49 protein-coding genes (1 of these 49 only partly in view) are annotated in these 57,438 nt (G+C 70.8%); 12 read left to right on the top strand and 37 right to left on the bottom strand.

The window, feature by feature from the left end; all coding sequences use genetic code 11:
* Positions 1-1,077, top strand: the 3' portion of a protein-coding gene (locus VGC13_RS14540; protein ID WP_331125986.1) for a hypothetical protein. Its footprint begins 132 nt before the window's first position; only the last 1,077 of its 1,209 coding nucleotides appear in the window; its start codon lies beyond the left edge, outside the window; the stop codon is at positions 1,075-1,077.
* A 298-nt stretch (positions 1,078-1,375) separates the two neighbouring features.
* Here VGC13_RS14540 and VGC13_RS14535 read toward each other — a convergent pair whose 3' ends face one another.
* Positions 1,376-2,188 (bottom strand): hypothetical protein, encoded by an 813-nt coding sequence (locus VGC13_RS14535; RefSeq protein WP_331125985.1) that lies wholly within the window; start codon positions 2,186-2,188, stop codon positions 1,376-1,378.
* Positions 2,189-2,264: 76 nt separating this feature from the next.
* Here VGC13_RS14535 and VGC13_RS14530 point away from each other — a divergent pair, with 76 nt between their 5' ends.
* Both VGC13_RS14530 and VGC13_RS14525 read left to right on the top strand, forming a co-directional pair.
* The gene (locus VGC13_RS14530) at positions 2,265-2,576 is read left to right on the top strand and encodes a hypothetical protein (protein ID WP_331125984.1); all 312 of its coding nucleotides are present in this window, start codon (positions 2,265-2,267) and stop codon (positions 2,574-2,576) included.
* The gene (locus tag VGC13_RS14525) at positions 2,573-3,715 is read left to right on the top strand and encodes a hypothetical protein (RefSeq protein WP_331125983.1); all 1,143 of its coding nucleotides are present in this window, start codon (positions 2,573-2,575) and stop codon (positions 3,713-3,715) included. Before VGC13_RS14530 ends, VGC13_RS14525 begins: the two co-directional genes overlap by 4 nt.
* Before the next feature lie 134 nt (positions 3,716-3,849).
* Here VGC13_RS14525 and VGC13_RS14520 read toward each other — a convergent pair whose 3' ends face one another.
* The 4 genes from VGC13_RS14520 to VGC13_RS14505 form a co-directional block, all read right to left on the bottom strand.
* Positions 3,850-5,517, bottom strand: coding sequence for a hypothetical protein (locus tag VGC13_RS14520; protein ID WP_331125982.1), 1,668 nt, complete (start codon positions 5,515-5,517; stop codon positions 3,850-3,852).
* 632 nt (positions 5,518-6,149) lie between these two features.
* Positions 6,150-6,377, bottom strand: a complete 228-nt coding sequence (locus VGC13_RS14515) for a FitA-like ribbon-helix-helix domain-containing protein (protein WP_331125981.1) — start codon at positions 6,375-6,377, stop codon at positions 6,150-6,152.
* Between the two features lie 110 nt (positions 6,378-6,487).
* Positions 6,488-8,908: a carbohydrate binding family 9 domain-containing protein gene (locus tag VGC13_RS14510; protein WP_331125980.1), complete on the bottom strand. Its 2,421-nt coding sequence runs from the start codon at positions 8,906-8,908 to the stop codon at positions 6,488-6,490.
* Between the two features lie 645 nt (positions 8,909-9,553).
* Positions 9,554-10,720, bottom strand: coding sequence for an RNA-binding domain-containing protein (locus VGC13_RS14505; protein ID WP_331125979.1), 1,167 nt, complete (start codon positions 10,718-10,720; stop codon positions 9,554-9,556).
* Between the two features lie 290 nt (positions 10,721-11,010).
* Between VGC13_RS14505 and VGC13_RS14500 the strand changes: the two genes are divergently transcribed.
* From VGC13_RS14500 to VGC13_RS14490, 3 genes are all read left to right on the top strand, one after another.
* Positions 11,011-12,672, top strand: a complete 1,662-nt coding sequence (locus VGC13_RS14500; RefSeq protein WP_331125978.1) for a M1 family metallopeptidase — start codon at positions 11,011-11,013, stop codon at positions 12,670-12,672.
* 194 nt (positions 12,673-12,866) lie between these two features.
* Complete coding sequence (locus VGC13_RS14495; RefSeq protein WP_331125977.1) at positions 12,867-14,324, top strand: hypothetical protein; 1,458 nt, start codon at positions 12,867-12,869, stop codon at positions 14,322-14,324.
* A gap of 722 nt (positions 14,325-15,046) precedes the next feature.
* Positions 15,047-17,140, top strand: a complete 2,094-nt coding sequence (locus tag VGC13_RS14490; protein WP_331125976.1) for an amidohydrolase family protein — start codon at positions 15,047-15,049, stop codon at positions 17,138-17,140.
* A 457-nt stretch (positions 17,141-17,597) separates the two neighbouring features.
* On the opposite strand, the gene VGC13_RS14485 is transcribed toward VGC13_RS14490, so the two are convergent.
* A complete protein-coding gene (locus VGC13_RS14485) occupies positions 17,598-17,909 on the bottom strand; it encodes a hypothetical protein (RefSeq protein WP_331125975.1) in 312 nt (103 codons plus the stop codon).
* Between the two features lie 502 nt (positions 17,910-18,411).
* On the opposite strand from VGC13_RS14485, the gene VGC13_RS14480 reads away from it, so the two are divergent.
* From VGC13_RS14480 to VGC13_RS14470, 3 genes are read left to right on the top strand one after another with little or no spacing between them, the layout of a single operon-like run.
* On the top strand, positions 18,412-19,425 hold the full coding sequence (locus tag VGC13_RS14480) for a hypothetical protein (protein WP_331125974.1): 1,014 nt from the start codon (positions 18,412-18,414) through the stop codon (positions 19,423-19,425).
* Positions 19,422-20,063, top strand: a complete 642-nt coding sequence (locus tag VGC13_RS14475; RefSeq protein ID WP_331125973.1) for a hypothetical protein — start codon at positions 19,422-19,424, stop codon at positions 20,061-20,063. The genes VGC13_RS14480 and VGC13_RS14475 overlap by 4 nt, the downstream gene beginning before the upstream one ends.
* A 24-nt stretch (positions 20,064-20,087) precedes the next feature.
* A complete protein-coding gene (locus tag VGC13_RS14470; RefSeq protein ID WP_331125972.1) occupies positions 20,088-20,315 on the top strand; it encodes a hypothetical protein in 228 nt (75 codons plus the stop codon).
* A 184-nt stretch (positions 20,316-20,499) separates the two neighbouring features.
* On the opposite strand, the gene fabF is transcribed toward VGC13_RS14470, so the two are convergent.
* From fabF to VGC13_RS14375, 19 genes are all read right to left on the bottom strand, one after another.
* Positions 20,500-21,747, bottom strand: a complete 1,248-nt coding sequence (fabF, locus tag VGC13_RS14465) for a beta-ketoacyl-ACP synthase II (protein ID WP_331125971.1) — start codon at positions 21,745-21,747, stop codon at positions 20,500-20,502.
* A gap of 88 nt (positions 21,748-21,835) precedes the next feature.
* Complete coding sequence (locus VGC13_RS14460; protein WP_331125970.1) at positions 21,836-22,075, bottom strand: acyl carrier protein; 240 nt, start codon at positions 22,073-22,075, stop codon at positions 21,836-21,838.
* Positions 22,076-22,152: 77 nt separating this feature from the next.
* Positions 22,153-22,890 (bottom strand): 3-oxoacyl-ACP reductase FabG, encoded by a 738-nt coding sequence (gene fabG / locus VGC13_RS14455; RefSeq protein ID WP_331125969.1) that lies wholly within the window; start codon positions 22,888-22,890, stop codon positions 22,153-22,155.
* A 97-nt stretch (positions 22,891-22,987) separates the two neighbouring features.
* Complete coding sequence (gene fabD, locus VGC13_RS14450) at positions 22,988-23,938, bottom strand: ACP S-malonyltransferase (protein ID WP_331125968.1); 951 nt, start codon at positions 23,936-23,938, stop codon at positions 22,988-22,990.
* A complete protein-coding gene (locus VGC13_RS14445; RefSeq protein WP_331125967.1) occupies positions 23,938-24,930 on the bottom strand; it encodes a beta-ketoacyl-ACP synthase III in 993 nt (330 codons plus the stop codon). The genes fabD and VGC13_RS14445 overlap by 1 nt, the downstream gene beginning before the upstream one ends.
* The gene (gene plsX, locus VGC13_RS14440; protein ID WP_331125966.1) at positions 24,927-25,925 is read right to left on the bottom strand and encodes a phosphate acyltransferase PlsX; all 999 of its coding nucleotides are present in this window, start codon (positions 25,923-25,925) and stop codon (positions 24,927-24,929) included. The genes VGC13_RS14445 and plsX overlap by 4 nt, the downstream gene beginning before the upstream one ends.
* A 26-nt stretch (positions 25,926-25,951) precedes the next feature.
* The gene (gene rpmF / locus VGC13_RS14435; protein WP_331125965.1) at positions 25,952-26,134 is read right to left on the bottom strand and encodes a 50S ribosomal protein L32; all 183 of its coding nucleotides are present in this window, start codon (positions 26,132-26,134) and stop codon (positions 25,952-25,954) included.
* 28 nt (positions 26,135-26,162) lie between these two features.
* A complete protein-coding gene (locus VGC13_RS14430; protein WP_331125964.1) occupies positions 26,163-26,606 on the bottom strand; it encodes a DUF177 domain-containing protein in 444 nt (147 codons plus the stop codon).
* 366 nt (positions 26,607-26,972) lie between these two features.
* Complete coding sequence (locus tag VGC13_RS14425) at positions 26,973-27,596, bottom strand: hypothetical protein (RefSeq protein WP_331125963.1); 624 nt, start codon at positions 27,594-27,596, stop codon at positions 26,973-26,975.
* Positions 27,593-28,048, bottom strand: a complete 456-nt coding sequence (locus VGC13_RS14420) for a hypothetical protein (protein WP_331125962.1) — start codon at positions 28,046-28,048, stop codon at positions 27,593-27,595. Before VGC13_RS14420 ends, VGC13_RS14425 begins: the two co-directional genes overlap by 4 nt.
* Positions 28,032-29,465 (bottom strand): MotA/TolQ/ExbB proton channel family protein, encoded by a 1,434-nt coding sequence (locus VGC13_RS14415; protein WP_331125961.1) that lies wholly within the window; start codon positions 29,463-29,465, stop codon positions 28,032-28,034. The genes VGC13_RS14420 and VGC13_RS14415 overlap by 17 nt, the downstream gene beginning before the upstream one ends.
* Positions 29,466-29,882: 417 nt before the next feature.
* Positions 29,883-30,344 carry a hypothetical protein gene (locus VGC13_RS14410; RefSeq protein WP_331125960.1) on the bottom strand — a complete coding sequence of 154 codons (462 nt, stop codon included), beginning with the start codon at positions 30,342-30,344 and terminating at the stop codon, positions 29,883-29,885.
* Positions 30,345-30,440: 96 nt separating this feature from the next.
* Positions 30,441-32,726 (bottom strand): TonB-dependent receptor, encoded by a 2,286-nt coding sequence (locus tag VGC13_RS14405; protein WP_331125959.1) that lies wholly within the window; start codon positions 32,724-32,726, stop codon positions 30,441-30,443.
* Positions 32,723-33,229, bottom strand: a complete 507-nt coding sequence (locus tag VGC13_RS14400; protein ID WP_331125958.1) for a MerC family mercury resistance protein — start codon at positions 33,227-33,229, stop codon at positions 32,723-32,725. The genes VGC13_RS14405 and VGC13_RS14400 overlap by 4 nt, the downstream gene beginning before the upstream one ends.
* Before the next feature lie 110 nt (positions 33,230-33,339).
* Positions 33,340-33,693 carry a hypothetical protein gene (locus VGC13_RS14395; RefSeq protein ID WP_331125957.1) on the bottom strand — a complete coding sequence of 118 codons (354 nt, stop codon included), beginning with the start codon at positions 33,691-33,693 and terminating at the stop codon, positions 33,340-33,342.
* Positions 33,694-34,038: 345 nt separating this feature from the next.
* On the bottom strand, positions 34,039-35,571 hold the full coding sequence (locus VGC13_RS14390) for a serine hydrolase (RefSeq protein WP_331125956.1): 1,533 nt from the start codon (positions 35,569-35,571) through the stop codon (positions 34,039-34,041).
* A gap of 150 nt (positions 35,572-35,721) precedes the next feature.
* Positions 35,722-37,908, bottom strand: a complete 2,187-nt coding sequence (locus tag VGC13_RS14385; protein ID WP_331125955.1) for a M56 family metallopeptidase — start codon at positions 37,906-37,908, stop codon at positions 35,722-35,724.
* A gap of 2 nt (positions 37,909-37,910) precedes the next feature.
* Positions 37,911-38,303: a BlaI/MecI/CopY family transcriptional regulator gene (locus VGC13_RS14380; RefSeq protein ID WP_331125954.1), complete on the bottom strand. Its 393-nt coding sequence runs from the start codon at positions 38,301-38,303 to the stop codon at positions 37,911-37,913.
* Between the two features lie 286 nt (positions 38,304-38,589).
* Complete coding sequence (locus tag VGC13_RS14375; protein ID WP_331125953.1) at positions 38,590-38,949, bottom strand: phage holin family protein; 360 nt, start codon at positions 38,947-38,949, stop codon at positions 38,590-38,592.
* Between the two features lie 803 nt (positions 38,950-39,752).
* On the opposite strand from VGC13_RS14375, the gene VGC13_RS14370 reads away from it, so the two are divergent.
* A complete protein-coding gene (locus tag VGC13_RS14370) occupies positions 39,753-40,457 on the top strand; it encodes a hypothetical protein (RefSeq protein ID WP_331125952.1) in 705 nt (234 codons plus the stop codon).
* Positions 40,458-40,488: 31 nt separating this feature from the next.
* The gene (locus tag VGC13_RS14365) at positions 40,489-40,944 is read left to right on the top strand and encodes a hypothetical protein (protein ID WP_331125951.1); all 456 of its coding nucleotides are present in this window, start codon (positions 40,489-40,491) and stop codon (positions 40,942-40,944) included.
* Between the two features lie 284 nt (positions 40,945-41,228).
* On the opposite strand, the gene ndk is transcribed toward VGC13_RS14365, so the two are convergent.
* From ndk to VGC13_RS14320, 9 genes are all read right to left on the bottom strand, one after another.
* Entirely contained in the window at positions 41,229-41,645 is a 417-nt protein-coding gene (ndk, locus tag VGC13_RS14360; RefSeq protein ID WP_331125950.1) for a nucleoside-diphosphate kinase, read from the bottom strand.
* Between the two features lie 6 nt (positions 41,646-41,651).
* Positions 41,652-42,590, bottom strand: a complete 939-nt coding sequence (locus tag VGC13_RS14355) for a CBS domain-containing protein (protein ID WP_331125949.1) — start codon at positions 42,588-42,590, stop codon at positions 41,652-41,654.
* Positions 42,587-43,456: a succinate--CoA ligase subunit alpha gene (gene sucD / locus VGC13_RS14350; RefSeq protein WP_331125948.1), complete on the bottom strand. Its 870-nt coding sequence runs from the start codon at positions 43,454-43,456 to the stop codon at positions 42,587-42,589. The genes VGC13_RS14355 and sucD overlap by 4 nt, the downstream gene beginning before the upstream one ends.
* Positions 43,453-44,595: an ADP-forming succinate--CoA ligase subunit beta gene (sucC, locus tag VGC13_RS14345; protein WP_331125947.1), complete on the bottom strand. Its 1,143-nt coding sequence runs from the start codon at positions 44,593-44,595 to the stop codon at positions 43,453-43,455. The genes sucD and sucC overlap by 4 nt, the downstream gene beginning before the upstream one ends.
* A gap of 144 nt (positions 44,596-44,739) precedes the next feature.
* Positions 44,740-45,684: a carbamate kinase gene (locus VGC13_RS14340; protein ID WP_331125946.1), complete on the bottom strand. Its 945-nt coding sequence runs from the start codon at positions 45,682-45,684 to the stop codon at positions 44,740-44,742.
* Positions 45,685-46,224: 540 nt separating this feature from the next.
* Positions 46,225-47,613, bottom strand: a complete 1,389-nt coding sequence (locus tag VGC13_RS14335) for a phosphomannomutase/phosphoglucomutase (protein ID WP_331125945.1) — start codon at positions 47,611-47,613, stop codon at positions 46,225-46,227.
* An 89-nt stretch (positions 47,614-47,702) separates the two neighbouring features.
* Positions 47,703-48,086, bottom strand: a complete 384-nt coding sequence (locus VGC13_RS14330) for a RidA family protein (RefSeq protein WP_349264214.1) — start codon at positions 48,084-48,086, stop codon at positions 47,703-47,705.
* Between the two features lie 609 nt (positions 48,087-48,695).
* Positions 48,696-49,688 carry a bifunctional heptose 7-phosphate kinase/heptose 1-phosphate adenyltransferase gene (locus VGC13_RS14325; RefSeq protein WP_331125943.1) on the bottom strand — a complete coding sequence of 331 codons (993 nt, stop codon included), beginning with the start codon at positions 49,686-49,688 and terminating at the stop codon, positions 48,696-48,698.
* A 163-nt stretch (positions 49,689-49,851) separates the two neighbouring features.
* A complete protein-coding gene (locus tag VGC13_RS14320; protein ID WP_331125942.1) occupies positions 49,852-50,289 on the bottom strand; it encodes a hypothetical protein in 438 nt (145 codons plus the stop codon).
* 246 nt (positions 50,290-50,535) lie between these two features.
* Here VGC13_RS14320 and VGC13_RS14315 point away from each other — a divergent pair, with 246 nt between their 5' ends.
* A complete protein-coding gene (locus VGC13_RS14315) occupies positions 50,536-51,240 on the top strand; it encodes a nitroreductase family protein (protein WP_331125941.1) in 705 nt (234 codons plus the stop codon).
* Between the two features lie 300 nt (positions 51,241-51,540).
* Here the strand turns inward: VGC13_RS14315 and VGC13_RS14310 are convergent, their stop codons facing one another.
* The 3 genes from VGC13_RS14310 to VGC13_RS14300 form a co-directional block, all read right to left on the bottom strand.
* Positions 51,541-51,819: a hypothetical protein gene (locus VGC13_RS14310; protein WP_331125940.1), complete on the bottom strand. Its 279-nt coding sequence runs from the start codon at positions 51,817-51,819 to the stop codon at positions 51,541-51,543.
* A 564-nt stretch (positions 51,820-52,383) separates the two neighbouring features.
* Positions 52,384-54,189, bottom strand: coding sequence for a tetratricopeptide repeat protein (locus VGC13_RS14305; protein ID WP_331125939.1), 1,806 nt, complete (start codon positions 54,187-54,189; stop codon positions 52,384-52,386).
* Complete coding sequence (locus tag VGC13_RS14300) at positions 54,186-56,873, bottom strand: tetratricopeptide repeat protein (RefSeq protein WP_331125938.1); 2,688 nt, start codon at positions 56,871-56,873, stop codon at positions 54,186-54,188. The genes VGC13_RS14305 and VGC13_RS14300 overlap by 4 nt, the downstream gene beginning before the upstream one ends.
* Between the last annotated feature and the right edge of the window lie 565 nt (positions 56,874-57,438).

Below are 57,438 nucleotides of genomic sequence, written 5' to 3'. Positions count from 1 at the left end.
CCGGCGCTGGGCGACAGCCTGACCGCGCTCTACACGCGGGCGCAGACGGCCGTCTTCCTGGCCGTGCTGCCGGACGATGCGGACCGCGGGGCGTTCATCGTGCGCGTGCGCGGGCTGCTCGCGCAGGCGGTCGCGCCGGGGGACGACGACAGCCTGCAGTGGCGGATGATCTCCAGCGCTCCGGCGTCCCCGTACGACGTCTATCACGAACGGTGGATCGGGTACGACGGGCGCGCGGCGGTGATCGCCGACTTTCATCACCTGCGCAAGGACGGGCGCGACCTGCTGACCGGGAGCGCGTTCCATACCCGCGAGGGGCAGCCCGCCCGGATGTTCCAAACCGGAATCGCGCCGACGACGCACGCGCTCTCCGCCCGCGCGTCCGCGCGCATGGTGGCGGAGCTGGTCGGCGACCCGCCCTACGACGAGGCGGAGCCCGACTTCAGCGGCATGGGCGGCACGGGCGGCACGCCGCGGGACGAGCCCGTAAACCCGGACGAGCCGGCCATCCGCGCCACGTTCGAAGCCTACCGCACTGCGCTGCTGGCGCGCGACGGCGAAGGGGCGCTGTCGCACGTGTCGCAGCCGGTGCTGGAGTATTATGGGTACGTGCGGGACCTGGCGCTGTATGCCAGCGCGGCGGAGGTGCGCGCCCGCCCGCTCTCCGACCAGCTTTTCGTGCTCCTGCTGCGGCACCGCATCCCCTCGGCGCGCCTGCGCGGCATGACGGCGCGCCAGGTGTTCACGCACGGGGTGGCGCAGGGGTGGATCAGCGACGGGCAGGCCCGCACCCAGCAGATCGGGCGGATCGGTGTAACCGGGAACATGGCGTTTGCGGAGATGCTCATCGGCGGCCGGCGGAGCCCCATCGGGTTGCACTTCGTCCGGCAGGAGGGCGCGTGGAAGTGGGACATGCTGGGCGTCATCCAGGGGATGGACACCGCCCTGCGCTCGGTCGCCGAGCGTGCGGGGATCACACCGGAGGCGTTGCTGCTGAGATCGGCGGAGCGGGTGGCGGGACGAAGGGTGCCGCCCACCATCTGGGACCCGCCCTTCCCCCGTCCGGACCGAAGCTGAGCCCATGCGCGCGGCCCGCGGCACGCCCCGCCGGCGCAGATGGACCGTGCCGCGCGCCGAGGTTCAAGCGCAATCGGAGGTGCGCCATGGCCCCCACGAAGACCGCCGCCGCGCCCGCCGCCGCCCGGCCACACCATCCGCAAGCACTCGCGCAGCTGGAAGCTGATCGATCCCCGAAGTCAGCTGGCGTGCATCACACTCTACGAGCAGGACGCGAAGGAAGTCATCCGCCGGCTGGAACTCGCCGCCTGAGATACGTACGGCCGCCGCGGGAGCACACGCCCGCGGCGGCCGTCGGTTACTTCTTCCGCTTGCGCTTGGCGGCCTGCTTCTGTGCCTTGCGCAGCTTTCTAGCTCGTTCGCCGGGGGAGATCTCCCGGGGCGGGGTGCGAGGCGGCTGCGGCCGGGCCATCCAGGGAGGCGGCGGATGCGGGGTCAGCCGCTCCTCCAGCAGCCCCAAGTCGATCTGGACGTCCTCCCAGTCCCCGCGGATGGACGGATCCGCCAGCCCCGCCTCGAAGGCCGCCTGCATCAGCGGCGCGGCTTCCACGGCACGCAATTCCACCAGATAGTCGACAAGAAAGCCGTTCAGGCCCTCCGGCTGCTCCGCCCAGCGTTCCAGCTGGCGCGTCAGCACCTCCACGCATCGGTCGCGCAGCTCCGGATGCCGCGTGGCGATCTCGTGCAGCGCTCTGGTGGCGCTGATGCGCGTCTCCTCCTCGAGGGCGGGATCAGCCAGGACCGCCGCCACGGGGTCGACCGACGCGGCGCCGATCATCCCCAGCACCTCCGGCAGCTCCTCGTCGGCGAAGTCGTCGTCCGGCAGCCGCACCAGAAGCTGGGCCAGCGGCGCGGCGGCCTCCGGCGCGGCCAGCTGGCCCAGCGCGCGCCACGCGTGCAGGGGGGCGTAGACCCGCGGGTCGTCCTCGTCCGCATGGTTCAGCTCCGGGTCACCGGCCATGCGGATGAGGTCCGGCACGTGCCCGGGCCCAATGCCCATCTGCCGGTAGTCGCGCCAGTCGTCGCCGCGGGTGAACAGGCCGCCCAGCCCCAGCAGGCGGTCCAGCGGCGGCGGATACGCGGCCGCGTCGGGTGTTGACTTTGTTTCCATGTGGCCTAATTTTGCCCGTCCCGCGCCGGTTTGCAAGCCCGGCGACGTTCCCGGTCCGCGTTCCGCATCCGTCACGATGGCATCGGCCCGTCTTCCGGCAGACCTCCAGGCGTGGGTCGACGCCCGCACGCGGCACCGCCTGACGCACGCGCAGGTGCAGATGGCCCGCGAGCTGGGGATGAATCCCAGGAAGCTGGGCAAGATCGACAATCACCGGCAGGAGCCGTGGAAGGCGCCACTTCCGGAATTCATCCAGCACCTGTACCGCAAGCGCTTCGGGCGCGAGGCGCCGCCCGACGCGCGGCCGCTTGAGGAGCGCGCCCGGGAGGCGGCGGCGAAGAAGGCCGCGCGAAAGGCGGAGAAGCGGGCGCGGCGGGAGGCGGAATGAGCGAGTACCAGTACTACGAGTTCCAGGCGGTCGACCGCCCGCTCACCGAGGCGGAGCTGCGTGAGGTGCGCGCGTATTCCACCCGCGCCCGCATTACGCCCACCAGCTTCGTCAACGAGTACAACTGGGGCGACTTCAAGGGCGATCCGTCCGAGTGGATGGAGGACTGGTACGACGCGTTCCTGTACCTGGCCAACTGGGGAACCCGCCAGCTGATGCTGCGCATTACGGCGGATTCGCTGGACCTCGGCACCGCCCAGAAGTACTGCCTGGGCCAGGATGCCATGGCGTGGGCGCACGACGGCTTCGTGATCCTGTCGTTCGTCTCGGACGAGGAAGGCGGCGACACGTGGGATGAGGAGGGCACCGGGCGCCTTTCTTCCATCCTCCCTCTGCGCGCGGAGATTGCCGCCGGGGACCATCGCGCCCTTTATCTTGGGTGGCTCCTGCTGGTGCAGGCGGAGCACACGGACGAGGATGAACCCGAGCCACCGGTCCCGCCCGGGCTCGCCACGCCGTCCGGCGCGCTCGGCGCCTTCATGGAGTTCCTGCGGATCGATCCCGACCTGGTGCAGGTGGCGGCGGAGCGAAGCGCGCCGCTTCCCGCCGCACCGGAGGCGGAGGAGGTCCGCGCCTGGATCGCCTCGCTGCCGGACGGAGAGCGCGTAGACCTGCTGGCGCGGGTCGCCGCGGGCCAGGAGCGGCAGGTGCGGACGGAGCTGCTGCGCCGCCTGCAGGCCAGCCGTGACGTGGGGGTGGCCGATGAGACCGCCGCGCCGCGTACGGCGGAAGCGCTGCTGGACGCGGCGGAGCGCATCGCGGAGGCACGGCAGCGTGCGCGGGCCGAGGCTGCCGCGCGCGAGCAGGAGCGTGCCGCGCGCAAGGTCGCGGAGGCGCGGGCGCTGCACCTGGACCGGCTGGCGCCGCGCGAGGAAGAGACGTGGGGACAGGTGGATGCGCTGATCGCCTCGAAGCAGCCGAAATCCTACGACCGGGCCGTGTCGCTGCTGAAGGACCTGCGCGACCTCGCCGCCCGCGACGGACGAGAGCCCGCTTTCGCCGCACGCCTGCAGGCCCTGCGAGAGGCGCACGCAAAGAAGCCGAGCTTCCTGGACCGGCTTCGAAAGGCCCTCCGGTAGCTCAGCCCTGATACCGGAATCGGGAAAACAACACCTTTATATGTACAGAGGAACAGAGGCAGACAGAGAAACCAGGATGATCGTTCAGCTCGCTTTCTCTGTCTGCCTCTGTTCCTCTGTACGATTATTCTTTTTCAGGATCTGGTATCATCATCATCCGGCAGCACGTCGAGCCCTGAGGTGCCGGCGCCTCGCGCAGGGCCGCGGTCGCGCGGGGTATGGCGCTCGCGACGGGGAGCAGGCGCCTCGCCGCGGCCGTCGCCTGCGTCCGCGCGCGGGGCGGTGTGTCCGGGAAGGGTGGCGGCGTAGCGCTCGATGTAGCCGTCCACGCGGATCTTCTTTGCCGTGGCCGCGCTGCTCATCGCCCGCACCTTGCCGATCACCGGGCGCTCCTGCCAGGCGTGGTCGTATCGCCCCATCACCCAGGTAATGCCGCCCGTGGAGTTGGGGTTGCGGCCGTCCAGCGCCCACCTGTTGTTCAGGTGCAGCATGTGGGCGAGCGCCTCTTCCGGCGTTTCCGTCCACTCCAGGAACTTCTTTCCCCACAGGATGCGCAGGTAGTTGTGGATGCGCCCGTCCGTGCGCAGCTGCCCCTGCGTGGCGTTCCACAGCGCGTCGTAGGTGGCGCCCGCCTCCAGCTGGTCGCGGGTGAACACCTCCGCGCGGCGGTCGCCGCGGTGCGCGTCCAGCGTCTGCCGGGCCCACGCCGGAAGCGAGGCGTAGGTGTCGTTCTCCGGCACCCAGTGCGCCGTGTTGTACGACACTTCGCGCCAGGTCACCAGCTCGTCCAGGAACGCCTCCGCATCCGGCGTCATCCCCCACCACCCCTCGCGCTTGCCGGTGGCGCGCGGCGCCAGGCGCAGGGGCGTCCACGCCTGGTGCCGGGCCACGGCGGCGAACACCTCGTGCACGCTCACGAATCCCCAGTGCAGGTACGGCGAAAGGCCGCTGTTGCTGGGGTCCTCCGCTTCGTTTCGCCGCGCGGAGTACGTGTCCAGCTTTCCATCGATGAACGCGCGCAGCACCCGCCGCGCCTTCTGCTCGCCGCCGCGAAAGTCCACCGGCGGCACGTCGTGGTCGATGGGAAGCGCCGCCAGCGCCCGCGCCGCGTCGCGTGCGTCCCCGCCGATCAGCACGTCCGCGGGCGACGGCCAGCGCGTGCGGATCCCCTCCAGCCAGCTCGCCGTCTCTCCCTCCACCGGCGGAAGCGAGCGCGCCCGCGGGAGGGGATTGGGGGCGGGCGCGTACGCCAGGGCATCGGGGAGCTCGCGCTGCAGCATCCGCCGAAAGTGCGCCGCGGTCACCCAGGCCTTTCCCGCCGCGCGCAGGGGAAGGAGCCCGTTTCCATCCACCGCCTCCAGCCGCACGCCCGCACGCGCCAGCTTGTGCCCGGCGGCATTCAGCATCCGGGGGATGAAGAACTCCGGGAACTCGTCCGTCACCACGGTGCAGGCGCGCTCCGCAAGGGCCAGCAGCAGCCCGCGTCCGTCGCCGGGGCGGGGCTCCACGTAGCGCACGTGCTGCACGCCGGCGGACGCGTACCCGCGGGCGTTGTCGCGCATGCCGTCCAGCGCAAAGCGGTGCAGCCGGTCGCTGGCCCAGGGATAGCCCGCGCGCAGGGCCTCCAGCACCACCAGCGGCCGCCGCCACTCGCGCGCGAGCTCGATGGCGTGCTCCAGCGCCCAGTTGTAGCGCGTGCGCCGCTGCATCACCTGCCAGTACAGCACGATGCCGCGCGTCGGGTCGGACGCCACGTCGTTCAGCGGGACCAGGCGATCGGGTGGGACGATGGATACGGGCATGCGGATGCGTCTTGGGCAGCGGAGCCGGCGAGCGGGACGCCAGCGGCACGGCACCCCGCGTGCCGCGCGGCCCTGGCAGCCCATGGTACGGCCGATGTCCGCGCTGCGGATGCACGGAAGTGTGCGGAGATCCACCGATCTTCATCCGCCCGCCACGTCGCGGCGACGTGAGGATCCGGCTGTTGGGTGGAAAAATGACGATCGGCCGCCGCGGGCACGCGCCCTCGTCGACCGATCGTCATCCATCTTCCGAAGCCCAGCTCCGAGAGGAAAACTGCCCCTCCCTCCTCAGACATGCCTGGGAGTGTGGTTAAGAATCCCTGCACTCGCGCCCCGTATGTCATTTCGAAGGAGGCGCCACACCGCACCATCGGCTCGCGCGAAATCCTGCGCGCCGACTGAGAAATCTACTGTCTGCTGCTGGTGTCCCGCTGCACCGCTCCGGCACTGGCCCTGTCCGCCCCTATCGTAGCCGCGAAGCAGGCACGGCTACCGCGTCGGCCCTCCAGCAATCCGACAGGGGATTCCTCGGCCCTGCAACCTCTGGTGTGAAAGCAGGCTGCGGCGTGGCCGGGCCTCGGAATGACAAGCGCTCGTAGATCTGCCTGGATGGCCCTGTCCTGCGTCGTCGATCAATCCCACGAAGCGCGCTCATCTTCCACGTGCCGATCGCCATCCACTCCGGACCAGAGCTCCGCGGCAAGTCCCTCAAGCTCGAGAATCGAGAGCCGCTCCGGGGCTAGCACCTCGGAAAGGATGTGCATCACCTCCTGCGCCACCGACCAGTGCCGGGATTCCGCCCGCGCCTTCAGTGCCTCGTACAGAGCATCGGGTACGTTCTCTACGTTCAGCGTCGCCATGCTTCCTCCTCTTTCCTCCAATGTGGAGGAACCCTGCGGAGCCGTTACGCCGGGAAGGCGGAGTCCACAAACGAAGCAGTCGACCTCGTAGCGGAATCGACCTGCGCTGGTCAGTTGCGGAACAGGTAGCTCAGCTTGAGGAACAGGCCGTCCGTGCGCGGGGCCAGGCCGTCGAAGCGGAACGCCTCGTCGTCCGTCACCTCGCGGCCGTAGCCCAGGAACGCCGCCGTGCCGGGCGTGGGACGCCAGCTCAGCAGCAGGTCCAGCCGCAGCGGGTTCAGCTGCGGCGCGTCCCACGACGGGCGGTTGCCGCGCCGTACGCGAAAGGGCTCGCCGTCGGCCAGGTACTCACGGCCGTCGGGGGTCCGCAGCACGTCCACCTCCTCCACGGCGTACTGGGCCAGGGCGCGGACCGCGATGGCGCGGGTGATCTGGTACTCGGCCCGCAGCCGCGGCACCAGCGCCCGCGAGTAGCGCGAGCCGTCGCGGTCGCGGAACAGCAGCACCCGGCGCAGGCTGGCGTCCACCCGCAGCGCCGCCGTGGGCCGCAGCGCCACCTCCGCCTCCAGCGACCATTCCCTGCCCCGCGTCCCCTCGGCAAAGATCGGAGTGGCGCCGTACGACGCCTCGAACCCCACGTCCATCCACTTGTAGTACGACGACTCCACGCCGATCGAAGCGCCGTTCAGCCCGCCCATCCGCGCGTCCGGCCCCACCAGCGCGTCGCCCGTGTGCACCCCGCCGTCCCCGTCCGGCAGCGAGTAGCCGGCGTAGTCCGCCGGGTCCAGCGTGTAGAAGCCGCGCCCCACGCCGATCTCGATCTCGTGGTTGCCGCGCAGCTCCGCCGACAGGTCGAGCCTCAGCTCACCCTCCTCGCCCCCGCCGCCCCGCCAGAAATCCCGCCCCGTGTAAAGGAGGTCCCAGCCCTGCACGAAGTCCAGCTCTTCGACCAGGGCACCCGGCGCGCCGTACCACGAGACGCGATTGCCGCCGGAGACGGAGGTGAACCCCGTCCGCCGCACGAACCCCGTCTCCGTCACGAAGTCCGCGGGAACGTCGCGCAGGGCGATGAGGTAGCCCCAGCGCCGCGCCGTGCGGTCGAGGTACACCTGGGCGATGTGGGCCGCGCGGTCGTGCAGGGCCACCGGCACGAAGCCGCCCGCCTCGCCCGACAGGTCAGTGCCGGCTCCGTCCGGCCGCCACGAGCGCGTCCAGCTGCCGCCCAGCTGCCCGCCCAGCATGTACGCCCGGCCAAAGCGGAACCGCGCATCCGCCGCCGCCACGTGGTTGAACGCGCCGCCCACCACGCGGCTGGTGGCCAGCAGCCCCACGGTAGACCCCGCACCCACGTCGCGCCGCAGCCGCCCGATCCCGAACCATGCGCGCTCCGCCTCCGGCGCGTAGCGGGCGGGGTTCTCGCGCGGCGCGTCGTCCACCGCGCCCAGCCAGGCCAGGTTCAGCGCGCCCACCTTGCCCGTGACGCGCGCGCCGGCGGCGGGCGCGACGATCGACCGCGTGTAGACCAGCGTCTCGGGCGTGGAGAACAGGTCCGCGCCTTCAAGGAAGAACGGCCGCTTCTCGCTCAGCGACAGGGCGAAGCGCTCGTTGACGGTGATCTGGTCGGCGTCCGCCTCTACCGTGCTGAAATCGGGGTTGATCGTGGCGTCCAGCGTGAGCTCGCTGGTGATGCCGTACTTGAGGTTCACGCCCACGTCCGGCTCGGCGGGCTCGCGGCGGAAGCCGTCCTCGTCCGTCAGCCCCTCGCGGCGCGCGGTAAAGGTGGGGTTCACCTCCACCAGCCGGCCCGGCCGCAGGTCCTGGATCCCGGACAGCACGCCGCTGGACGCCAGCTCCGCCGGCTGGTTGCGCGAGCGCGGGGCCCAGCTTTCCTCGGCACCGGCGGAGGGAATGACGCGGATGACGTTCATCCCCCACGTCTGGGCGCCGCCCGCGGGAAACTTCAACGAGCGCAGGGGGATGCGGATCTCCACCTCGTACCCCTCGCCCGTCAGCCGCCCGCGCGAGTCGAACACGAAGTCGGGGCTGTACGTAAAGCCGCGGCCATCGGCAAAGGTGCCGTCCTGCTGGATGCCCAGCGGGTTGACGAAGATGGCGAAGGCGCGGCGCCGGTCGTGAAAGGTGTCCAGGAGGATGCGGACGTGGTCGTCGGCCGTGATCTGGTCGCGCTCGGCCAGGGTGCTGCGCACGGACGATGGATCGGACGCATGCGCGCGAACGCCGATGAACAGCTCGCGCGGCGTGTAGAAGACCAGCACCTCCGTCCGCTCGCGGGCGGGCGTTCCCTCCGCCGGGGCGGACTGGGTAAAGCCGGTGAGCACGGCGGCCTGCCGCCACTGCGCCTCGTCCAGGCGGCCGTCCACGCGCACGGCGGCCTGGTCCACGCGGGGGATGCGGGCGTCCAGCTCGCCGCGCGCGCCGTCGAACACGGCGGCGGGCACGGGAACGGTGTCGGCGAAAACGGAGCAGGCCGGCGCGCAGGCAACGGCGCCGGCCATCAGCAGGCTGAGCATGATGGGCGGGGTTCAGGACGCCGCAAAGATATCCCTTCGCGCCCGCCCGGTCGACCCCGCCCCACCCGCCGGAATCTGCGCGCTACGCCGTTCGTGGACCCTGAGAGTGTGTTCAAGAATCTGACGCTGCGCATCCAGGCAGATCTACCAGCGCTGTCATTCCGAGGCCCGGCCACGCCGTAGCCTGCTCTCACACCAGAGATTGCAGGGCCGAGGAATCTACCCTCGGGTTGCTGGAGGGCAGACGCGGCAGCCCCCGCCGCAATCGAGGTCACGATGCAGCCTGACAGGGCCAGTGCCGGGGCGCGCGACGGACCACCAGCAGCAGACAGTAGATTTCTCAGTCGGCGCGCGGGATTTCGTCCGAGCCGATGGTGCGGTGTGGCGCCTCCTTCGAAATGACATACGGGCGCGAGCGCAGGGGATTCTTAAACACACCCGGAGTCTGAGAGCGGAGCGGGTGATGGAACCGATCGGACGAACGACATGGCACCGGGGCCAGTCCGCAGGATTGATCAGCACGGCGGCCGGCCCGCACAGGATGCAGGAGAGGGCAGACGCGTGGAGGGAATGCTTCAGCCCACACGCCCATTCGTGGCCTGCGGCGCCGCCGGACGACGGCGGCGACGTGCGAGGGTTGCACGCTCAGTTCCAGCGGCGGGTTCCCGTTACTCCGCGAGCGCACGGCGCGCGATGGCGAGCCCCACCCCGAAGCGCTGGACGAAGCCGAGCACCCGCATGGCCTCGGCCAGGTTGGGGTTTCGATAAGTCCGCCACGCCCGGCTGGCCGAAGTTCTCCACGCTCACGATGCCGAACGGCCCGCCCGGATTGCTGATCTCGATGCGGTCGTCGAACCAGTACACCCGCACGGGGGCGTGCGTCGCCTCGTACGTCCGGTGCATCACCGCGTTGCGAACCAGCTGCTGCAGCGCGGCCACCGGGTACAGCGACCGCCGCTCCTCGCGCGGCCCCGCGGTGATGTTGACGGCCGTGCGGTTGTGCGACTCCAGCTTGTCGTCCACGCGCCGCAGCAGCTCGGAGATCGGTCCGTCGACGGCCAGCTCGTCCACCACCGGATCCGCCAGGCCGGCGCCCGCGATCCGCAGGAACTGCACGTAGGCGCCGGGCAGAAAGTCGCGGGTGGACCTGCCCAGCACGAGCATCCCGAGCACCGTCGGCACCGCGGTGTCGGCGGCGTCGATCATCTTGGTGACGGCCAGCCGCTGCTCCACGCTGCGGTCGTTCGCCTGCAGCACGTCGGGCGCGAACGCGGCGGGCAGGTAGTCGTGCTCGAAGCGCACGCGGTCCAGGTCGGACAGGGTGGCGGAGGGGAGCGGATGCACGTCGAAGGGCCGGTCTCCGCCCCGGCGCTTTTCGGTGAGCATCCGCTCGTCCTGCGCGCTCGCGATCCCGCGCCGCGGCCCGATGCGGATGTGCACGCGCCCCCGGAACCGCACCGGCGGAGAATCGGACGGCGCCACGGTGATGACGGCCATCTCGCCCCCGCGCAGCCTGCGCTTGGCGACGGTCATGCTGGGCGGCGGGACGATGTTGCCGTCCGTCTTGATGTCGGCCAGCCGCAGCAGCAGGTCATCGGTAATCGCGAGGCCGCTGGGCTCGCCCGTCTGGTCGCGGGCTCCCACGAACACCACCCCGGCCCTGCGGTGGTTGGGAAGATCGTTCGCGAACGCGCATACGGCCTCACGCACCTCTGTAGTCTCGCCGCCGGAGAACGACTCCTTCCGCTCGGCGAGATCCGACTCCAGATCCGCCAGCATGGCCTCGAGTTCAATGTCCGTGTAGCTGGTCATTCGGAGGCAGGGTCACAGATTCCGCAGGCTCCAGCGCCTGCCGTGACACAGAGTAGCGGGTGCGCGGATACCTGTCACTGATCCGCCGTGATCGACGAGCTTACGTCCCTGCATCGAGCCGGCTGCATGCGACCGATCCCGGACTTCCCCCACGGCGGCCGGAGCCTTTCCGCCTCCCGAAGTGTATCCCCCGCCACTCGCCGCACTGGCGCACCGGGCCGCGCGCGCGAAAGATTCAGGAGGCGCGACACAGGCCGCCTTCCCCGAAGCCCATCCACCGTGTGACGTTCATGACGCGAACCCGAATCGTGCTGGCGGCGCTGGCCGCCGTGCTGACGGCCTCCACCGCCGCGCAGGCGCAGCGCTTTACCCGCGCGGATTCGCTGCGCGGCTCCATTGGCCCGGCGCGGGCGTGGTGGGACGTGGCCTACTACGACCTGAACCTGACGGTGAGCCCGGCCGACAGCAGCGTGCGCGGGTTCAACGGCATCACCTATCGCGTGCTGCAGCCCGCCCGCGAGATGCAGATCGACCTGCAGGGGCTGCAGGTGGACAGCATCGTCCAGGACGGGCGGCGGCTGCGGCACCGGCGCGACGGCGACGCCCTGTTCGTCACCCTGGCGGCGCCGCAGACCGCGGGGGCGCTCAAGACGGTGACGGTGCACTACCACGGCGAGCCGCGGGTGGCCCGCAACGCGCCCTGGGACGGCGGCTTCGTGTGGACCCGCGACCCCGGCGGCGACCCGTGGATCGCCACGGCCGTGCAGGGGCTGGGCGCCAGCGCGTGGTGGCCCAACAAGGACACGCAGGCCGACGAGCCCGACAGCATGCGCATCGCCGTCACGGTGCCGCGGGGAATGACCAACGTGAGCAACGGCCGCCTGCGCGACAGCGTGCGGAACGCCGACGGCAGCACCACGTACGCGTGGTTCGTCACCAGCCCCATCAACAACTACGGCGTGGCGGTGAACGCGGGGAGCTACGCGCACTTCCAGGACGTGTTCCAGGGCGAGAAGGGGCCGCTTACGCTGGACTACTGGCCGCTGGCCATGCACGAGCAGGCGGCCCGGCGGCAGTGGGGGCGCGACGTAAAGCCCATGCTGCAGTGCTTCGAAAGCTGGTTCGGGCCGTTTCCCTGGTACGAGGACGGCTTCAAGCTGGTCGAGACGCCGCACCTGGGGATGGAGCACCAGAGCGCGGTGGCGTACGGCAACGGCTACCGCAACGGCTACCGCGGGCAGGACCTGTCCGGCACGGGGCGCGGGCTGTCGTGGGACTACATCATCATCCACGAGGCGGGGCACGAGTGGTTCGGCAACCACATCACCACGAAGGACATCGCCGACATGTGGGTGCACGAGGGCTTCACCACCTACAGCGAGGGGCTGTTCGTGGAGTGCCAGCAGGGCAAGGCGGCGGGCGCGGAGTACGTGCTGGGCCAGCGCAAGCAGATCCGCAACGACGCGCCCATGGTGGGCCCCTACGGGGTGAACACCGAGGGATCGGGCGACATGTACTTCAAGGGCGCCAACCTGCTGCACACCGTTCGCCACGTGATCGGCGACGACGCAAAGTGGCGCGGCATCCTGCGCGGCCTGAACGCCACCTTCGGCCGGCAGACGGTGACGGGCGCGCAGGTGACGGAGTACATCTCGCGCGAGGCGGGGATGGACCTGAGCCGCGTGTTCCGGCAGTACCTTACCACCACGCGCATCCCCGAGCTGGAGTACCGCATCCAGGGGAACCGCCTTTCGTACCGCTGGACCAACGTGGCGCCCGACTTCGACATGCCGGTGCGGGTAACGCTGGCGCCCGGCGAGTACGGGCAGATTGCGCCCACCACGTCGTGGCAGACGGCGAACGTGCGCGGCGTGACCCCCGCGAACTTCCGCGTGGACGAGAACTTCTACGTCACCGCCCGCAACGCCGGCGCGCCAGGCAGGAACCGGTAGACAGACAGCTCTCTCGACGGGAAGCGGCCCCGGTGCACCTCGCGCCGGGGCCGCTTCGCATCACCCGGGTCGGTGTTCTCGTAGTGGATGCGCACCCCGCCAGCGGGAACAAGAGTGTGGTGCGCGCGTTCACCCGGGCCTATTTTGGCCTTCCCGGCACGCACGTGCCCCGCACGCGCCTATCCACGGTCGCAATGACGGAGCAGGATTCTCCCGAAATTCCGTTCCTCCATCAGGAGGACCAGGCGGATGACGCGCAACGGGCGCCGATCTACGCCGGTCTGTCGCGGCGTGCGGCCGCCGTCGCGCGTCGGGTAACGGACGACGCAGGCCGCGCCGCGACGTTCGGGCGCGATGCCGTGGCCGTGGTCGGCGCGCGGGCGCAGCGGGCGTGGGCGGCGGAGGATCCGGCCACGATCCTTGACTCGCCGGCGTTCGCCCCGTTTCCGGGCGGCGGCCCTCCCGCGGAGATGCTCAGCATCGCCTGGCAGGCGGACGCGCTGGTCGGGCTCTCCGCGATGGGCGTAACCGTATGGGAGCGGGAGATCGTGACGGTGACCCGGTCGGTGTTTCACGACGGGCTGCGCCACCAGGAGCTGAGCCGGCGGCTGTTCGGCAGCGACTACGACGCGATCCATCGCTGGATCGACACGGTGCCGGGAAGCGGCATCCGTGGCGGCGGCATCGTCCACCGGCTGCAGCACGGCCACGACCTTGCCGCCGCGCAGGCGCTGTATGACCAGCACGGCCTTCCGGGACTGCTGGTGTGGATGCAGCACGTAGGGCAGGACCTCGCCACGCCCACGGGAATCCCCATTCCCATCGGCGGACCGGACTTCGCGCAGTGGCTGGTGCAGGCGGGGCACGCGACGCCGGGCAAAGCGGCGCTGATGCTCTCGTTCAACGCCGCCGAACTGGCCGCGGCCGTGCTGGGCGGTGCATTCGCGCTCAGGCTGGCGGCGCTCGCCACCGAGCTTCGGCGGCAGCGGCAGGTCGCCAAGCGGTGTACCGCGGCTCGCGAGGCATGGGCGCGCGGGGATCTGGACGCGGTGATGGCGCACTACGGCGAGGCGCGCTCGCTCTCCGCGGACGAGCCCACCATCCTGATGGCGCTGGGCTGGGCCAGCGCGCAGATGGGCCAGCCCGCGGCGGAGTCGTTTCTCGCGTTCCGGGCGGCGGCCATGGGGCTGGCCAGGAAGGATCGCGCGGTCGAGGTGGACGGCGCCACCCTCAGCCTTCGGGGCCTGGCGTATCTGCTGGCGCTGTCGCACGCGGTGCAGGTGCTGGAACAGACGGATCTGCAGGGCGCCTGGCGGGCCGAGCTGGACCGGATGCTCCGGGGCGCGATCACCGCCTTCGAGCAGATGGCGATCGCCCAGGCGGAGGGCCCGTCGCTGAGCCTGGGAGCGCGCGAGGTGGCGCTCTTCCGGGCGCGCCCCTTCTCCGCCGCGGCCAACTACTACCTCGCCGCCCGGCTGGCGCGGTCCGCGCCCTTTTTGTCCACCTCGTCAGAGGCGCCGCGGCTCTCCAGCCGCGCACTCCAGATGCAGGACCGCGCTGCGGCCGTGTATCCGGACGCGGCGGAACAGGTCCAGCGCACCCGGCTGCGTTGGCAGATGGAACTGAGTGGCGACCGGATACTTCCCGCCTGAGACGTTTTGCCACGACCGACGGACAGAATCGGCCCCAGTGCATATCGCGCCGGGGCCGCTTCATGTTGAGAGCCTGGCAAGAATGGGCCTCATGCCAGATCCAACGAAACTGTCATTCTGAGGGAGGCGCCGCGCGGTGCTCTCCTCTTGTCCAGGAGTGTGGCGCCGATCAAAGAATCTTGTCGGGAACGGCAGGATCTTTCCGTCACGCAGGGTTCGCGGGCTCTGCCCGCAACAGGATTCCGCGCGAGGGGGGGGAGATTCTTCGGTCGCGCCAACAGGCCTCGCGGTTTTCCTGAAGTTCCGCGCGGGCGCTTCCTCAGAATGACAGGTGTTTTTCCGGATTCGGCACGTACCGTTTTCTCTGCTCTCCAACCGCGACATCGATCCGTGGTGAGCGGAGGCATGGCGCTCCAGTCGACCAAGCACGAGCCAGAGTGGGGCGTCGGGAACAGGAGGCAGGAGGAATGCGGCAGGAGGCCATCCGCGTTTTTGTAAGGAGAGATGCGGATCGCTCCACGGTCTCCGCAACGCGCGGAAGCAGGCTGTCCGCACCACCTGATGCGCGATCTGGAGAACCATGTTCCCCGCTCCACGTTCCGGGGTGAGCGGCACACCCTGGTTTCCGCTCCCGCAGATTGCGAAGCACCGCGGCCATGTGCTAGTTATTTACCATGCCCCCGTCCCATCGAGTTGATCCACGCCACGAAACGAGAGTCGAGATGATCCGCAGACCCGTCTTGCGTGCCTTTTCCGCGCTGGCGGCGGCGCTGCTCGCGGTGCCCGCGACCGCGCAGCAGAACGCGTTCGTCGCGGCGGCGGGTCCGGCGCGCACGGAAGTGCTGGAGCGCGGCGCGATGGACCCCGCGGTGTCGCCGGACGGGACGCAGGTGGCGGTGAGCATTCTGGGGACGATCTGGCTGGTGCCCGTCGCGGGCGGGGACGCGGTGCAGCTGACCACCGGCGGCGCCTGGGACGAGCACCCCGCGTGGTCGCCCGACGGCCAGTTCCTGGCCTATGCGCGCAATACGCGCAACGGCAGCGTGCTCATGGAGCACAACCTGGCCACGGGCGCCAGCCGGTCGGTGCTGGAGGTGGAGGGAGGGCTGGGGCAGATCGCGTATCACCCCCGCGGCGGGGAACTGTTCTACGTGCTGATGCGCGGCCAGTACGACGCGCACCTGTGGCGCGCCCCGCGCGGCGGCGGCGAGCCGCGGCAGATCACGCACGCGGAGAACTGGCACGAGTGGTCGTTCGCGCTGTCGCCGGCGGCGGACACGGTGTTCATGGAGAGCGGGCGCTACGGGGGCGCGGACCTGTACCTGATGGCGCTGGATTCCATGCGCCCCACGCGCCTGACGGAAACACCGGCGCGCGGCGAGTTCTCGGTGGCGTGGAGCCGGGACGGCCGCACGCGGATGTGGGTCGCGGGGCAGAACGGAACCGACACGGTGATGGCGCAGACGGACGGCGGTGCGCCGCGCGCCGTGTACGCCAGCCCGTACGGCCAGAAGCAGCTTTCCATCGACCCCGCCGGCCGCTTTGCCGTGGTGGCGGACGGGCGCCGGCTGCACCGCATCGACCTGGGCGCGGGGACGTCGGCGCCCATCCCCTTCCGCGCCGCGCTGCGGCTGCCGGCGCGGACGGAGGGCGACCTGGCCATCGTCCACGCGCGCGTGTGGACGGGCGTGGACGACCGCGTGATGGAGGACGCCACCGTGGAGGTGCGCGGCGGGCGCATCGTCCGCGTGCACCGCGGCGCGCCGGAGGCCGGGCTTCCCGTGCTGGACGCGGCCGGCAAGACGCTGATGCCGGGGCTGGTGGACAACCACGCGCACTACTGGTTCCCCTTCCAGGGCGAGCGGCTGCTGGAGCGCGGGATCATCAACGTGCGCGACCCGGGGGCGGCGATCAGCAGCAGCATGAGCTTCAAGGACGCCAACCGCCTGGGCGTGGTGCTGGGGCCCACCATCTACACGGCAGGCCCCCTGATCGACGCCAGCGGCGGCTACCACCCCATGGTGGACGTGGCCATCGACGACCCGGCGGCGGCGCCCGCGCTGGTGCAGGCCCTCAAGGAGCAGGGCGTAGACCTGCTGAAGCTGTACTTCCTTCTGGATCCCGACGTGGCGCGGGCGGTCCTGGCCGAGGCGGAGCGGCAGGGGCTGCCGGTGACGGGGCACATCGGCGTGCGCACCAGCCTGCGCGAGGCGGTGGAGGCGGGGATCGAGGGCTTCAGCCACGTCCGCGTGTGGCGCGACGTGCTGCCGCTGCACATGCAGCCGCAGGGCGAGAACGAGACGCTGGACCGCGAGCGGGCGCCCCTCGCGCGAATGCAGGCGGACTGGTCTGCCATCGACCCCGAAGGCCCGGAGCTGGGCGGGCTGCTGCGGCTGATGGCGGCGCGCGGCGTGGCGCTGGATCCCACGCTGGTGGTGCACCGCCTGGGCGAGCGCGACCGCTCGCGCTTCAGCCTGGAGGACTTCGCCACCGCCACGGAGGGCTACCGCCGGATGGCGCGCTTCGTCCGCCGGGCGCACGAGAGCGGGGTGATGCTGCTGGCCGGCACGGACGGCGCCAGCCTGAACGAGGAGATGGAGGCGTACGTGGAGGCCGGCGTGCCGGTCGTCGACGTGCTGCGCGCCGCCACGGTGAACGGCGCGCGCTGGCTGGGCCGCGAAGACGAGTTCGGCACCATTCAGCCCGGCCGCCGCGCGGACCTGCTGCTCGTCGACGGCGACCCGCTGAAGAACATCCGCGACGCACGCAACGTCAGCGCGGTGATCAAGGAAGGCCGGGTGGTGATCCGCAAGTAATTATAGTCCCATATCCTGAAAAAGAATAATCGTACAGAGGAACAGAGTCAGACAGAGAAAGCGAGCTGAAATCTCATCGTTATCCCTCTGTCTGACTCTGTTCCTCTGTACTCATAAAGGTGTTGTTTTCCCGGATTCGGTATCACACGGAATCAACGGAGACTCGCCCTCTGTGGCCTCTGCGGCCCCTGGGTGAGCCCATTCTTCGCAGGGGGAGCGGCAACGACAAAGCGGCCCCGGCGCAGATCACGCCGGGGCCGCTCTTTATCTTGGACCGTCTGCCGTATCAGCCGTCGAACCGTTTGAAGGTCAGGCACACGTTGTGCCCGCCGAAGCCGAAGGAGTTGCTGAGCGCCAGCCGCCGGGAGGCCGCACCTTGGTCGGCGGCGGATGGCGTTCACGCAACGTCCCTCCCAATCAGCAGCCGCCGAAAGACGGCGTACCGCAGTCGGTCACGTCAGCAGCAGTTGCAGGTGCAGGGGCAGTCGCAGGTGCCGCAATAGGTGGCGCCGCAGGTCGCGTCGTAACACGTGCCGCATCCCGTCGCGCAGGTGCCGCAGTTGGTGGCGCAGGTTCCGCACTCGCTCGCGGCGGTGCCGCACCCGCAGTCGGTTGCGCCGGTACCGCAGTAGTCGAAGCTTTCGCACTCCAGTGACTGCGTTGGAGTTGGTCTGTGCGCCTGCACGGTTCCCCGTTGCGCGGCATCGCCGTCCGTGGTGTTGAAGCTCTCCACAGTAAGCGCATCAAGGTTGAGTCGAAGCTTCTGCATGGGGCGTTCTCCTCAGATGTCGTGTGATGAAATGGGGTGCGGCCAACGGGCACGCCGCGTCAGAGCAATCCGGCTGCGCAGCTGGCGCCGGTCTGCAGGCGGCGAATCGGAATGAACGAACAGGACCCATACACGCGCGACCTGCCGCGCTCGCCAGACAATCCTATCGTCGCAATCGCACTGCGTATTTCATGCCTCCACATGCACAGCGAAGAATCATGGACGACGCAAGAGCCGATCCATGAAATATGTTTTACGACACTATTGCATAGTTTATACAAGGCTTGTATACTCCGTGAGTGCCCCGAGCAGAACTTCACCACCGCGCCCTGTTGCCACTCCGGCGGCTGCACCCCGCCCGACTTGCACCGACCCCAAAGAGCCATTGATTGCGAAAACGCGTTCTACCGTACCCGGCATTCCCAAGCTGGGCCTCGCGATCCTGCTCCCGCTCCTCGGCGCGTGCGCCTCGGACAGGACGAGTTCCGAGGTCCGGGCTCAGATGGCCGCCCGGCTCCTGATCGACTTGGTTGCGGAGCTGCGGATCGGGGATGGGCCGGTGCTCGCGTCGGCGAATAGCCTCACTGTTACCACCAACGGCCGCGTCATCGTGGGCGACCAGTCAGACCGTGCCCTGAAGGTCTTCGGCCCTGACGGGCTGCAGGTCGCGCCGATTGGCCGTGCGGGCGCGGCGCCGGGCGAGTTCACCCTGCTCAACTCCTCCGGCGTGCTCGGCGACTCGGTGTACGGGTGGGATTCGCGCGCGAACCGCGTCACGGTGTTCGACCCGGCCGGCCGCTATGCGCGCGCTTTTGCGATCGGGCAGCCGGGGAGTCCCCGCTTTGCCCGCTTGCGCGTGATGGACGACTCGCTGCTGGTGGCGAGCGGCTGGGTGCAAGGCGCGCACGACCAGCCCCTGGTCGAGGTGTTCGACCGCAGGGGCCGGCGTGTGGGCCGCATGGCGCAGATGAAGGAGGCCTTCTCCCCGCCGGACCCGCACCTGCTTCCCCACACCGCCGTATTCGCGGACGGCCGCGGCGGCGTGGTGTTCTCCACCGTTCACGGCATCGACACCATCTTCGCCCACACCGCGGACGGCCGAATGCTGGGCACGGGGCGGATCGGGCTCACGGGCCACGCGCCCGTGCTGGACCTCCGGCGCCTTCTGCGTCGCAACCGGGGCACGCTGCAGCGGCCCGACAGCAGTTGGGTGCAGGACGGCCACTACGCCGCGCTTGGTCTGGTGGCACTCTCGGATGACTTGGTAGCGGTGCAGTTCGCCCGGTTGAACTTCGCAGAGAACACGGACCTGCTCTCGGATGGTGGGCCGGTCGTGGTGCTGCGGCTGCTGTCGGACGGAACATTTCAGAACGTCGGACAGGTGCGGGGGCCCGGCGCGCTCTTGGGTCGCAGCCCGGAGGGAAATCCTCTGCTGCTGCGGTGGAGCGGGGCGGACCTGGAGTGGCTGGAGCTTTATCGTTTGATCGTTCAACCTGCGACGAAAGGTCCACCATGAAGGCTCTTCAGTTCGCAAAGCGGGGAGCGGCGACGGTGGCGGTGGTGGTGTGCGGCGTCATTGGCGGCGTGGTCGCGCAGGAAAAGCTCGCCGCGTTCAATGCGCCCACTCCCCGCGAAGAATGGGGTAAGCTGGCGCAGGAGCACAGTGATTCTTCCTACGACGCCGCGATGAAGCGTTTCGGCGGCCGTGTGACTTCGCGGCTGCAGACGGCGTTGCAGGCGCTGCCGCTGGATCACACCGTACTGGCGGTGGTCACCGCGGCCGACCTGAGGGGGTGTGAGGATCTGGGGCGGCAGCTTCGCGAGCTGAGCAAGGCGGTTCCCTCAGAACCGGGATGGGGGTTGGCCATTCTGGTAGACGCCGCGGGTAGTGAGGATCTGCGGCGGTTCCTGGAGCGCGAGCGCGTTCCCCCGGTCCCCATCCTCGTCGGCCACCCGACCGCCTTTCTGGAGGGTGGGGAGCATCCGGGGACCCCGGCCGCAGCCGTCGTCGTGCGGGATGGCCGCATTGCCGCCGGCATCTCGCATCCGCTCCGCGTGCGCAACACGCGCAGCCGCTCCTTTGCACAGGAACTCGGTCTGTCCGGCATCGCCGGAACGGACCTCATCATAGCCGGTGCCCGCGGTCCTCGCTGACCAATCACCACTTCCGGAGAACGCATGAACAAACTCATCAGCAGCCCGAGCCGTTTCTACATCATCATGTTCGTCGTCGCCGGCCTTACCGGCTTCGGCACCCGTCAAGCCACCGCCCTCGAAGCGGAGCCCGTCTACGACAAATCGTGCTGGTACGACGTCGGCACCACTCCCCGTTGCCAGGACTGCTACGGGTCATGCACACCGGGGTACGTCTGCTGCCGCATCGACGTGCAGCCCAGCCTCCAGTAACCAGACTCACCGCAGGCTCCTTTTCTCTTCCTGAGAGGCGCGGGCACCGGCTCTCATCGATCAAACGCCCGAGGCGCGCACGCTCCTGGTGATATGAGCGGGTGCGTTTCGGGCGCGGGTGAACGAAAACGGCCCCGGCGCAGATCACGCCGGGGCCGCTCTTCATCCTGGACCGTCTGCCGTATCAGCCCTCGAACCGCTTGAAGGCCAGGCACACGTTGTGGCCGCCGAAGCCGAAGGAGTTGCTGAGCGCCAGCCGCACCGGCCGCTCGATCATCCCCTCCGTCCCGTAGTTCAGGTCGCAGTCCGGGTCCGGCGTCTCGTAGTTGATGGTCGGCGGGATCCTGCCGTCGCGGCACACCAGCGCGCTGATCACCGCCTCGACCCCGCCCGCCGCGCCCAGCGTGTGGCCCGTCATGGACTTGGTGCTGCCTACGATGATCTCGTACGCCCGGTCCCCCAGCGCCGTCTTGACCGCCATCGACTCGTTCTTGTCGTTGGCGGGGGTGCTGGTGCCGTGCGCGTTCACGTAGTCCACGTCTGCCGGCCCGGCGCCGGCTTCCTTCATCGCGGCGCGCATGGCCCGCACCGCGCCTTCGCCGCCCTCGGCGGGCGAGGTGATGTGGTAGGCGTCGGCCGTCTGGCCGTACCCCACGACCTCGGCGATGATGGTGGCGCCGCGGGCGCGGGCGTGCTCCAGTTCCTCCAGCAGCACCATCCCCGCCCCCTCGCCCAGCACGAACCCGTCGCGCCCCGCGTCGAACGGGCGGCTGGCGCGCTCGGGGTCGTCGTTGCGGGTGCTGAGCGCCGTCATGTTGGCGAAGCCCGCCACGCAGGTGGGCGAGACCGACGCCTCGGTGCCGCCCGCCAGCATCACGTCGGCCTCGCCGTACTTGATGCTGCGGAACGCGTTGCCCACCGCGTGCGCGCCCGAGGCGCAGGCGCTGACGGTGCAGTAGTTGGGGCCCTGCGCCCGGTAGCGGATGGAGACCAGCCCCGCGGCGATGTCGCTGATGAACATCGGCACGAAGAAGGGCGACACGCGGCCCGCGCCCTTGTCCAGCAGCCGCGCGTGCTGCTCTTCGAAGGTGTGGATGCCGCCGATGCCGCTGCCCACGATCACGCCGAAGCGCTCGGGGTCCAGCGAATCGAACGTCTCGTCCAGCCCGCCCTCCTTCATGGCCTGCACGGCCGTGGCGATGGCGAACTGGCTGAAGCGGTCGGTGCGCTTGACCTCCTTGCGGTCGATGTACAGCAGGGGGTCGAACCCCTTCACCTCGGCCGCGAAGCGGACGCTGTGGCCGTCGGTGTCGAACTGGGTGATGGGTCCGGCACCGCTACGCCCGCCGAGCAGGGCAGTCCAGGATTCCTGGACGTCCAGCCCGACGGGCGTGAGCAGACCGGTCCCCGTGATCACGACTCGGCGATTCATCAGCCGCTCCGGGGTCTTCGGGAAGCTCGGGCCGGGCCGCCCGGGGGCGGCCCGTATGGAAACGTCTGAGGCGCGGACAGGCCGCGGCTCAGGCCTGGGCGTTGCTCTGGATGTAGCTGATGGCGTCGCCGACGGTGCGCAGCTTCTCGGCCTCTTCGTCCGGGATCTCCATCCCGAACTCTTCCTCGAAGGCCATCACCAGCTCCACGGTGTCCAGCGAGTCCGCGCCAAGGTCCTCCACGAACGAGGCCTCGGGCGTCACCTTCTCGGCGTCCACGCCCAGCTCGTTGATGATGATCTCCTTGACCTTCGCCTCGATGTCCGCCATTTCACGTGCTCCTGGTTGGGTTGAGCGTGTCGAGCCCCGACGCCCGTGGCCGGCGGGGCTCCTGTCAGATCGTCGTCCTACATCACCATCCCACCGTCCACCACCAGCACCTGCCCGGTGATGTACGACGCGCCCGGCCCGGCCAGGAAACGCACCGCCGGCGCAATGTCCTCGGGCCTGCCCAGCCGCTGCAGCGCAATGCCGCTCATCAGCGCCGCGCGGGCGGCTTCGGGCAGGTCCGCCGTCATGTCCGTCTCAATGTATCCGGGGGCGACGGCGTTGACCAGAACCCCCCGCCCCGCCAGCTCCTTGGCGACCGACTTGGTCATCCCGATGAGCCCCGCCTTGGAGGCGGCGTAGTTGGCCTGCCCCGCGTTTCCGGTGACGCCCACCACCGAGCTGATGTTGACGATGCGCCCCGCGCGCCGCTTCATCATCCCCCGGCTGGCGGCGCGCATCAGGTTGAAGGCGCCGCGCAGGTTGGTGTCGAGCACGGCGTCCCAGTCCTCGTCCTTGATGCGCATCAGCAGGTTGTCGCGCGTGACGCCGGCGTTGTTCACCAGCACGTCCAGCGCGCCGAAGTCGGCCTCGACCTGCTTGACCAGCGCGTTGCACGCCTCGGGGTTCGCCACGTCGCAGGCGTAGCCCCGGTGGCCCTCGCCCGGCAATTCCGCGGCCGCCGCCTGGGCCCGCGCCCCGTCGCGCGCCACCACCGCCACCCGCGCCCCCGCCGACGCCAGCTCCCGCGCGATGGCGAGCCCGATGCCGCGCGAGCCGCCGGTGACGAGGGCAACCTGGCCGTTCAGTTCCTCCACCGCACCGCCTCCGTCAGATAAGTACCAAGTGCCCAGTGCCCAGTGCCTAGTATATCGCCCCACTGGGCACTAGGCACTAGGTACTGGGCACTTTCTCCTAGGCACTTCCATTCCCCATCAGCTTCTCGATCGCGTCCGCCGTCCCCACCGCCACGCCGCGCCCCTCCGCCGCGCGGTCGATGCGCTTCAGCATGCTGGTGAGCACCTTGCCGGCGCCCACCTCCAGAAAGCGCTCCGCGCCCATCTGCAGCATGGTCTGCACCGACTGCGTCCAGCGCACGGGCGAGGTCAGCTGGTCCACCAGCAGCGTGCGCGCCTCGGCCGCCTCCGTCACGGCGTGCGCCGTCACATTCGACACGACGGCAAAGGCGGGGTCGCGGAACTCGATCGCGTCCAGCTGCGCCTGCAGGCCGCCCTCGGCCACGCGCATCAGCGGGGAGTGAAAGGCGCCGGAGACGGTCAGCGGCTGCACTTTCTTCGCCCCGGCGGAGACCAGCATGGGGCCCGCGCGCTCCACCGCCGACACGTCGCCGGAGATGACCACCTGGCCGGGGGTGTTGAAGTTGGCGGGGACCACCACCGAATCGTCCGTCGACGCCTCGCGGCAGACGCCCTCCACCACCTCGTCGTCCAGCCCCAGCACCGCCGCCATCGTCCCCGGGCGCGCGTTGCCGCCCTCCAGCATCAGCTCGCCGCGGCGGCGCACCGTCCGCACCGCGTCGGCGAAGCTCATGGACCCCGCGGCGTGGTAGGCGCTGAACTCGCCCAGCGAGTGGCCGGCCGCGCAGACCACGTCCAGGTCGGCTTCCTTGAGCACCGCCCACACGGCGGCGCTGTGCGTCAGCAGGGCGGGCTGGGCGTTGGCGGTCAGCGTCAGCTCCTCGGCCGGGCCCTCCCACATCAGCCGCGAAAGGGGGAACCCCAGCGCCTCGTCGGCCTGCTCGAAGACGGCGCGGGCGGCGGGAAAGCGCTCCGCCAGCTCCTGCCCCATCCCCACCGCCTGGCTTCCCTGCCCCGGAAACAGCAGGGCGATCCGCTCGCCCGCCATCAGAAGCGCACCACGTTGGCGGCCCACGTAAAGCCGGCGCCAAAGGCCACCATCAGCACCAGCGACCCCTCGCCGATGCGCCCCTGCTCCACCGCCTCGTCCAGCGCCACGGGAATGGAGGCGGACGACATGTTGCCGTAGCGGTCCACGTTCACGAACACCTTGTCCATCGGCATCTTTGCGTACTTGGCGGTCGCTTCGATGATGCGGATGTTGGCCTGGTGGGGGACCATCAGGTCGATCTGGTCGCTGGTGACCCCCGCGCGCTGCAGCGCCGTCTCCGCCGCCTCGCACATGGCGCGCACGGCGGACTTGAAGACCTCGGGCCCCGCCATCTTCACGTAGTGGCTGCGCTCGTCCAGCACGGCGATGTCCAGGGGAATGCGCGCGCCGCCGCCGGGGCGGTACAGCAGCTCGGCCAGCGTGCCGTCGCTCTTCATGTAGGTGCTCAGGATGCCGCGCCCGTCGCTGGCCCGCTTGACCACCGTGGCGCCGGCCCCGTCGCCGAAGAGGACGCAGGTGGTGCGGTCGGTCCAGTCGACGATGGACGACATCTTTTCGGTGGCGCACACCAGCACCGTCTCGGCCTGCCCGGCCACGATGTGCGCCTCGGCCATCGACAGCCCGTACAGAAAGCCCGAGCACGCCGTCGCGTAGTCGTACGCGGCGGCGTTCCGGGCGCCCAGCAGGGCCTGCACGTCGCAGGCGGTGGAAGGCAGAAGGCGGTCGGGGGTGGCCGTGGAAAGGAGGATCATGTCCACCTCCTCGGCCGCGGTCCCGGCGCGCTCCATGGCCACGCGGGCCGCCGCGGCGGCCATGTCGGCCGCCCCGGTGTCCTTGTCGGCGATGCGGCGCTCGCGGATGCCCGTGCGCGTGCGGATCCACTCGTCGTTGGTGTCGACCAGCGTCTCCATCTCGGCGTTGGTCACCACGCGCGGCGGCGAGTAGTGCCCCGTCGAGACGAGGCGGGCGCGGGGAGAGGCCTGGATCATTCGGTTGCGGATCCTTCGGCCGGGCGGGCCAGCCGCGCGGCCATGTGCTCCACCATGCGGCGATCCACCGACTGCGCGGCCACCCCGATGGCGTTGCGGATGGCCAGCGGCGGCGAGCCCCCGTGGCAGATGATGACGACCCCGTTCACCCCCAGCAGCGGCGCGCCGCCGGTGGCGGCGTAGTCCAGGCTGCGGAAGATGCGGTCCAGGTCCAGCTGGATCCCCGCCTCGGCCAGCTCGCGCCGCAGCATGGCGGTGATCAGGCCGGCCACCGACTCGTAGAACTTCAGCAGCACGTTGCCCACGAAGCCGTCGGCCACCAGCACGTCGCACTTGCCGCTGACGATCTCGCGCCCCTCCACGTTGCCGATGAAGTTGAGGTGCGTGGCCTTTTCCAGCAGCCCGTAGGCCTCGACCACCGCCTCGTTCCCCTTTTCGGGCTCGGTGCCGATGTTCAGCAGCCCCACCCGGGGATTCTCGATCCCCATCACGTCTTCGGCGTACACGCTGCCCAACTCGGCGAACTGCACCAGCTGGTGGGGCTTGGTGTCGACGTTGGCGCCCACGTCCAGCGCCAGGCAGCGCCCGGTGGCGGTGGGGATGCGCGCGCCCACGGGCGGGCGGTCAACCCCCTGCACCGTGCGCAGCGTGACCAGCGAGGCGGCCATCACCGCGCCCGTGCTGCCGGCGCTGATGAAGGCGTCCACCTCGCCGGCCTTGAGCAGGTTCACGCCCACGACGATGGACGAGTCGCGCTTGCGGCGGATGGCCGTCGCGGGCGCCTCGCCCATCTCGATGACTTCGCTGGCGTGGTGGATGAGCAGGCGGTCGCGGGGCGCGGCCGGGTGGCGCGCCAGTTCGGCCTCGAGGCGGTCCCGGTCGCCCACCAGCACCACGGTCAGGTCGTCCCTGCCGTCAAGCAAAGCTCCGACCGCGCCCTCGACCTCCACGGCCGGGGCACGATCGGAGCCCATCGCGTCCAGCGCGATCCGCATCTTTTCCGGTCTTTGCGCGAGGACGCTCAGAACTCGGAAGCTTCGACGCGCTGCTCCTTGCGGTAGAAACCGCAGTTCGCGCACACGCGATGCGGAAGGTGCGGGTCACCGCACTGCGGGCACGCGTTGAACGAAGGCATCGAAGCCTTTACGTGCGTGCGGCGCTTGCGCTGGCGCTGCTTGGACTGGCGTCTCTTCGGTACGGCCATGGGAGCCCCCTGCTATCGTTGGTGGTGTTCAGTCGAACGTTACGTTCTTCAGCGCGTCCCAGGGGCTCTCGGCCTGCACGGGTACGCAGTTGCACTCGTCCTGGTTGCGGTCGATGCCGCAGGTGGGGCACAGCCCCCTGCACTCTTCGGTGCACAGGACGAACTCGGGCGCCAGAAGCAGCAGCTGCTCGCGAACGGCGTCGCGAAGGTCCAGCGTGTCGCCGCGAGCGGGGAGGGGGTACACCTCTCCCTCGGCCTCTTTCTCGTCCTCCGCCAGCACGTCGAAGAGCATGTCGACGACGTCGTCGACCTCCAGCTCCACGGACGCAAGGCAGCGGCGGCAGGCTTGCCGCACCGTGGTGCGGAGCCGGCCGCGCACGAACACGCCGTCGCCCACCGGGCGCGCGGTCAGGTCCACGTCCAGCGGCGCCGCGAGCGTCACCCCCGACCCCTCCCACATTGGATCGTCCATGGGAATCTGCTCCCGGACGACCACTTCTCCGCGGTCCAGCGCGGTCAGGCTGACATTCAACATAAACCAGAAAAGTACTCGCGAAACACGGTCCTGTCAACGGACGGGCCGGGGTTCGCGCTCGTGTCGTGCCTTGGATACACCATACCGCGCGCGGCGTGCACGTTCCGCGCCGGGTTTGGTGAAGGGGTGAAGGGGTGAAGGGGTGAAGGGGTGAAGGGGTGAAGGGGTGAAGGGGTGAAGGGGTGAAGGGGTGAAGGGGTGAACGGGTGAACGGGTGAACGGGTGAACGGGTGAACGGGTCACGGTGGAGCGGTGCCGGTCAGGAGACACGGCGCGCCTGCCCGTGACACCGCCACCCATCCCCTACTGCACCCCCACCTCCCGGCCGCCGGACGCGAAGGTGATGTCTCGCCCGGCGGCGAACGGCTCCCAGCCGCTGTCCAGGCCACGGCGGGCCGCCACCTCACGCGCGGCGCGGAACGCCTCCAGCCCGTCGGGGCGTACGATGAAGGCCAGGTATTCCTTCTCCGGGTCCATCGCCTTCAACACGCGCTGGTAGGCAGAGGCGGAATCCTTTACCACCTTTGCGCTCTCCCCCGCCCCTTCGTGGGCCCGGTAGCGTACGCCTAGGCCGCCGCTGAGGTCCACCGTATAATTGCCGGTGGAGGTGGAAAAGGCATCCATGCGGTCCAGGACCCAGGCGTAGTTGTACCAGTTGATTCGCGGCAGGCTTTCCATGAAGGCCTGGACCCGCGCACCCCCCACCTCCGTCTCCATGTGGATCACCCGCCCGTCCACGACCTCGAAGAACACCGGCTCCCTGTCCGTGGACGCGCGCAGTGGTGTGCGCACCAGGACGGTGGCATCCGCCGCGGCGAGCGTGACGAACAGGAGCACAAAGACCAGCACGCCCACCGTGTTGGTCATGATGTCGAGAAACGAGTCCAGGTTCTGCGCCTGCGGGCGCGGCCTCGCCGGGCGCCTCATGAGCGAATCCTCAGCTTCCAGTCCGCGTCCACTGGCTCGTAGCCGATCTGGATCCCCCGCCCTTCCACCTGTTCCCGCACCTCGTCGAAGAGCTCGAACCCGTCCGGGCGCACGGCCACGATCACGTACTCCGTGGCCTTGCGTTCCTGCACCTGCCGCAGAAGCCGCCGCAGCGCGGTATCGCGTCCGTCCACGTCTTTCGCCGGGACGAACTCCAGCCCCGGGTGGATGACCACGCCGTCCCCGCGCACTTCCACGTAGTGCGGCTTGAGCGTGACGTTGCGCCCCCCGTCGTCCCGCGCCACCAGCGTGATGGAGCGCTTTTCCCCCAGCACGCCGGTCGTTACGACGATGATGATGAGGATCAGCGTACCGATCATGCACGCCAGCACGGCCAGGAACGGAAACAGCTCCGCCTGCAGGCCGGGCCCGCGGCTACGCCGGACGGCCACCGTCCGCCTCCACCAGCATGATGCGGCGGGGCTGCGCCAGCCGCTCGATGGCCGGCTGCAGCCCGCGCATCGAGCGCTCCACGCCCGCCAGCGCGTTCCGCAGCTCGCCCGTCGTCTCCAGCGTGCGCAGGGTGCGCTCCAGCGAACGCTCCAGTTCCACCACCTCCGCCAACTGCGCGCTGTGCCGCTCCAGCGCCTCCGCGCGCTGCTGAAGCGTGGCACCCACGCGGTCCAGCGACTGCGCGATTTTCGATGCGTGCTGCGCCAGCCCGTTGGCGACCTGCTGCGCGTGCGCGCGCACCTCGCCCACCGTGGCGCGCCCCGCCTCGTCCACCGACGCCAGCATCGCGGTGAGCGCATCCGCGCTCGCCGCCTCGCGCACGGCAATGCGGGCGTGCGCCTCTTCCTCCGCCGCCGCGATGCGCGCCATCGCCTGCTCGTGGTGCACGCTTAGCGCGGCGCCCGCCTGGGCCACCTGCGCTGCGGCCTCGCGCGCGCCGGCGGCCACCTCCATGGCCGCCTGGCGCAGGTATACCTCCGCCACCCGCACCATTTCCCGCGGCTCGGGAAGGTGCGCGGCGAGCGCCTCCCCGACCGCCTCCACCATCACCGTGCGGTCCACCCCGGACTCGGCGGCGGTGTCCGGCAGCCATGCAACGACCGCGTCGCTCACGTCCGCTTCCAGCGCCAGGAGGACGCGTCCCTCAAGCCGCTCCAGCAGAACCAGCGGAAGCATCACTAGAACGCTGAGTGCCAGTGCCAGCAGCGTGGTGTCGAACGCGACCGCGAGCCCCGTGGTCACCGCGCCGATCCCGGTCTTGATCTGCTCGATCTCCTCCGCCTGGCGCAGAAAGCTGCTGAACCCCGCCACCGCCGCGCTGATCCCCACGACCGTGCCGATGAAGCCCATCAGCGGAATGGCCCAGACAAAGGCGCGCGGGAGCGAGTACGACTGCTCCATCGCCGACTGCGCGAACACGGCGTCCTCCTCCGCCTTGGCGGCCGCGGCGGCGCGCGTCCCCGCCACCATGTACGCCTGCAGCGCGCGGGCGCGGCGCAGCGCGGGGACCGTGGCCGCACGGGCCCAGCGATCGCGCGCCTCCCGCGCCTGCTCCACAGTTGGCTCCGCCGGAAGCGGCTGCAGGCGGACCGCGTCGCGCAAACGCCTCCTCACCATCACCACACGCGCGGCCTTGATGGCCAGGAACGCGACCGTGGCGCACGCCAGGTACAGCGATGCCAGCTGGGTGAGGCCGCGGTCGAGCACCAGGGCAGCCAGAAAGCTGCCGCGCACGGTGAACAGCGCCCCGGCCACGGCGGCGGCCAGCACGACGCCCAGTCCCAACCACCAGGACAGCGGCACCTCCAGGTCGGTCGGGGTGCGGATGGTTACAGGCGCCGGCTGTGGTTCCGGCACTGCGAGAACGGCCGGCACGGCGGGAGTGGGGGCATCCATGGCATTCGCGGATCAGGGGGGACAAGTGTTCGCGATTCATGCCTCGTCTCGTGGACTTTGCAGGCGTGGCGCCTGAAGCCGCGGCTGAACCGCACCGGGGCAGATACACTGTCGGCCCGAGAAGTGAATGTTCTCACACCCGGGAAAGCAAGAGGCCTCCAGCTTGCTGGGTGTGAGGGCTGTGTTCTGGTCGAGGGAGTGTGCGGCCCTGGTCATCCTCCACCGGTGAGGGGGGTGACGGGGTGAACGGGGTGACGGGGTGCGTGCCGCCGGTGCGGCGTCTTATCCGGAGGTGATGATGGACCGGGACGGCAAAAGGACGCAGGCGATGGGCTCGCCCGCGTCCTTTCTTCCACCCCTCCGGGTGCGGCTTCCGGGCTACGGCGTCACGACGATGGGGATGGCGGGCGAGTCGTAGTCGCTGTGGTTGCCGTGCATGATGCTGAACACCACCGTCGTGCTCCCCGCCGCCACGCCGTCCAGGTCCAGGTGGCCTTCGTGCGCGTCGATCATGGCGACGCTCTCGTTCGCCACCGTCCAGGCCAGGCTGTGCTCGTCGTCGCCTTCCTCGATCTGGAAGCGGTCGCCGTCCTCGGCCAGGAAGTAGACCGAAAGGTGCCGCCCCGCGCCGGCGGCGACGCTCAGCGTGCCCGTCACCTGGCGCGCGGCGTTAACCGAGACGAGCGTGGTGTTGTTCTGGTCGGTAATCACCATGCCGACCGCCTCCTCGTGGTGATCGTCCGGCCCCGTGCCGTCCCCGTCGCAGCCGGCCAGGGTGGCGGTGGCGGCCAGCAGCAGCGCGGTGCGGGCGAACAGGTTCTTCTTGTTGATCGCGAACATGGTTGTCTCTTTCCGGTTACGGTTGGTCCGCCCCGGTCGGTCCGGGGCGGGTGACAGGAACCGGCCACGCGCCGGCGGCCCGCGGCCGGCGGCGCGTCAGAAGTCGACGCGGTACAGCAGTCTCAGGTTCAGCCCCGGCTGCGGGGCCACTTCGCGGATGCGCGACAGGTGGTCGCGCCACACCGCGTCCGTCAGGTTGTCGGCCGACAGGGTCACGGTGTGCAGCGCGCCGCGGGCGTCCCACCGCATCCCGGCGGACGCGTTCAGCAGGGTGTACCCGGCGGTCGGCGTTTCCAGCGGCGTGCCATCTCCGGAGAGCCCGCGAAAGACGCGGTCCTGGCGCGCGGCGCTCTCCACGCCCGCCTCCAGGAACCAGCGCGGCACGTCGCGGCGCAGGCGCAGCGCACCCCGGGCGGGAGGGATGGCGGGAAGCGGATCGTAGCCGTCGCCGCCGCGCAGGTCGCCCCGCACGTAGCCGCCGGTCGCCTCCACCACCCAGGCGCGCACCGGCTCCCACTGGATGCGCCCCTCCGCGCCGGTGAAGCGCGCGTCGTCACCGCGGGCCTGGTACACGGGGTAGCGGCCAAAACGCGGATCCAGCTCGCCCGTGGGCGCATAGTAGATGAAGCCGCCGATGGCGTTGCGGTACGCGGTGAGCTCGCCGTCGAACCCCGGCCGGGAGACCCGGACGAAGAGGTCCGCGCCCAGCCCCGTCTCAGGCTCCAGCCGCGGGTTGCCGACCTCGTACGAGTACGCGGCCAGGTGCGGCCCGCGCGAGAACAATTCTTCGATCGAGGGCGTCCTGAACGAGCGGGCGAGCCGCGCCCCCGCCTGCCAGCCCCCGCCCAACCGGTAGACCGCCGCCGCACTCCCCGCGAACGCGCCGAAGTCGCGCGTCTCCACGGCGATCCCCGCGACGGCGCGGTCGTCGCCGGGCACCACGCGCGTCCAGTCGTAGCGCGCGCCCACCTCCAGCCCCCAGCGCCCGCGCGAAAGCTCCTCGTAGACGAAGCCGGCGAGCGACCACTGGCGCGCCGACCGGCTTCCCGTCGCCAGCCCGCCCACCTCCAGGTCCTTGCCGAACGCCCACAGCCCCACGGCGCCTTCGTTCCGGAAGGCGCCCTCGTGCCGGTGGCGGCCCACCAGGTTCATCGTCCCCGTGTACTGCAGGAACGAGGTGCCGACGAACTCGCTTCCGTCCGTCCCCCGCTCCAGCTCGTGGTGGCGAAAGCGGACCAGGTTCAGGTCGGCTTCGATGGATCCGAACGGACCCACCCGCGAGAGGTACGCCGCCTGGCCGCGAAGGGCGGTGCGGCGGACGTCCAGGTCTACCCCGCCCTGGTGCGCACCGGGGATGTCCTCGCCCCGGAAGGTGCCGGGGACGCCGTATTCCATCGCGTAGTCGCGAATCGCCAGCCCCGCGAAGCCGTCCGCGCCTGCGCGGCTGGCCCCCGCGCCCAGGCTGTATCCCGCGAGATCGGTGGATGGCAGGTCGCCCAGCGGCGTCCGCGTGTCCCCGGCCCGGCGGGCGCTGGCCTCGCCCCGCAGCGCCCATCCGCCGATCCCGCCCAGCAGCGACGCGCCGCCCGCGAACCCCTCGCTGGCGGACTCGCCCTGCAGGCTGACGGCGCCGGAAAGCCGGTCGGGGCGCGACCGCGGCACCTCTTCGCGGATCACGTTGATCACCCCGCCCAGCGCGTTGCTGCCGTAGAGGAGACCGGCCGGCCCGCGGACCACCTCGATCCGCTCGGCGGTCAGCGGCTCCACCATCACCCCGTGGTCCGCCGCGCTCCCGGCGATGTCGCCCGTGCGCTGGCCGTCCTCCAGCACCAGCACGCGGTCGCCACCCAGCCCGCGGATCACGGGCTGGCTGGCGCCCGGACCGTTGTAGCGCATGGCGATTCCCGGCTCGCCCGCGACGGTGGCGGCGACCGTGGCACCCAGTTGCCGCCGGAGCTCCGCCCCGCCCACGACCGTCGTCGGGCGATACGTCTCGTCTCCGCCCCGCTCGCGCCCCGTCCCGGTGGCGACCACGGCGGAAAGCTGCAGCGCGGACGGGGCAAGGTGGATGGAGACGCGGACCGTTTCGCCGCCGGCCACGCGCACCGCCTCCCCGGCCGGCGCGTAGCCGATGCGCTCCGCCGCCACCGTGTACGCCCCGGCGGGGAGCGCATCGAAGTGAAAGGAGCCGTCGGCATGCGACACCTCGCGCCGCCCCAGCTCGTGGATCCGCACGGTCGCGCCGGCCACCGGCTGCCCGGTCGCCGCGTCGGCCACGGTGCCGTGCACCGCGCCGGCCGCCGCCCGTGCACGCTGCGCGGCGCCGGCGCCGGGGGCCAGCAGCAGCGCGGCGAGCGCCGCGGCCAGGCTCCGCGCCCTCATTCGGCGCCTCCGTGCGCGGCCGGGCACCCGCAGCCGGCGCAGGTGGCGCGGTGACGCAGGCGCGCGCTCCACAGCGTGCCCGCGGCCATCAGCAGGCTGGCGGCGATGGCCGCGCCCGCTTCCGGCAGGCGCGGCAGGGCCAGCGTGGCGCCCCAGAGCAGCGCCCCCGCTCCCACGACGGCCAGCGGCCCCGCGCGGCGGTGGACGCGGACGCCGGCCAGGACGGCGAGCAGGGCCAGGACGAGCGATGCCCCCATCGCCGCGCGCTCATGCGCTTCCGCCGCCGCCAGGGCGGGGACGAGCGCGACGGCCAGCGGCGCGGCGATGCAGTGCGCGGCGCACAGCAGGGGCGCGGCCGCGCCCCCCGCCTCCACGCCGCGGACGACGCGGCTGCGCACGGCCGCGGAGAGCGGGGCGGCCGCCGCGACGGCGTAACGGTGCCGGGGCGGTGCTTCCGCGCGCGGAAGGACCGCCGGTCCCGGGACCGGTGTTCTGATCTTCATTGGTGAACGTTCGGCTGATTCGGCGATCGCGCCGCGCGGAATGCACGGACGCGCTGCAACGCCCCGCCGGTCGTGCGCGGGGTGCCGGGTTCAGCTCCAGGAAGGAGCTGTCAGCCGCGTGGTGGGGCTCTCAGGCTGGGAGGGGCGTGCGAGCGGAGCGCCGGGGCCGGCGCGTCGCCGGCGGGCGCCATGCGGACCACGGCCACGCTGGCGAAGCGTACGTGGGCGCCGAGGTCCGAAGGAAGGAACCGCAGCCCGGACAGCTTGCACGCCGGGCAGTGGGTTTCGTCGTGCAGCGGCGGCGGACAACCGTGGTCCTCGCCGTCGGGCGCGTGCACGTGCGCCTCGGCGTGCGCCGGCGCCGGGTCGCTCCAATCGTGCTGCAGCGACTCCCCACCTGCCGCCAGCAGCAGGTAGAGAAGCGCGAAGAGCGCGGAAAGGGGACGCCGGGCCGAAAGTCTCACGCGGAAACGCGAAGCAGGTCAGGGTGACGGTTCTCCGTGTGGAACCGCGACACGCCGAATGTGGAACGCCTCCACACCCCCGCGCAACCCCGCTCGGCGAGCCAGCGGCCGCGCGTCCGGCAAAAACCGCCGCACGACAACGGCCCGGCCGTTCGTAACGATCACGCTACGGCTTCGGCGTCGCAGCCGCACGCGAATCACATCGAGTCCGGGAAACAACACCTTCATGCGTACAGAGGAACCGAGTCAGACAGAGGAGCCAGGATGATGTTTCGGCTCGCGTTCTCTGTCTGACTCTGTTCCTCTGTACGATGATTCTTTAGCGGGCCCGCCCCAGCGCCGGAGTCACGGCGACAGCGTCCGCAGCATCCGCTGCGCGTTCTGGTTCTCCGGGTTCAGCTCCAGCGAGCGGCGATAGGCGCGCACCGCGTTCTCCGCATCGCCCGCGGCGGCGTATCCATCCCCAAGGCTGTCCCAGGGGTTCCACGCGTCCGGGTATTCGCGCACGTTCAGCTCGAAGAGGGTGACCGCCTCGCGCGTGCGTCCCGCGGCCAGCAGCGCGTACCCCAGGCCGTTCAGCTGCCGCTCGTCGAAGAAGTAGTCGTTGGCACGCGTCGCCTTGAGCCGCGCGTACACGGAGGCGGCGGCGTCGGCGCCCCCGTCGTGCAGGGCGTTCAGCAGCGCGGCGGCCACGGCGGCGCGGACGGGGCGGCGAACGCCGGTCTTCCACGTCATCCACGCCTCGAACGCGCGGTTCCCCGCGTTCCACCCCTGCGAGGCGTTGGTGAGGACGATGATGCCGTCCCGCGCGTCCCGCCCCACCCACAGGCTGGCCTGCCAGCCGCGGTTGCCGCCGTCGTGGCCCACGCGCCGCACGCCGTCGGGAAAGTCGCTGAAGGCGTGGCCCAGCCCCCACCGCTCTTCCGTCCCCGGCACCGGGACCAGCATGGCTTCCAGCGTCGCCCGCCGCAGGACGCCGCCCGCGGCCGCGTCCCCGGTGCCGGAGCCGGGGAGAAGCGCGGCGGCGAACCGCGCCATGTCTTCCAGCGTGGTGTGCAGCCCCGCCGCCGCCTCTTCGGCAAAGCGCGGCGTTCCCATGGGCTCCCCCAGGTTGCCGTACGGCACGGCCGAGGTGCGCAGGACCCCCGACCGCAGGTCGAAGCTGCTGGAGGTCATCCCCAGCGGGCGCAGCACCTCGTCGCGCATGTAGTCGGCAAAGCGGCGGCCGGTCACCTCTTCCACCAGCAGCTGCAGCAGGGTGTACCCGCCGCCGGAGTAGGCCCACGCCGCGCCCGGCGGCGCCACGATCCGCACTGCGCCCGCGCCGTTGGAGCGGCCGGCGAGCGAGGCCTCCAGCGAGGGGACGGAATCCGCGTGGTCCCAGCCGCGGTAGCCGGAGACGGAAAGGCCGGCGGTGTGGCTCAGCAGCCGGCGCACGGTAACGCCCGACGCGTCGAACTCCGACGGCGGCAGGTGCCAGCGCGTCAGGTAGCGCTCCACCGGCGCGTCCAGCTCCAGCTTTCCCTGGTCCACCAGCCGCATCACCCCCCACGCCGTCACGGCCTTGGAGATGGACCCCACGCTGAAGCCGGTGGCCGGGGTGACGGGGATGCGCCGCTCCAGGTCGGCGTACCCGTAGCCGCGCATCACCGCCACGCGGCCGTCCTGGATCACGGCCACGGCGGCGCCGGGAATGCGCAGCTCCCGCAGCATGTCCGGCATCACGCGGTCCAGCGAATCCGCCAGCACGCCCACGTCGTGGGATGCGGGCAGGGATGGGGAGAGCGCCGAGATGTGCTGTGCGATGGCGCCCCGTGGATCGGCGGCGGCCAAGGCGAGCGCCAGGACCAGGAGGCGCGACAGGTGGATCGGGTGCATGGACGGCTCCTTGTGGAAAGCGGCGATGGAAGGCATGCGGCGGCCCGCGGTGCGGCGGGATGCCGGGCCGGGCGGGGGGGTTCGGGTCGGGTGCCGGGCGCGGAGGCCCGGCCAGGATCAGCGGGGAAGCACGGCGCTTCCGCGGATGCGCTACCTGGGCGGGGGAGGCGCGCGGCGGAGGGTCACGTCCCCGCCCGCGGCATGGACGGTGACGCGGGCGCCTTCGGGCCCGGGGACCGTGGCGGTGGCGCGGCGGACGCCGCCCGCGGACGGGAGGTCGTGAAGGGGAAAGTCGCCGCGGATGCGGCCGGGTCCCCGTCCGCCCGCGGGAGCGGCGGTGACGTCGAGGGTCCCGCGAAAGTCCGCCGGGAGGACCAGGGTCACGCTGCCGCGGCGGGTTTCCACGGTGGCGCCGCGCGTCCGCAGCATCCGCACGAAGACGTCGCCGGCCCCGGTGGCGACGTCCACCGAGTTTTCCGCGGCGTGCAGGGTGACGGCACCGTGCCCGGTGCGGACGCGCGCATGGCCGCCCGTGGCGCCGATCTCCACGTCGCCGCGCCCCGTCTGCACGTCCACGCCCTCGGCGGCGTCCTGCACCAGGATGGCGCCGGCCGCCCGCTGAAAGGCCACGTGGTCGGCCCCCGCCACCGCGCGGACGCCACCCGCGAAGCGGCGCGCGGAGGGCACGCCCGCGGCGTCGCGCGTCTCCACCACCGCCGTCCCCGCGTCCGCGCGCAGCTCCAGGTCGCCGGTGTTGCCGTGCAGGCCGGCGTCGCCGCCGGCGGTCCACACGCGGCCCGCCAGCCGCGAGTCGAAGACGGACGCACGTCCGCCGCCGGTGGTGATGGCGGCCTCGCCCCCCACGCCCTCCAGCACCAGGTCGCCGCCCTGCGTGCTCCCGGAGAGCGAGCCGGCCACGTCGCGCACCTCCACCCGGCTGCCGCCTCCCGCGATCCACAGGTCGTAGCGGCGGGGAACGCGGATCTCCACCACGTGTGCGCCGGGGTGGCGGCCCCGGGAGCGGGTGTCGATCCGCGTGCCGCCATCGCCGTCCCGCGCCAGCAGGGCGTCCACGCCGGGCGCGCCCTCCGCCGCCCACGACCGCACCTGCACGGCGTCGCGGTCCCAGCCGGTGATCCGCACCTGCGCCGCCGCCCCCAGCCGCAGCGCCAGCCGCCCGCCGAACGCGGCCTGCACCAGAGCCTCGGTGGGCGGAGCAAAGGGCGCCGGCACCTCCGCCGCGGCGGCTGGAGATGCGAGATCCACCTCCGCCTCCACCGTCCGCCCCGAGCCCAGCGCGGCGAGGGGAAGGACGACGGCCAGGGCGGCGACCGCGGCGGCCACCGCCGCGGGACGCGCCACGGTGCGCCGGCTGCGCGCCGTGTCGAGCACGGCGAGCATCCGCCCCTCCAGCTGCGATGGCCGCGCCATGCTCACCGCCCCCGCCGTGACCAGGCGCGGCGCGTGAAAGGCGCGGGCAATCTCCAGCAGGTCGCCCGCGTACGCGGCGGGGCGGGCGCCCCCGGCCAGCACGCGGTCGTCGCAGGCAAGCTCGCGCTCGGTGCGCAGCTGGCGCGCGGCGTACCACGCGCCCGGGTGAAACCAGTAGACGGCGCACGCCGCCACCGCCGCCAGCTGCGTCAGGCAGTCGCGGCGCGCCACGTGTGCGGCCTCGTGCAGCAGGACGGCCCGGCGCCGCGCGAGGGGCCACTCGTCCGCCGCGGCGGGAAGCACGATGGACGCGCGCCAGAGTCCCACCGCCATGGGCGTGGGCGACGCGCCGCTCCGCAGCAGCCGCACCGGCCGCCGCACCTCCATCTCCCACTCCACGTCGCGAAGGAGCTGGATCCATTCCGGGTCCGTGACCGGCACGGCGCGCGACGCAATGCGGCGCACCGCCGCGAACCCCACCGCCGCCCACGCAAGCACCGCCATCACGCCCAGGGCGTAGACCATCCCCACGAGGCGCGCCGGCCGCCATTCGCCGACGGCGGACGGCGCTTCGGCGGGCGCCGCCGCCGCGGCTTCACTCTCGACTGTCGGTGCGACCGGGACCACGGCGCCGCCATCCGCCATTCCCGCTCCCGGAACTCTCTCAACGGCCGGCGCCGGTGGAAGCCAGCCCGCTTCCCATCGTGGAAGCAGGGCGCCCAGCGGCGGCAGCGCGACCAGCCCGCAGACGGCCAGCGTCCACACCAGGTGCCGCGACGCGGCGGATGCGCGGCGCAGCCGCATCACGCTGGTGACCAGCCACGCCGCGAGCAGCAGGACGGTGGATTTCACCAGCAGGCCGGCCAGGAAGGCGGCCCAGGCGGTGGAGGAGAGAATTGAGGGCATGGTCACTCGGCTCCGTCCGGACGGGCGTCGTCCAGCAGGCGGGAAAGGCGCTCGAACTCATCGGGCGACAGGCGCGGCTCGCCCAGGTCCAGCAGCGCGGCCATCGCGTTCTCGCGCGAACCGCCAAAGAAGGTGCGCAGCACGTGCGCCAGCGCCGAGCGGCTTTCGGCCTCGCGCTCCACCACGGCCGAGTACAGGTAGCGCGGGCCGTCCTGCTCGTGGCGCACGTAGCCCTTTTCCTCCAGGTGGCGCAGCATCCCGCGGACGGCGGCGTTGCTGGGTGCGTCGGGCAGGTCGGCCAGCACCTCGGCCGCCGTGGCCTTTCCGCGCCGGAACAGCACGTCCATGATCTGGCGCTCCCGGCGGCCCAGCTCGGAGATCGGTTTGGAGGTCATCAGCGGGGATGTGAGTGTCAATCCATTGACATCATGTCAACAGATTAACACCTCCTCCCGAGAAGGTCAATCCTCTTCTTTGCCGGGCAACAGAAATCCGCAGGATCAAACGCGAATCGCCCCGCGGCCTGCGCGGGGCGATCCGGAACTGAGTGCTGCTGGGGATGCATTCCCGGAAAGGGCTGCATGCGGTGTTGTCGGTGGAGCGGCGGCTCCAGGCGGGTTCGCCGCGCAGCACCACGTCACATCCCCAGGGATGCCGTAGAGCACGCCGTCCGTGGCGTGCTCAGTCATCGTCCTTGATGAGCAGCGACAGGAACCACGTCGCCAGGCTGATCACGACGGAGCCGATGATGGCGGAGACGAAGTCGCGCACGTGGAACCCGTACCCGAACTGGCCGGCGGCAAAGCTGGTCAGGTACAGCATCAGCGCGTTGATGACGAACAGCGCCAGCCCCAGCGTGAGCACGATGATGCCGCACGCCAGCGCCTTGATGATGGGCCGCACGATGGCGTTCGCCAGCCCCAGGATGAGCGCCACGACGAACAGCGTCTCGATGCGCCCGTCGTACTCCAGGCCCGGCAGCAGGTAGACCGCCAGCCCCACGGCCAGCGCGGAGGCGATCCAGCGAAAGAGCAGTTTCACGGCAGTGTCAGGGATGCGGGTGGACGTGCCCACGGCGGGTGCTGCCTGATCGTACGCCGCGGGGGGCGGAAAAGTGTCGGCGCGGAGGGAAGTGCGAAAGTGCGTGAGTGCGTGAGTGCGTGAGTGCGGTAGTGCGTTAGTGCGGACGGTTCGTCCCGGGCGGGTGAACCCGCGGCTGGAAAGGCGGGAAGCCCCGCAAATTGCGCGGGGCTCCTGTACCGACACACCAGAGTGTCATTCCGAGGGAGCGCCGCGTTGAACCACCCCGACCGCCGCACCCCGCGCGCGACCGAGGAATCTACCGTCTGCTGCTCGTGGCTCGCCGCCGCGCCGAGATGCCGCGGACTATCTGAAGAGTTCGTGCGGGGAGCGAGCCACTTCGGGAATCTATAAACCCGAATCGAAGTAAAGGCGGTCCCTCGGGACAATGTTTGACGCGCCGGAAGAATGCGCCTAATATACCGCTCTGTTTAGGGCATTTCAGTCAACCCCTGTAACTGGTGCCGTTTGGCGCAAACATACATGTGCGCTCATCGCACCGCTCCGTTGGCGAATTCGCATATACACATCCCAAGAGCGCGGAAAAGGACGATCTCTAGACACCACTTGGACGCAGGGTGGGAACCTCGCAGAAATCAACCGGTTAGCAAGGATTGGAAGATGCGCAATTCATGTTACGCCTTGCCAGGCTCGCGGGGGTGGTGCTCACGCTAGGAGCGTGCGCGGACAGCCCCACAGGACCGGATCAGCAGCACGCGGCGGATCTCGCGGCCTCGGCGCCGGACACCCGGGTGGAGGGATGCGTGACGGAAGGCATCTGCACCTTGCCGCCGATCAGTGGAGGTGGGTGCGATGAGTGGGACTACAGTTGCGACGGAGGTGGTGACTGCGCTGCGTCGGCGGGTCCCGGTAGCCCCGACGGCACGACGGTGCAGGGCTGCGACGACGGCGGCGGCGATGGCGGCGACTACGACGGCGGCGGCGGTAGCGGCGGGGGCGGGGGCAGCGGCGGCACAAAGGGTCCGCTGTGCCCTGACTACGGATGCGAGGACCCGGCGCCGGACCCCTGCTTTACAGGTGACCCCAAGCTTGATGATCCGGACGTCTATTCGGGTTTCCAGGCGCTGTGGACCGGGAGCAACTACGATCCGAACATCCCCCAGGATCAGCGCCGCGAACGGGCGGGATGGCTCGTGCAGGATGCGTCGGGGTATCGGTTGGTCGAGATCATGGATGCAACCTTTCACCCGTGCGGCGTGGACATACGCGAAGCGCCCCCCGCAGGCGCCGTAGGTGTGGTGCACACGCATCCATGGAAGATCGGGGAGGTCGTTACGACCTGCGCGTCTGGGCCGGTACTCTATACCGGTACGCCCAGCGAAGACGATAAGGCCACGTTGCGGCGGTTCGGCTTGAGCACGGGTTACATCCTGGACGCGAGCGGCATCGGCCAGTTCACCGGATCGGGCGGCGAAACGGCGTTGCGTAAGGGACGTTGCGGCTACTGAATCCATGCACCACCAGAAACAAGCTACCCGAATGTCCAGACTACACTACCTGTTCGTGCTCGCGGGCATGTGCACCATCTGCGGGGTCGCGCCTGATCATGCCCGTGCGGATACGGCGCTGAAAGCCTGCCCGCACCCTTCGGCTACCGCGCAACTCCGTGTTCGCGACTTCCTCGCGGCGGAGCACCTGTCCGGGGTCCGGCAGGGACTCGGGCTTGCGGCCATCTCTCCGGAACGCGTCCGTGGGTTGGGGCTTCTCGCGGCTGATGCGGAGAAATGTGACAAGTTGCAGGACGCCTTGCGAGCGGGTGATGTGCACGGGCAGCAAGGCCAGGTGACGTTCTTTGAGGCGGACGGGTTCTATTTCGTCACGATCTCACACCCGTCCCCGCGGTCATCGTCAGGCGCCGTCATCCAACACGAAGGCAGTAGCCAGATGTACGTGTTCGACAGCCAGTTCCGACCTGTTGCCCGCTTGCTGGCGTAACCCGGGGGACTACTTGCCCATGACGTCGCGGACGCATGCGTTGGGGTGGCGCCGCGGCGAATCTCCGACGGTATCGTGATCTGATCGGCACCGTGCGAAGAACGTCTTACTATGCCGATTCCTCCGTGGTGGCGCGTCTGGAGGAGAGCGGGGTGCTCAGGCTCACCCGCCGGGACAATCCCGCCGGCGATGCTCACGATCCAGAAGCAAACGCCGCCCCCACGCACAAAGGGCCGCCTCTCGCGAGGCGGCCCTTCGTCATCCATCCACCGAACCTGCCCGGATCAGCCCACCAACTCGGTGCCGGCGAAGAAGAAGGCGATCTCGATGGCGGCGTTCTCGTCGCTGTCGCTGCCGTGGACGGCGTTGCGGCCCTTGTTCTCCGCGTACAGCTTGCGGATGGTGCCCTCGGCGGCCTCGGCCGGATCCGTCGAACCGATGGTCTCGCGCCACAGCGCCACCGCGTTCTCGGCCTCCAGCGCCAGCACTACGGCCGGACCGCTGGACATGAACTCCACCAGCTCGCCGTAGAAGCCGCGCTCGGCGTGGACCTCGTAGAACTTCTGCGCCTGCGGCAGGCTGATCTGCGTCAGCTTCATCCCCAGGATGCGGAAGCCCGCCTGCTGGATGTGCGCGATGATCTTGCCGGCGTGGCCGTTCTGCACGGCGTCGGGCTTGATGATGGCGAAGGTACGGCTCATCTGTATCTATTCCTCGTCAACGGGTTCAATGGGAGACGCGGCGAACCCGAACACCTTGCGCAGGATGTCGCCGCGGGTCAGAAAGCCGGTGAGCTGCCCCTCGTGCACCACCGGCAGGCGCTCGATGTCCTTGCTCACCAGCATGGACGTCACCTCGGCCAGCGCCTGCTCCTCGGAAACGCAGATCACGGAGCGCGACATCACGTCGCGCACCCGCGTCTCGCTCCACGCCGCCGCGCTGGCCTCCGCGGGCCGCTGCACGCCGGGAAGAAAGTGGCGCAGCAGGTCGCGGTCCGTCACCATCCCCAGCACCTGCCGGTCGTCGCCGACGACCGGAATCGCCCGCAGCCGGTGCTCGGCGATCAGGTCCAGCACCTCCTGCACCGGCGCGTCCGGGCTCGTCCGGTACACACGCTGCGTCATCACGTCCCGCACCCGCAGCCGCGGCTCGATGATGATCTCGCGGATCTCCGGGATCGCCATCACCTCGGCCGGCGAGCGCGCCGCCACCAGCCGGTCCACCACGGAATCCACCCGCAGCACCCGCGCGAGCGCGGCCACCGTCTGCAGGTACAGGTCGGCGGCGGAGAGCGGCGCCAGCACCAGGACGACGACCTGCGCCACCGCCCCCACGTGGTCCGCCGACTCGCGCAGCGGCGCGGGGGCGATGCCCAGCGCCACCTGCAGCGAATCGACCGCGTCGGTGCGCAGGTGCGGCAGCAGCACCCGGTCGCCGATGTGGATCAGGTCGCGCACCCGGCTTTCGCTGAACTTGCGCCGCAGCGTGTCGGGGTCGGCGATGCCGCCGGTGCCCACCAGCGCCTGCGCCAGGTGCATGACCGCGTCGTACACCGACGACGCCGCCAGCGGGGCCACGACGTGCTCCGGACGGAGGATCTCCGTCAGGCGCACCTCGCGCCCCGCGCGACCGCCGCTCTCGGTCAAAGCGCTTCCTGGATGAGCCCCACCACGTCCAGCGGGCGCGTCGCCACGCCGATGCCGTTGTCGCGGAAGGCTTGGATCTTCTCCTCGGCCGTCCCCGCGCTGCCGCTGATGATGGCGCCCGCGTGCCCCATCCGCCGCCCCGGAGGCGCCGTCTGCCCCGCGATGAAGCCCACGACCGGCTTGGTGACGTTGGCCTTGATGTACTCGGCGGCCTCCTGCTCGTCCGTGCCGCCGATCTCGCCCAGCATCACGATCGCCCTGGTGTCCGGGTCGGCCTCGAACGCGGCCAGGCAGTCGATGAACGACGTGCCGCTGACCGGGTCGCCGCCGATGCCCACGCACGTGGTGGTGCCGATCCCCGCGCCCTTGAGCTTGTAGACCACCTCGTAGGTCAGCGTCCCGCTCTTGGAGACGAGGCCGACGGGGCCGGGCTGCGTGATGTGGCCGGGGATGATCCCCACCTTGCTCTTGCCGGCGGAAAGGAGCCCGGGGCAGTTGGCCCCGAGCAGACGCGCGCCCTTTTCCTTGACGTACGGATAGACGCGGGTCATGTCGAGCACCGGCACGCCCTCGGTGATGCAGACGATGAAGCCCACGCCCGCGTCCGCCGCCTCGAACATCGCGTCCGCGGCAAAGGCGGGCGGCACGTAGATCACGGACGAGTTGGCGCCGGTGGCGTCCATCGCCTCCTGCACCGTGTTGAAGATGGGCACCGAGCCCTCGAACGTCTGCCCGCCCTTGCCCGGCGTGACGCCCGCGACCACCTGGGTGCCGTACTCCATCATCTGCTTTGCGTGGAACGAGCCGTCGCGGCCCGTGATCCCCTGCACGATGAGTTTCGTGCTCTGATCGATGAAGATGCTCACTGGGCCTCCCCCTTTGCCAGCGCGACGGCCTTCTTGACGGCCTCGTCCATGTCGGTCATGGCAGTAAACCCTGCGTCGGCCAGGATCTTCACCGCGATCTCCTCGTTGGTGCCCGTAAGGCGGATGACGATCGGCACCTTGATGTCGATCATCTTCGTCGCCGTCACGATGCCGTTCGCCACGTCGTCGGTGCGGGTGATGCCGCCGAAGATGTTGAACAGGATCGCCTTCACGTTCTCGTCGCCCGTGATGATCTTGAGGGCGTTCACCACCTTCTCGGGGTTGCTGGAGCCGCCGATGTCCAGGAAGTTGGCGGGCTCGCCGCCGTAGTACTTCACCAGGTCCATGGTCGCCATCGCCAGCCCGGCGCCGTTCACGACGCAGCCCACGTCACCATCCAGCTTGATGAAGGTGAGGTTGGCCTCGCGCGCCGTCACCTCGGCCGGGTCTTCCGACGACTCGTCGCGCAGCGCCTCGATGGCCGGGCGGCGGAAGAGCTCGTTGTCGTCGATGTTGAACTTGGCGTCGATCGCCTTCACCGTGCCGTCGGGCGTGGTGATGAGCGGGTTGATCTCCGCCAGCGACGCGCCGGCCTCGACGAACGCCGTGTACAGCTGCTGCAGGATCTTCGCGGCCGCGCGCTGCTGCTTCACGTCGCTGTAGAGCTTCGTGGCCAGGAAGTACGCCTGGTGCGGCAGGAACCCGTAGCGCGTGTCCACCGGCAGCTTGGTGATCTTGTCGGGGTCCGTGTGGGCGACCTCTTCGATGTCGATGCCGCCGGCGGCGCTCACCATCCACACCGGCGCCTTGCTCGCGCGGTCCATGATGATGCCTACGTAGGCCTCGCTGGCGATGTCCTCCGCCGGGGCGATGAGCACCTTTTCGACCGTGAGGCCCTTGATGTCCATCCCCAGGATGGCCTGGGCCTTTTCGCGCGCCTCTTCGGGGGTGTTGGCCAGCTTTACGCCGCCGGCCTTGCCGCGGCCGCCGGTGTGCACCTGGGCCTTTACCACCACGGCGCCGCCCAGCGTACGGGCGATCTGCTCCGCCTGCTCGGGCGTCGTGGCCACCTCGCCCATGGGGACCGGGATCCCCTGCGCGGCGAGCAGCTCTTTCGCCTGGTATTCGTGGATGTTCACGGACGCTTCCTGTTCCGGGTGATTGTCCTGCCCTACGAAAAGTGCGTCAGTGCGTCAGTGCGTGAGTGCGTGAGTGTGCGAGGGGAAGATCCGGATCGCTCCGGCGCATTCACTCCCGCACTCACGCACTTCCGCACTCACGCACTATTCCCTCACGATCTCCGTCCCCGCGCTCCCCGCCACCGCCTCCCTGCCCTGGTCCAGCCGCGCGATGATGGCGCGGGTGCCGCCACGGCGCACGAAGTCGGCCGCGGCTTCGACCTTGGGCGCCATGCTGCCGGTTCCCAGCTGTCCCGAGGCCAGCAGCGCCTCCGCCTCGGCCAGCGTCAGCCGCTCCACGGGGCGCTGCGCGGGCGTGCCGAAGTCCAGGTAGACGCGGTCCACGTCCGTCAGGATCACCAGCACGTCGGCGCCGATGTCGCGGCCCAGGATGGCGGCGGCGCGGTCCTTGTCGACCACCGCGTCGATCCCCTCCAGCCCCCACTTCTCGTGCACGTACACGGGACAGCCGCCGCCGCCGGCCGCGATCACCAGGTGGCCCTCGGCCACCAGGGAGCGGATCATCCGCCGCTCCACGATCTCCGTGGGGCGCGGGCTGGGGACCACGCGCCGCCAGCCGCCCCTGGTCTCGGCCACTTCGCCGCCCAGCTCGGCGGCAAGGTCGCGCGCCGTCTGCTCGTCCATGGTGCGGCCGATGGGCTTGGAGGGGCGCCGCAGTTCGGGATCGCCGGGATCCACCAGCACCTGCGTCACCATCGTCACCACCTGCCGGTCCACCCCGCCCCTGCGCAGCGCGTTCTGCAGCGACTGCTGGATCATGTACCCGATCCACCCCTCCGTCGCCGCCACCAGCACGCCCAGGGGCAGCGGGGGAACCAGGTGCCGCGACTGCTCGTTGCGGATGAGCTCGTTACCCACCTGCGGCCCGTTGCCGTGCACGATGGCGATCTGCCACCCCTCGCGCGCCAGCTCCACCACGGCGCCCAGCGATTCGCGCGTGTGCTTGAACTGCTGGGTGATGGTGCCCTCTTCACCCGGCTGCGCCAGGGCGTTGCCCCCCAGCGCGATCACGATGGTCTTGCTCGCCACGAATCCCGCTGTTCAAGGGGCGACATTCTACGCGGGCCGCTCAGGGGCGGCAAGCGCGTTCCGCATCAAGATTTCGGCCCGGGAGCCCTCCCCCGCGAGGAACGAGCGAGGTGGGACCCCTTCGCGGATATGCCGCGTGGATCTCACTGCGCCGGACGGGCGCCCCCTCCGGGCTCGCATTACTCGCCCACCTCCCCCAAAACTGCTGGGGGAGGTTGGGGTGGCCGGCGGGGACGAGACTCGGCGACTGGGATCGAACTGCGCCGGCGGGGGTGCCCCTCCCCCGGCCCCTCCCCGTTCGTTCCTCACGGAGAGGGGAGAATTCGATCCCGCTCCGGCAGGCCCGTCGAGCGCGTCACCATCCCGCACCACCCTGTCCGGAGCACCCCGATCCCTGCCGCACCCCAACCTCCCCCAGACTTGGGGGAGGTGCGAGCCTGAGCGAGCGGAGACGGCGCCGCGGGTCGCGCAAGCTCAGGCAGTGCGGATACGAACGCACTTTCGCACTCACGCACTCACGCACTCACGCACTTTTCTCCCTCAGTGCCCGTCGCTCGCCCCGGCGATGCCCTCGCCCTGCAGCCAGCCTTCCATCAGCCCGCGGATCTCGGCCAGGCGCTCGGGGGTGCGGGCCTCGTAGCGGGCCACCAGCACGGGCTCGGTGTTCGAGGCGCGGATCAGGCCCCAGCCGTCGCCGAAGAGCACGCGGGCGCCGTCCACGTCGATCACCTCGTGGTCCTTGCGGAAGTGCTCGGTGGCGCGGCCCACGATCTCGAACTTGGTCTCTTCCGTGGCCGGGTAGCGCAGCTCGGCGGTGGAGACGAACTGCGGGAACTCCGCCAGCCACTCGCTGAGCGGCCGCCCGCCGCGCGCCACGATGTCGATCAGCAGCATGGCCCCGTACAGCGCGTCGTCGAACCCGTAGTAGTCGTCGCCGAACATGATGTGGCCGCTGAGCTCGCCGGCCAGCAGCGCATGCTCCTGCTTCATCCGCTCCTTGATGAGCGAGTGGCCGGTGGCGTTCATGATGGGCACGCCGCCGTTGGCCTCGAGCACGTCCGTGAGCTGCTGCGAGCACTTTACGTCCAGCACCACCTTTTGCCCCGGGCCGTGCTTCTGGATCAGGTCCAGGCCGTACAGCAGCAGCAGCGTGTCGCCCCGCACGATCCCGCCCCGGTCGTCGATGGCGCCGATGCGGTCGGCGTCGCCGTCGAACGCCACGCCCAGGTCCGCGCCCTCTTCCTTCACCCTGGCGATGATGTCGACCAGGTTCTTGTCGACGACCGGGTCGGGGTGGTGGTTGGGAAAGGTGCCGTCGCTCTCGCAGAAGATGGGGATGACCTCGACGTTGGGCCCCAGCGCGCGGATCAGGTCCACGGCGATGATGGAGCCCGTGCCGTTGCCGCAGTCCACCACCACCTTGATGGGCCGGCCGATGTCGAACTTGCCGGCCAGCACCTTGATGTAGGTTTCCAGCACCTCGCGGTTCTCGACCGAGCCCTCGCCCGACTCGAAGTCCTGCTCCTGGATCATCCGGCGGATCTCCTGGATGGAGTCGCCGAAGATGGAGCGGCCGCCCAGCGTCATCTTGAACCCGTTGTACTGCGGCGGGTTGTGGCTGCCGGTCACCTGCAGACCGCCGTCCAGCTTCCAGTGCGACACGGCGAAGCTGTGCGCGGGCGTGGGGACCAGGCCCACGTCCACCACCCGCGCGCCGGCGGCCAGCATGCCGCGGCGCACCCCGGCGGCCAGGTCGTCGGAGGTCAGGCGGTTGTCGCGGCCCAGCGCCAGCACCGGCGCGTCCTTCTTGAGGCGGCGGCGCGCGAGGGAGGCGTAGGCGCGGCCGATGCCCTCGGCCACCTCCGTGGTCACGTCGGGGCCCACCACGCCGCGGATGTCGTACTGCCGGAAGATGTGCGGATTCACCATCGCTCAGCTCGCGAGACTCGTCAGGGTTCGGATACGGAAAAACGACGGGCGCCCTCCGCCCGGCGGAAGGCGCCCGCGTCCTGCTACAATTAGCGGTCCAGCAGAACCGCCACCGCCTCGATCTCCACCGCCACGTCGCGCGGAAGGCGGGCCACCTGCACGGTGCTGCGGGCCGGCTTGTGGTCGCCGAAGTGGCGCCCGTACACCTCGTTCATCCCCGCGAAGTCGTCCATGTCGCGCAGGAACACGGTCGTCTTCACCACGGTCGACAGGTCGGCGCCGGCCTGCTGAAGGATGGCGGTGATGTTCTTCATCACCTGCTCCGTCTGCGCCTTGATGTCGCCCTCCACCAGCTGCATGGTGGCCGGGTCGAACGGCACCTGCCCGGCGGTAAAGACGAAGCCGTTGGCGATGATGGCCTGGCTGTACGGGCCGATGGCGGCCGGGGCGTTGGCGGTGTGCACGGTCTGCATGGTCGGTTTCACCTGGCGAAAAGTACAGGACGTCGTGGCGGAAAGCAGAATGGCGACAGCCGTGACGGCCCTGGCGATGGCGGTACGCTTCATCGCGGTGTTCCTGGTTCAGGCTCCGGGGCGGTTCAAAGGGGCCCCTCCCCCGGCCCCTCCCCGTTCGTTCCTCACGGAGAGGGGAGAATTCGATCGCGCTGCGAACACGGTCGAACTGCGTCCGCGGACGCCCCCTCCGGGCTCGCATTACTCGCCCACCTCCCCCAAAACCGCTGGGGGAGGTTGGACGTTGTGCCAGGGACGCCGGCTCGGCGAACGGCGTCGGGCTGCGCCGGACGGGGTGCCCCTCCCCCGGCCCCTCCCCGTTCGTTCCTCACGGAGAGGGGAGAATTCGATCGCGCTGCGGCGGGCTGTCGGGCGCGTCACCCTCCCCCGCGCGGTTTGCGGGGGAGGGCCGAGGTGGGGGGCACCGGGGGCGCAGTGCGATCCCGATCGAAATCACCCATCCCCTGCTCCACAACCAACCTCCCCCAAATTTGGGGGAGGTGCGAGCCTGAGCGAGCGGAGGGGGCGCCCCGCGGGTCGCGCCGGACTCGCCGTCTGCCTCGCTTCGTCCTACATCCCGCCCGGCACCATCGCCCGCAGCTCGTCCGGCGTGACGGTGGCGACGCCGGGTTTGCCCACCTCGATCCCCGCGGCCAGGTTCGCCAGCACGGCGGCCTCGCGCATCGACGCGCCGGCGGCGAGCGCGACGGCGACGACGGCGGTCACGGTGTCGCCCGCGCCGGAGACGTCGTAGACCTCGCGCGCCACGGTGGGAATCCGGAACGCGGGGCCCTCCGCGCCCTTGAGCGCCATCCCGTGCTCCCCCAGCGTCAGCAGCAGGTGCCCGGCCTCCACGCGCCGGCGCGCATCCTCCAGCCAGGCGTCGTCTTCCGCGGCCAGCGGCTGGCCCAGCGCGGCGCCCAGCTCGGCGGCGTTGGGCTTGAAGACGGTGGCGCCGCCGAACGAAAAGAAGTTGCGGAACTTGGGATCCACCACGCTGGGGATGCCGGCCTCGCGCGCCGCGCCGATGGCGGCACGGATCACGGAAGGCACCAGCACGCCCTTGTTGTAGTCCTCCAGCACCAGCGCGTCCGCCGCGCGGGCGGCGGCGCGCACCGCGTCCTCCAGCCGCGCCGCGCAGTCCGCGCCCACCTCGTCGTCGCGCTCGCGATCGAAGCGCACCACCTGCTGGTGGCGGGCCACCACGCGCGTCTTGGTGGTGGTGGGGCGGCCGGCATCCTCCACCAGCCGGGCGTGGACGGCGCCGCCATCCAGCCGGGCCAGCGCGTCGCGGATCTGCGCGCCGGCGGCGTCGGCGCCCACGCAGCCCACCAGCTCGCACTCGGCGCCGAGGGCGACCACGTTGGCGGCCACGTTGGCGGCACCACCCAGCGCCACCCACTCCTCGGCCACCTGCACCACGGGCACCGGCGCCTCGGGCGAGATGCGCGACACGGCGCCGACCAGGTAGACGTCCAGCATCAGGTCGCCCACCACCGCCACGCGCAGCCCCCGGCACCGCTCCAGAATCTCGTCCAGCCGCGCGCGTGTCAGACGCTCCATCCTGTGCCGCCCCTCCGCCGGGAAAAAGAGGCGGGGAATCTAGACGGGGCGGCGGAGCGTGTCAAAGAACGGCAGGGAATAGGGAACAGGGAATAGGGAATAGCGGGATGAACCGCCGCGTCGGGCCGGCAGGACGTCAGGCCAGGGGACAGCGGGCGGGATGTCAGCCCGGAGGGAGGGCGGAAGGACGGGAGCCGGCGTCGAGGGCGGCGATGCGCTGCTCGGCCAGGACCAGCTCCACGTTGGCGGCAAGCTCGCGCGCGGACAGGCGCTCGGCGCGGGAGATGGGCACCACCAGCTCGTTGCCCTGCGCGGAGGGGATGCCGTCCAGCGCGCGCAGGCTGCGCGTCCGCAGCACCAGGTGGCCCCATCCCAGGAATCGGCGGCGGTACGTCAGCGACTGGATCTCTGCCCAGGGGATGGCGATGGTGCGGATGGGATCCTCGACCGTGGGCTTGACGCCAAAGCTGTGCTCGCTGCGCCGGAACTCGAACGCCAGCCCCTCCGGCTCGCTGCGCAGCAGGCCGTGGACGATGACCATCGCCTCGTACGAATCGGTCCAGCCGCGGCTGGTGAACGGGACCGACAACAGCTCGATCATGGGGTGCGGACGCGTGGGTGGCGGATCATCGAACCTGACGCCCAAGGTAAGCACAGGGGTGGTCCAGCGTAAGCCGGTATATGTGGCGCATTAAGAGCGCCCGAAATGGGGTCGCGATCAGCACCCATCGTATTTCCACTCTGGATCCACTCGCCGGAAGCCGGGTTCCGGTTGCGCCGCCGAACCCGCGCGTGTTACCCATCCCCCGCGCCGCCCCATCCATTTCCCTCCCGCGCCCCGCGACCGATGAGCACCGCCGCCAAATCCATGGTTCCCCTGGACTTTCAGCATCTGCCGGAGGAGGAGATGCTGCGCCGCGCGAGCGAGCTCTACGCGCAGATGAACCGGCGGCGCACCACGCGGCACTTCTCGGATCGGGCGGTGCCACGCGAGCTGATCGAGAACGCCATCCGCACGGCGGGCACGGCGCCCTCCGGCGCGCACCAGCAGCCGTGGACGTTCGTCGCCATCAGCGATCCGGCCATCAAGCGGATGATGCGCGAGGCGGCGGAGGAAGAGGAGCGGGTGAACTACGGCGGGCGCATGCCGCCCGAGTGGCTGGAGGCGCTCGCGCCGCTGGGAACGGACGCGGTCAAGGAGCACATCACCACGGCGCCGTACGTGGTGGTGCTCTTTCGCCACGTGTACGGCGTCCGGGCGGACGGCACGCGCCGCACGCACTACTACAGCACGGAAAGCTGCGGCATCGCGGCGGGGCTGTTCGTCGCCGCCATCCACCAGATGGGGCTGGCGACGCTCACCCACACGCCGTCGCCCATGGGCTTTCTGACCCGCCTGCTGCGGAGGCCCGCGAACGAGAAGCCGTTCCTGCTGATGCCCGTGGGCTATCCCGCCCCCGACGCCCGCGTCCCCGACCTCGCCCGCAAGCCGCTGGACGAGATCGCGGTGTGGTTCGAGGCGGAGGGGGAAGGCGAGGGCGGCACGGGTTGAGGGCCTGCAAGGGCGAATGAATTCGCTGCAACAAACACACGAAGGCCGCCTTCGCGGACTGGAAGGCTTCGGGTGAATCACCTGGGTTTGTCGACGTGGCGGGGCTCGCCCGTGAAGCCGGAATCGTGCACGGCGGCGCGCCCCCGCCTCCGCACCCGCCAATCCGCGAAGGCGGATTTCGTGTCGTCGTTGCAGCGAATTCATTCGCCATCCCCTGGGCGGGCACTGCATCATCCGGCAAAAAGACAGGGCGGGCACCGGATGGGTGCCCGCCCTCTTTTCGTCAGATTCGCCGCGTGCCTACGAGTCCTTCCAGACGCCGCCGGGGCCGCGGCCCTTGTCGCGCTTGCCGATCTTGCCGATCTCGATGTGGCACTGCGTCAGGTCGCCCACGGTGTCGGCCATGTTCTCGGTGACCTCGATGACGGCGCGGACGCCGTCGCCGTAGACCTGTCCGACGTAGCAGTCGCCGGCCTTGAACAGGATGCGCTGGGCTTCTTCAAGGCGCTGGATGGCGTCCCACACCATGTCGGCGGCGCGCTCCAGGTGTTCCTGCGCGTCGGGTGCCTGGTCAGCCATGCGGGGCGATGCGATGCGTGGGGCGAAGTGCCGGCGGAGCGGCGGGACGCGCAAGTATAGCGGGTTCCTGCTCGCCTGCGCGAGGGGACAGGTTACAGGGGACAGGTTACAGGGGACAGGTTACAGGGGACAGTGGGCAGTGTGGGGGCAGGGGGCGGTGGTTGGCCGGATGGGTTCGGGCTGCGTCGGCGGGGGGCCCCTCCTGCGCGGCAGAGCCCCGATTGCATCCGCCGGCGCCCCCTCCGGGCTCGCATTACTCGCCCACCTCCCCCAAAACTGCTGGGGGAGGTTGGGGTGGGGCCCGGTGCGATGGCTCGGCGAAAGGCATCGAACTGCGCCCGGCGGGGGGCCCCTCCCCCGGCCCCTCCCCGTTCGTTCCTCACGGAGAGGGGAGAATTCGATCGCGCTCCGAAAAGCCTGTCGAGCGCGTCACCTCTCCCGCGCGCAGTTTGCGGGGGAGAGGCCGGGAGAGGGGGGGCCACCCACCCTCCCGCGCCACCCATCCGAAGCGCCCCGCCCGCTGTAACCTGTCCCCTGTAACCTGTCCCCCTATCCCCTATCCCCTCAAAACGTCCACGCGCCCGAGATGCTCACCGCCCGGTACTTGTACTCCGCGCCGCCGCTGGGCGAAAGCTGGCTGATCCCCGAGTTGGCGAAGATGCCGTTGAGCTCGATGCGCCGGCCGGGCGCAAGCTGGTACGCCACGGTGCCGCCGCCGCGGAACGAGCCGCTGGGCTCGCCGTCGCTGCGCACCTGCTGCACGCCGGGCGCAAGCTCCGCGCTCAGGCTCCAGTGCCGCCACTCGCGCAGCCACAGCGCCGTCAGCTCCGCCAGGCCGTAGAAGTCGGGGTCGAAGTAGCCGTCGCTCAGGTCGCGCTCGAAGCCGAAGACGCGCGTCCCCACGCCCAGCGTGATAGGCGTGCTGATGCGCCGCGCCACCGACAGGCTGCCGTTCACCCGCCGGTTCTCCTCGCCCGAGACGCGGCCGGTGAACAGGGCGGTCCCCGCCGCGCCGGCCACCGTCCACACCTGCGACGGCTTCCAGCTGGCGGCGCCGGACCACTCGTCCAGGAACACCTCGCGCTGGATGAGCGTCGCCGTGGGGTCCAGCGCGTAGTGCGCGTACGAGACGCTGCCGTTGACCGGGTAGCGCCGGGGCGTCGAAACGGCCGCGCGCCAGGTGGGAATGGGGTCGGACCCGCTGGAGTCCGGCACGCTGGCGCCCACCGTCCCGCTGAGCGCCCACCCGGGCTCCAGCATCGTCCACAGCGTCACCGCGCCGCCGTCCGAGCGGCGCTCCTCGTCCGTCCCCCCCTCCGGGCGGATGGCGGCGTCGCGGTGGTACAGGTCCATGCGCACCTCCACGCTCGTGGCCGGACGCACGGCGCCCGAGGCGGAGGTGGTGCGGATGTCGTTCTTGTCCGTGTCCCACTCGTTCACGAACGACGCGCTGGCCCGCGGGGCCACCGCCAGCCGCGCCCAGCGCAGCGCCTCGCGCGCGTCGCGGTCCGTGGGCGCGGCGGCGACGGCGCGGCGCGCGGCTTCCAGCGCCGCCGCGTCGCGCCGTTGCCAGCGCAGCGTCTGCGAAAGGCCGACCCACGCCGGCGCATCGTTGGGATTGCGCGCGATCACGTCGCGCCAGCGGCGCTCGGCGGGGACCAGCCGCCCGCCCCACCCGGCCGCCCGCGCCAATCCCCGCTGCGCCTCCACGTTCCCCGGCTCCAGCGCCAGCACCCGCTGGTACACCGCCTCGGCCGAGTCCAGCTCCGTCGCCCAGGCCAGCACCGTCCCCAGCCCCACCAGCGCCTCGACGTCGCGCGGGTTCTCGCGCAGCAGGCTGTCGTACGCCGCCACCGCCGCGTCGAAGCGCGAGGCCCACGACAGCACGCGCGCGCGGCTCAGGCCGATGCTGCGGTCCTCCGGCGTGATCTGCTGCAGGCGGCCGTACGTGGCCAGCGACTCGTCGTAGTTTCCGGCCCACGACTCGAACTGCGCGCGGGCCTGCAGCGCGGGAAGAAAGCCCGGGTCCGCCGCCAGCAGCGGGTCCAGCGCCCGCGACGCCGCCACCGGGTCGCCGCGCCACGCCAGCACGCGCGCCCGGTCCACCCGCGCCTCGCGGTTGTTGGGGTCCACCCGCAGCAGCCGGTCGAACAGCGCCAGCGCCTCGTCGTAGCGCTCGGCCCAGGCGCGGATCATCGCGACCCGCTGCAGCGCCGTCGCGTCGGCCGAGTCCGCCGCCAGCCGCGCCTCGTACAGCGGCGTGGCGGCGGCGATGTCGCCCGCGGCCCAGGCGCGGTCCGCCTCGTCCTGCGCGGCGGCAGGGAGGGCGGAGGCCAGGAGCAGGGCCAGGATCAGCAACGCGCGGGTCATCGGCCGCCTCCGCGCAGGACCGGTGGATTCATGGTTCGATATACCTCGCGCATGGCGTCGTAGACGGGGCGCACGCGCTCGCGCCAGCGCGGCTCCTCCCACGTGTCCCAGGTAAAGAGCGCGACGTCGGCCTCGCGCCCCGAGGCGGGCCACTGGCGCCACGCCGAGCCGTCGCGGGCGGCGGCCAGGATGCGGATGCCGTCCACCGTAACCGTGCCGAACGCCGCGGGGACGGCGCCCTCGGGATCCTGCAGCACGCGGCGCTCGCTGGGGTCGGTAAAGTTCAGCAGCATCCAGGGAATGCGGATCTCCATCACCCCCGCCTCCGGCAGCCGCTCCCACAGGCCGTCGGGAGGGCCGCCGGGCCACAGGATGCCGCGGTCGTAGCCCATCCCCGGGTACTCCGTGCGGTCGCGCGCGAAGCGGCGGTTGTTGGTGAGCACGCGCAGCGAGTCGTAGACGCCGTCCTCGTTGGCCTGGCTGCGGTACGGCCGGTTGAAGCGCCGCTGAAAACGCCCCTCGAAGTAGCCGGGGAGCGGATCGGCGATCGCCGGCGCGGCGGCGGGCTGCCCCGGGATGGACTGGTTCTCGTCGGTCCGCAGCGGGTTGGACGACGGGTCCGCCATCAGCCGCACCTCGTTTGCCGTGGCGCGCAGGGCGAACTCCAGCCCCACCGGCAGCCGGCCGCCCACGCGCCCCGGCCAGCGAAAGTCGCCCGCCTCCGGCTTCAGGACGTCGAACCCCAGCAGCAGCTCCTCCGGTAGCCGCCCGCCCGCGCCCTCGAAGAAGAGCCAGAGGTATGCCTCGTCCGAGGCGGCGCGCAGGGTGCCCTGCGGCGTCCCGTACAGCGCCGGCATCCGCCGCCACGACGCCACCCGGTCGCGCAGCGTGGCGCCGGCCACCACCTCGCCGGGGTCCATGGCCAGCATCCCGTAGTGCTGCTCGGCGTCCAGGCGGTTGTACCACAGGCGGTTGCGGTCCTGCGGGATCTCGAAGTCGATGACGATCCAGTTCTTCTTGAACCACTCGTCGATCCAGGCGAAGATCGCCCCGCCGGCCATCCCCGCCTCGGCGATCTCGCGGGTAAGGCGGGCGTTGATCTGCGCCATCCGCGCCTCGGAGTGGCCGCCGTGGTGCCACCCCTGCGGCTGCAGGTGCGCGCTGCCGATGCTGGCCGGCACCCCGTACTCGCTGATCACCACCGGCATGTGGTCGTGGTGCCGCTTCAGCTCCACCAGGTAGCCGAAGTAGTTGGAGGGCCCCTCGGACGAGCGCGCCTGGTTGTAGCCCGGGTCCAGCACCATGAAGTCCGGGTAGTACGGATACGCGTGGTACGAGGCGAACCAGCCGGCCGGAAAGGCGTCCGTGGGCGTGACCAGGTTGGCGTCGAGCCCGATGTCGTCATTGTCCTCGGCGGCCGGCTGCGCGGGCACCTGCTCGCCCAGCGACCGGCGTATCTCCGACTCCTCGGCCACGGTGGACTCGGTGGGATGCGAAAGCGGGTCCAGCGTGGGCCAGTTGGTGTAGGCGATGGGGCGCTGGGCGCGGTAGGTGTCGGTTTCGTACGCCACCATGTGCTCGCTGGCCTTGCCCAGCCACGCGTCCATCGGCGTGCCGCCTTGCACGGTCAGGAACCGGCCGCGGAAGCCCTGGAGCTCCGGCCGCCGCCGGTTGAAGGTGACCACGGAGTGCGACTCCCACTCGCGGCCGATGATGTACGCCAGCACCCACGGCGACACGTCGGCCGTGTAGGCGCCGCCCGCGCGCCCCGGGATCACGGGAATGTCGGCGCGGCCGTGCAGCAGGTCCACCACGTGGCGCATCTCGCGGAAGAACTCGCCCTCCCACCGCGGGTCGGCGAAGTCGTTTTCCGGCGGCAGCTCGGCCCACACGCCGTGGATGATCCAGAGCGGCGCGTCGGGGTGGCGGCGGTTCCAGTCGTACAGGGCGCCGTAGAAGTGGGGCGGATGGATGGTGTAGACGCGGACGGTGTTGGCCTCCATCGCCGCCATCTGCTCGATCCAGCGGACGTAGGTCGCCGAATCCGGGAACTGGCTGGGATGCCGGCCGGGGAGCGCCGCCCCCAGGTTGACGCCCTTGATGTAGAACGGCTCCCACCCGCGCGCCGTGCGCACCTCGAAGCGGTCGCGGTTGGTCCGTGCGGGATACGTGACCTCCGCCGGCAGCGCCAGCGGAGGGCGGGTGGGCGCGGCGGCGGGCGGCGGGCCCAGCCGGGCCAGGAAGTCGCGCGCCTCGGCGTTGCCGGGGTCCACCTGCTGCGCGCGGGTGAACGCCGTGCGCGCCGCCTGCGGGTCGTCCGCGCGCCACGCGGCCATCCCCTGCCCCACCAGCGCGTCCACGTTGCGCGGCGCGTCCGCGACGACCGCGTCGAACAGGCGGCGCGCCTCGCTGGTGCGGTCCTGCCGAAGGGCCACGTAGCCCAGGCCGGTGCGCGCGCCCTCGTGGCGGGGGCAGGCGCGGAGGGCGGCTTCGAAGGCGGTGCGCGCGGCGGCCATGTCGTTGGCGCGGTACGCCGTCCAGCCGCGGTCGGCGGCGGGGTTGCCGGCGGCGGGGCACTCCTGCGCGGCGGCCGGCGCCGCGTCCGCGCCGGCGGGATCGATCGTCGCGGCCATCAGCGCGCCCCCCATCGCGAAGGCGAAAGTCGCCAGTTGCTTCCTGCTCATCATCCCCATCGAGTTCATTCCCTTCGCCTTCGGTTCACGCATACCTCTGGCCGACATCGCGCCACGTCCGCCGGCGCCCCCTCCGGGCTCGCATTACTCGCCCACCTCCCAGGAGCGAATGAATTCGCCGCTGGAACGTCGCGAAGTCCGCCTGCGCGGACTGTGGGATCGCGGATCGGCGAAGGGCATCGAGCTGCGCCGGCGGGGTGCCCCTCCCCCGGCCCCTCCCCGTTCGTTCCTCACGGAGAGGGGAGAATTCGATCCCGCTCCGTCAGCCCTCACGTTGGCCGCCGTCTCCCAACCCGATACGTGGCAGCTCCTTGCCTCTACTCCACACCCGCCAGCCCGCGAAGGCGGACTTCGTGTGGTTGTTGCAGCGAATTCATTCGCCCTTGCCGCGTGGCTCGGCGAAAGGCATCGAGCTGCGCCGGCGGGGTGCCCCTCCCCCGGCCCCTCCCCGTTCGTTCCTCACGGAGAGGGGAGAATTCGATCCCGCTCCGTACGCTGTGGGTCGCGTCACCTCTCCCCCGCGCAGTTTGCGGGGGAGAGGCCGGGAGAGGGGGCC

Origin of the sequence: Longimicrobium sp. (assembly GCF_036399255.1) — a bacterium.
In the GTDB taxonomy this organism is placed as follows: domain Bacteria; phylum Gemmatimonadota; class Gemmatimonadetes; order Longimicrobiales; family Longimicrobiaceae; genus Longimicrobium.
This window is presented reverse-complemented; position numbering and strand designations above follow the sequence as displayed.

Bases quoted from the DNA above. Each gene is read 5' to 3' on its own strand.
- VGC13_RS14305 (WP_331125939.1), bottom strand. From the start codon at position 54,189: ATGACCCGCGCGTTGCTGATCCTGGCCCTGCTCCTGGCCTCCGCCCTC.
- VGC13_RS14510 (WP_331125980.1), bottom strand. From the start codon at position 8,908: ATGCTCAGCCTGCTGATGGCCGGCGCCGTTGCCTGCGCGCCGGCCTGC.
- VGC13_RS14430 (WP_331125964.1), bottom strand. From the start codon at position 26,606: ATGGACGATCCAATGTGGGAGGGGTCGGGGGTGACGCTCGCGGCGCCG.
- VGC13_RS14500 (WP_331125978.1), top strand. From the start codon at position 11,011: ATGACGCGAACCCGAATCGTGCTGGCGGCGCTGGCCGCCGTGCTGACG.
- VGC13_RS14485 (WP_331125975.1), bottom strand. From the start codon at position 17,909: ATGCAGAAGCTTCGACTCAACCTTGATGCGCTTACTGTGGAGAGCTTC.
- VGC13_RS14535 (WP_331125985.1), bottom strand. From the start codon at position 2,188: ATGGAAACAAAGTCAACACCCGACGCGGCCGCGTATCCGCCGCCGCTG.
- VGC13_RS14390 (WP_331125956.1), bottom strand. From the start codon at position 35,571: ATGCACCCGATCCACCTGTCGCGCCTCCTGGTCCTGGCGCTCGCCTTG.
- VGC13_RS14325 (WP_331125943.1), bottom strand. From the start codon at position 49,688: ATGGAGCGTCTGACACGCGCGCGGCTGGACGAGATTCTGGAGCGGTGC.
- VGC13_RS14315 (WP_331125941.1), top strand. From the start codon at position 50,536: ATGAGCACCGCCGCCAAATCCATGGTTCCCCTGGACTTTCAGCATCTG.
- VGC13_RS14410 (WP_331125960.1), bottom strand. From the start codon at position 30,344: ATGTTCGCGATCAACAAGAAGAACCTGTTCGCCCGCACCGCGCTGCTG.
- VGC13_RS14520 (WP_331125982.1), bottom strand. From the start codon at position 5,517: ATGCCCGTATCCATCGTCCCACCCGATCGCCTGGTCCCGCTGAACGAC.
- VGC13_RS14515 (WP_331125981.1), bottom strand. From the start codon at position 6,377: ATGGCGACGCTGAACGTAGAGAACGTACCCGATGCTCTGTACGAGGCA.
- VGC13_RS14320 (WP_331125942.1), bottom strand. From the start codon at position 50,289: ATGATCGAGCTGTTGTCGGTCCCGTTCACCAGCCGCGGCTGGACCGAT.
- VGC13_RS14385 (WP_331125955.1), bottom strand. From the start codon at position 37,908: ATGCCCTCAATTCTCTCCTCCACCGCCTGGGCCGCCTTCCTGGCCGGC.
- VGC13_RS14310 (WP_331125940.1), bottom strand. From the start codon at position 51,819: ATGGCTGACCAGGCACCCGACGCGCAGGAACACCTGGAGCGCGCCGCC.
- VGC13_RS14365 (WP_331125951.1), top strand. From the start codon at position 40,489: ATGTCCAGACTACACTACCTGTTCGTGCTCGCGGGCATGTGCACCATC.
- ndk (WP_331125950.1), bottom strand. From the start codon at position 41,645: ATGAGCCGTACCTTCGCCATCATCAAGCCCGACGCCGTGCAGAACGGC.
- VGC13_RS14490 (WP_331125976.1), top strand. From the start codon at position 15,047: ATGATCCGCAGACCCGTCTTGCGTGCCTTTTCCGCGCTGGCGGCGGCG.
- VGC13_RS14530 (WP_331125984.1), top strand. From the start codon at position 2,265: ATGGCATCGGCCCGTCTTCCGGCAGACCTCCAGGCGTGGGTCGACGCC.
- VGC13_RS14475 (WP_331125973.1), top strand. From the start codon at position 19,422: ATGAAGGCTCTTCAGTTCGCAAAGCGGGGAGCGGCGACGGTGGCGGTG.
- VGC13_RS14335 (WP_331125945.1), bottom strand. From the start codon at position 47,613: ATGGTGAATCCGCACATCTTCCGGCAGTACGACATCCGCGGCGTGGTG.
- VGC13_RS14495 (WP_331125977.1), top strand. From the start codon at position 12,867: ATGACGGAGCAGGATTCTCCCGAAATTCCGTTCCTCCATCAGGAGGAC.
- VGC13_RS14470 (WP_331125972.1), top strand. From the start codon at position 20,088: ATGAACAAACTCATCAGCAGCCCGAGCCGTTTCTACATCATCATGTTC.
- VGC13_RS14380 (WP_331125954.1), bottom strand. From the start codon at position 38,303: ATGACCTCCAAACCGATCTCCGAGCTGGGCCGCCGGGAGCGCCAGATC.
- VGC13_RS14525 (WP_331125983.1), top strand. From the start codon at position 2,573: ATGAGCGAGTACCAGTACTACGAGTTCCAGGCGGTCGACCGCCCGCTC.
- VGC13_RS14505 (WP_331125979.1), bottom strand. From the start codon at position 10,720: ATGACCAGCTACACGGACATTGAACTCGAGGCCATGCTGGCGGATCTG.
- VGC13_RS14425 (WP_331125963.1), bottom strand. From the start codon at position 27,596: ATGAGGCGCCCGGCGAGGCCGCGCCCGCAGGCGCAGAACCTGGACTCG.
- VGC13_RS14405 (WP_331125959.1), bottom strand. From the start codon at position 32,726: ATGAGGGCGCGGAGCCTGGCCGCGGCGCTCGCCGCGCTGCTGCTGGCC.
- fabF (WP_331125971.1), bottom strand. From the start codon at position 21,747: ATGAATCGCCGAGTCGTGATCACGGGGACCGGTCTGCTCACGCCCGTC.
- VGC13_RS14480 (WP_331125974.1), top strand. From the start codon at position 18,412: ATGGCCGCCCGGCTCCTGATCGACTTGGTTGCGGAGCTGCGGATCGGG.
- rpmF (WP_331125965.1), bottom strand. From the start codon at position 26,134: ATGGCCGTACCGAAGAGACGCCAGTCCAAGCAGCGCCAGCGCAAGCGC.
- VGC13_RS14300 (WP_331125938.1), bottom strand. From the start codon at position 56,873: ATGAGCAGGAAGCAACTGGCGACTTTCGCCTTCGCGATGGGGGGCGCG.
- VGC13_RS14400 (WP_331125958.1), bottom strand. From the start codon at position 33,229: ATGAAGATCAGAACACCGGTCCCGGGACCGGCGGTCCTTCCGCGCGCG.
- VGC13_RS14460 (WP_331125970.1), bottom strand. From the start codon at position 22,075: ATGGCGGACATCGAGGCGAAGGTCAAGGAGATCATCATCAACGAGCTG.
- VGC13_RS14445 (WP_331125967.1), bottom strand. From the start codon at position 24,930: ATGATCCAGGCCTCTCCCCGCGCCCGCCTCGTCTCGACGGGGCACTAC.
- fabD (WP_331125968.1), bottom strand. From the start codon at position 23,938: ATGGCGGGCGAGCGGATCGCCCTGCTGTTTCCGGGGCAGGGAAGCCAG.
- VGC13_RS14330 (WP_349264214.1), bottom strand. From the start codon at position 48,086: ATGCAGACCGTGCACACCGCCAACGCCCCGGCCGCCATCGGCCCGTAC.
- plsX (WP_331125966.1), bottom strand. From the start codon at position 25,925: ATGCGGATCGCGCTGGACGCGATGGGCTCCGATCGTGCCCCGGCCGTG.